This is a genomic window from Bacillus marasmi (assembly GCF_902168435.1).
Lineage (GTDB): Bacteria > Bacillota > Bacilli > Bacillales > Cytobacillaceae > Bacillus_BU > Bacillus_BU marasmi.
Genome location: NZ_LR656172.1, coordinates 57,672 through 115,342, shown reverse-complemented (window position 1 = coordinate 115,342; position 57,671 = coordinate 57,672). Strand labels below are relative to the sequence as shown.

The following is a 57,671-nucleotide window of genomic DNA, read 5'->3' as shown; positions in this document are numbered from 1 at the left end:
TATCCATAAAACACCTCAATGTCCGCTTGTAAATTTAAAAGCGGATATTTTAGTGCAATTTTAACGTTAATTAGAAAAATTTTTAAGTGTTTCCAAACCTGAAATGGCGAAACAGGGGGACGGTTCTACCGTTTCTCTATTCATTACCAGTATATCACCCAGTATTATACAAACTGCTCAACGTGTGCATATTTATCGATTAATTTTCCCCAAAAAAGTAGCCAGGACGTAGAGTTAATACTCTCAGCCTAGCCTTTTTAATATGAGGATTATTCTCTTCCCGACTTTTACGATATCATTTGTTTACCCATCATCAGAATCCTAAACAGAAATTCCTCGCAAGAATATTTATTTACCTGACTTCAACATATGAATTGTTCTATTTCAATCATATGAATAGGTATACCACCAAACACCCCAGGAATGGGAGAAATAAACTCGTCCTGAAATGACAACCTCGAATGTGGTTCGTGTACCTCAGACCGAGGATTTGCCTAGGGCTTCCTTCAGATTCAGCGTCACCACGGACACCTTGCCTTCGGCTAATGGATCGAATATCCCAACGTCCATAGCGGACTTTCACTGCCTAGTTAGTGAACATGCCTGGCACACAAAAATGGTGGGACAATTAACCCTTTGTCCATATATATGTATGCTGATATTCCTATTTATGCTTGGTGGATATTTGAAGAAATAAACAATGGAAGAAATTAGGTAAACAGTGGAACCGTCCCCGTGTTTTCTGCTTATATTACTACTTATGTTTGGTGGATATTTGAAAAAATAAATAATGGAATAAATTAGGGAAACGACGGAACCGTCCCCCTGTTTCTCGGTTACTCCATTGATGCTTTGATGCGATTTGACGAATCATGTTTAATTGATGTTCTTTCATTGGACAGAGTGCCGACAATTTTTCAAAAGGAACCTTGGCGTTTGTCACTTGCTGTTGATAGCGTCGGTATTGGATTTGACGTGCCTGCTCCACCTTTTTTCGGATAAAATCAGAACCGATTTGTTCTTTTGATGATTGACTAAGATTCACAGGTTTTAAATGAAGCAGTATATCAAATCGGTCAACGATTGGCCCTGAGACTTTATTTTGATAGGATTGAATTTGTTTTGGGGTGCAGGTGCAATAACGAGTATTTGAATCATGATATCCACATGGGCAGGGGTTCATTGCGGCAATGAGCATAAATGAGGAAGGATACCTAACCGTTGATTGAGCCCTACTAATTGTGACCACTCCTGATTCAAGCGGTTGTCTTAACATATCAAGCGTTTTCTTCGGGAATTCTGCGATTTCATCAAGGAACAACACCCCATGATACTAGTTAGATAAGAAAACTAAATATAGAATTATATCTATCCGAAAACACTATATATTGTATCTAATTCACCTTTTTTATCTTTATATAATGATGTTTTTGTAAGAATAGATAGTATGTGTGTTAGATGTATTTATAAATGAAGGCGAACAAAAAAGCCCACTACCATTAATGGCAATGAGCTAACTTAGACGAATTTCTTCTATTATATATGCTAAGTAAATTTATAATCACTTTTTTATAACTGATAAGCTTTAACAATAGGAGTATTTCGAAAGCTAACATTCGCTTTACCGTTATTTTCAGTTACAAGAATAAAAGGACGGTTTAAGTACAATAAATCTGAAGAGACATCAAACTCACCCTCAATATTTTGAGCCAATATGTTTTCTATTGATATATCTTTTATCTTATTGACAATAGAAAATACAGCAATTAGTTTTTGATCGTTATAATAAAAATTATCATCTCTTTTCTCGAATGTGTATGAGTCATCTTCCGTCTCAATTACAAAATGACTTTTTACTAACTTAGGCAAGTCTACCTTCTTTCCCGGAAATTCAAAGTGGTGAATATTTAAAATAAGGTTACCAAAGTTTTGTTTATAATAAAGCTTATCGATCGTTCCCTTTGTAACCGTCATACCTCTATCATCAGATCCAGAAAAGCCAAACAAACCTTTTTTCGCAATGCCTTCAAACGTCTTGAACCCGCGAACTTTCATAAAGTCATAGTATGGGTTATCTTTAAGATTATCTAATGCTTTTTTCGGCAACTGCACACTACAGAAGTCACTAATCTCTTTTTCCAAAATTGGTGGAGTTATATCTGTCATCATATAACCATTTTCTTTTCTCTCAATCTTAAATACTTCTTGTTTTGTTGTTTCAACGAAAAACATTGGATGCTCATTTAGCTCTTCTCTTGTCAAAGCATTAGACACGATAATTCACTCCTTAAAATAATGTTATGTATTACAGATTTTCAACCATGATTTTTAATAGCTTGATTTTTTCTTCTCGCGACACCTCAAGCTCATCAAACTCATTGTACTTCTTCTCTGAATCAGGAACTTGCTCCCAATAATAATGTTCATAACCGACTATATCAGCTACAGATAATAATAAGGTTTCAATATAGTGATTAAACTTTTCATGGTCTTCATTACATGCATGCTTCACATCAATATGAGACATTAATTTTTTTATACCTTGAATAATAAGTTCAGTATCATCTTCTGACTTACCAGAAATAGTAATTTCTGTTTCCAGATCATTTTCTTGAGCTGAGTATTCGCTGATTTTAACTGTATTCATTAATAAAATCACCTTTTCAAATTTATTCTTTTACTATAAAACTCCAGGATGTCCATCTTTTTGGCATTTGTAACAAGCATGCATTTGAATTGGAATAAGAGTATCTTTGCAAACATCACAAACTTTCTTTCGTTTCCTGTCCCATAAAAAGGCACACCGCTTACAGAATGTTTTTGTATCTTCCAGTGAAATATAACGCTTATGTTCTTCTATCCCTTGTAAGATGGCTTTTTTTCTAATCTTATCTCCATATGTGTCCCAAATGTAATCTTGCAATCTTCTATTTGCCATTCCTCGTTTTAAGTCATTAAATGAAGGAGCAACACCCAGTTTTGGATGATAGGGAACCATCTTAGGTTCATCAAATTCGTGATAACATTTGGCACAACGATAAGTGGGTTTCATCGTTTTTCGTTTGCTTATACTTCTCACTCCGCAAGATGGACACGACTCTTTTGTATCCGTGAATTGGTCCAGATATATTTGAACCTCTTCATCCTTCACATCAGGAAGGGAGTTATTTAGTTTTTCGTCTTCTAAAAAGGATTCATAGGCAATTCTTACATGAGTCCTGTATGACGATGGGTGCCACATATGCTGTAAAACCATTTGCGGTTTTGTGCTGCCGCATTGTTCACAAGAGTCTTTAATAAGTTCATTTCGCTTTTTCTTCCAATGCTCAGTTTGCCATGGTTTAGTAGTTGACCCATAAATTTTTTCCCCAGCTTCGGCAAACGTTATCTTATCACTACGTAGTGCTTCTTCAACTTTTTCTAGCTCTATCAAGTTCATAATCTAATGCCTCATTTCTTATCTGAGGTTGAACTGTAATCAACTTCTCCCTCATTATTTAGATCTGTTACTTTTTCTTTTTCACCGTTTGCATTTATTCGGTATAGCCCTGTTTCATCATGATGGAAATGTCCTCCACAATTTTCTAGATAGGCTTTTCCATATTCACTTTCAAAGTCAAACGGATTAATTCCAAGTGTCTTTTCAGCCTCTACAATAGCTAGTTGGATGAAATCAGCAGCTAAATTTGCTCTACTAGTTTCTAATTGTTTTGCAAGGTACTGCAAACGAAAATTTGTTTCATTTTCGATAGAAACGGAAAACTTCACTGGTTTTGGAATCTTTTCTATTTCTAACATCGCTATTCGTTCTTCGACATATTTTTGAATCGAGCTCATTACATATCTCCCTTTAAAGATTATTTTATATATTATACAAAAGATTATTTTCTGTAATTTTTATTTTATTATCTTATACTTTGATAATGTCAGTCAACCGGATTCTTAAAATTATTACTTATACTACTTTTATTAGGCTAATACTCATCTGAAGTATAAACAAAAAGCCCACCACCAGTTTTGGCGATGAGCAGAGACTAACTATTTTTGAACTAAGCCCTATTCTAGTTTATTTGACAAATAATTCATTTCTATTTTTAACTTGGGCCATCTCTAATTTATTGAACTGTGAAACTGTGCTTTGATATGCATCGCCTTGATACTTCTCGTACTCTACAGTAACAACAACGGCATAATTGAAAAAGTCGGAAAGGTGTTCCTCAATATTTCTATCCATGGCATGTAAAACTAAGAATGGAGAATCTAAATTTTTGTATTGTACGGAAACACCCTTTTTCACAATGGTATCCCATTTAAATTCCGCTCTTCTTTCTTGTTCATTCAAATACATAGTTCCTGACTTTGTAACAGGAAACCTGCTTTGTTTCCAGTTTTGATTCAATAATTCCTGTACCTCATCTTCCTGAGTAAGTAAATTCCTCTTGTAATTATGCTTATTATCAGGAGATGTGAACTTATAATCATTTACATTAGGATAAAAGTATTCCTCTATCCCACTTGTTGTGTAATCCTCTGTATTTAAAGGGTTAGGCTTTGCAGCGATAGCAATAGTCCAATAGATATTCACCTTACCGTTATAATCAAGATCCTTTACGACCGGTATTTCTAACCGAGCATATTTTTTAGGCAATATCCTCTGTTTATATAAAACTGTAACTCTATTTGTATCACAACCTAAAATTTCTTCTACTTTTGCTGGGGTTGCACCATAACCTAAATACCTGTCGAATTGCATTTCAGGATGCATTGAACTATTAATAATTAACGCTTTAGCCACTAGAGGATCAACTAAATTACATCTCCCCATAATCTCTGCTGCTTTTCTTGCTACCAGCGGTGCAGCAAAGCTTGTACCACTAGCAAAAAATCGCGACTTTCCATCTAACCCTACTAAATGAAATGGGTTTCTTTCACAGCCACCAAATTCTACAATATCGGGCTTTACCTTCGCTCCTTCTCTTCCCTCACCAATACAACTATATGGGGCTCTAATTATCTTTTGTTCTTGATCAAATGTATACGCACCAATACCCAGGCCATTTACCGTGTCTGAAGGAGATTGAATTCTTCTACTATCATCATCTTCCATATCACCATCGTTTCCTACAGCTACCGTAAAAAGCCTCTCCCCATTTTGTGATAGGCTATCGATAACATAAGTGAATCTTGAAATATAGTCATCTTCTATCGGACCATATGGACCTATTGATAAATTATATATTTTTATATCTGTTCTTTTGGGCACAACATCTTCAATAACATCTATAACCTCATATAAGTCTATGTCATTTGGATCAGATGGAGGAAGTACACGGAAGCTTTCCACATTTACAAACGGGGTTTCAAGCGTATCTTCTTTCCCGTACTCCTTTAGGTCACCATAAAGGATTGTGCCTACCACTCCGGTTCCATGTTGAATAAAATCAGGTATTTCTTCTGTTTCAATAGGATTATTTTCTTTAGAGAAATCACTAAAATAAGGTGAATCTTCTTTTAATCCCCCATCAAATACTCCCACTGTAATTGATGATTTTGTATTTTCAAGCGGAGGTTTAGGCAAGGCTAAATTAGTCAGAGAACCTCTGATTTCTGGAACTCCTCTAAAAACCATTGGATGCACAGTTCGAATTGGATTAAAATTCACTAAGTGCTCCAATGTTTCCCTTTCAACATACGCACTAATGAACGTTGGTCCAGGCGAGTAGCTGCGAACCTTAGCCTTATTAGGGTTGCCTCCATATTTATTAAGCAGATTCATAAATCTTTCTTCCGCTACATCTTCCAAGTTACCGAAAGGATGTAATACAAATTCGACACGACCACCATTCCAGTCTTGATTAAAAATATCTAGAAGATAATCGTTATCACCAATATAAAATTCCTCAACTGTTCTAATATCATCAATAAAGCCTTTAGGTAAATCAGAAGACTTTTGATTAAGCAGACGCTCTAGATATACCAGTTCATCCTCTGACATTCTCAGGAATATACTTTTCCCTTGCTTTATTGTCTCTTTTCCATTATTCACTTCTTTTACCTGCCACTTTTTAGAACCAACATCTTTTATTCCTGATTGTTTTATTAAATTATTCGGATGATATGATTTTGCTGTATAACCCAGAGCCATTTTCATGTTAAATATAACTTCATCCAGTCTGTTTTCGGCAGGTATTTCTTTAACTTGATCTTTCACAGTATGAATTTGACTGAGCAATCTTCCTCTTGCATCTTCATAAGATGGTCTTCTGTCTGTAACAGGGGCACCTGGTCTGTTTTGATCCGGGAAAATATAGTTCTCTCCTCTACCTAAAATAGGCCTAAATTTATCAGTCATCTAAGTTTCCTCCTTTTTCTTTTAGATAGTACTGTATAGTTGAAGGGCTTTTACCTAACCAAGTAGCTAAAGTCCTAATAGAAACATCTAATTTTTCTTTCGCCAATTTACAGAACTGTTTGTTAAATTCAACAGTATCTCCTTTTATAAAATCCGGTAATTCCCTAAGTAAAGCATCTTCAAGACTTATTTCAGAAAGAACAGACTTCCTTTTTGCCCTTTCCACTAACTTACAAATATCAGCACCAGATAAACCTTTAGCCATTTCACCAATTACATGAATAATGCTTGTTAAATCTTTACTCATTTTTACGCTTATTAGTTCATTCATCAATATCTTTATTCTTTCGTCTTTATCAGGTAATCCAATTTCAATCGCCCTATCAAATCTTCTCCAAATTGCACTATCTAATAGATCAGGATGATTGGTTGCAGCAATGATAATTGTGTGATTTGGCCAATCCTCTAGTTCCTTTAATAGTACATTTACAATTCTTTTTAATTCCCCTAGATCAGACATATCATCTCTTCTTTTAGCTACGGCATCAAATTCATCCAAAAGCAATATTGAAGGGCCTGACTTCGCATAATCTAACACTTTTTTTAAGTTCTGCCCCGTTTTTCCAAGATAGCTAGAAATTGTGCTAGAAAGATCAAGGACTATAAGATTCAGACCGAACACCCCTGATAGATACTTTGCAAGTTCCGTTTTCCCAACTCCAGGAAGCCCATATAATAATAATGAACTTGGTGGATTAAGCCCCACACTCATAAGTTTCTTAGATTCTCTTCTTTCTTGAATAAATGTATCGATTAATTCATTAACCTTATCCGAAAAAATCGGTCTGGCAACCTCTAACGGTTCGTCGACAGTCGCTAAAGAAAAAAGCGTCTCCGTATCAACTGGCGAATCACTAATTCCTACAGATCTTTTTGCGCTGGCACCGACTCCATGCTGCGATAAAGCTTCTGCAATTTCGTTTGCAATACTAGGATGAGTATCCTTAATTCTCCGAATTAACCTCATAGCAATAGATCTTACAGTTCTATAATCCTCATCTAACGATGCTCTAATTAGTGAAGGTAGTAATTTCTCTAAACTCATTGTACTATAACACCTCGTTAACAACTTTTATAATACACTTGTGAAACGCTGATATTAACAAGTTAAATCAATCAAGTGTATTATATAATTTGTATTATTTACTTTATAATACACCTATATTTTAGAATTAACAATAATATTACCCAATTTAGCAACAAAAAATGAGCCCCACTTCTCCAATGCGAGAAATAAGGCTCATAAAATTGTTTTTTGAAGTTGGCATTTTGTTGCCAGAGGATGTCCACGTTATTCCCGAAACAAAGATTATTAAAACAAATGTGTACACCCTTATGCGACTTTCCGTAAGATTACTGCACATCATTATATACACTTGATAAGAAGGCAATGTAACATTGTATGAGTCTAAATTTCCATACTTTTTAGTCTATCGTGAACACTTGCTAATACGGTCAACGCATCTAAATTATTTTCCCTAATGTAGGAAAATAATGATTTCACTCTATAAATGAAATTCACGTCGATGGTCACTTCATGAATATTCTTTGTCCCATAAGCATTCAAATATTCTTCTACATAAGTCCAAAATCCAACAGAACATAAATCTTTTCTAATAACCGCGACTTCATCAACTATTCCTGCATTAACATAAATTTCGTCAAAAAATTTATTTGTTATCCAATATACCGACTTCAATGGGTCGGGTGTGTACACACTATCAAAACTTGAATGTAGTCGACCAGCATTCAGCTCAGAAAGCAACACCCTATACCTTGCTTCTGGTTTTTCTTTAGAGTGGTAAAAACCAGTTATAAATTCAATAATTTTATTACTCTCCGCTTGTCGAGAAATCATATATACCAAAAAGTTTAGGTCCAATAATAATTCTAATGCAAATACTTCTTCATATTCACTAGAGATGTTTTTATGATAATCCCCGTGAGCAATAGGATTTCTTATGAAATGATTATAGTAGTATTTGAAATGTAAAACCGCTTCCGGATAAATGCCTGTGTCTAGATTTTCTAAGTACTGTATTTTCTCCCTAAGAACAGCGTTTTCAAATACCCTCAAATCCTTAAACCTTTGGGTCATAGTTGCATCCATAAGAAAATCGCTAAAAAGACCTTCAATTTGAACGGGTGCGATATTATTAAAAATGATATAGTCTTCTTCCTGGAAAAAGTCCAAAACTTTCAATAGTATGCCTTTCCGTTCTCGGACACAATAACTACGTTTAAGTTCAGTTTTAATGAATTCAACTACGTTATTTTCTTTTATGAATGCCTGAAGTCTTTTTCTATATAGCTCATTATTATTTTGCTTCAAATTTATTAGTTCATCCGGTTTTGGAATTGACTTAATCTTTTCCTCGCACTTTCTAAGCCATTCGTCTTTAGAAGATAAATAAGATTCCTTGTATCCATATCGACGTACATCCTCTATCTCTTTATAGACTTTCACCTTAAAAAAAGGAACCAAAACATTTTTTATATTACTTTCCGTAATATCTAATACATCATTGTAATAAGCAAATTTCATTTCAGCTGTAATCAAGCTGTCATCCCGACGTGATATATCAAAAGCATATTTCTTCAATCTATGTTTGATCTCATATTCATTTGTTTCATCAGCAAACACATCAAGTTCTCTTATTAGAAAATCCCTTGAATACTCCAGTGTTTCCTTTTCAGCATATAATTCCTTCGATTTTCTGATATTATTTAATAGCTCATTTTCATATGCTGCTAAATTTTTCATAATATCATTGTTAAGATTATTCCTATTAACAATATCAGCCTTTTCATTTTCTAATTGCAACATATCTCCTTGAATAGTGTTTATCCTGTTATCAATAGTAGATATTATTTTGTTAATCTTTTCTTTAGTACTTTCATACTCGAGGAGTAATTTTCTATGTGTATTTTTCGGTAAATCGCTAAATCTTATTATATCCCTACAGAACTTACTATAGAAATCTTCATCAGTTTTTATATGCAAATTTTCTCTTAAGATTTTACTCGCATATTCCTTTAGATGATTTATTGTAATTCCACTTATATTATCCAACAACAAATCAACGGAATATTTACCCAAATCAATATACGAATTGATTAATAAAGCCTCTAAACTTGCAGCCTCATTATATTTGTAAATGATAAACTCACTTATCATCTGGAACTCTTCTTTTTCCAAAGTTTAGATTACACCTCTTCCTGTTCCTTTTCCATATATTCTTCCCGTATCTGAGAAAGCGTCTTCCCCGTCTCCTTATGAACAGCAAACACATAGGTTTGGATGCTGTTCCAGCCAAACAGCTCTTTTAACCATTTCTGCATAGAGATTTCTTCGCCATTAACCTCTACGTTCCCATTAGGCAAAAGGGTGCCTTCATCATCCCGGCCTTTTGCAACAATTATATCCCCAGCTTTAACAACGCCCCATTCGAGCATTTCATTAATTTTAGGCAGTGTTCTCCGTGTGAAGCCTTTTTTCTGTGAGCTGCCTTTTATCGGGCTGTCTAAGAAATTAACGTAGTAATCTTTATATGTATTAACTGGCAAAATCTTTTCAATATTTATGTACACTTCATCCTGTATCTTGTAAGGAATCATTTTAAAACAGGTGATATCAACATTATTACTGTTTAACCAGGCAACCGCCGATAAAGTTTGCTCATCATAATCGGAAGCTACTAGTATGATTTTTTGATTCTTATTAAGGTTGCTTTCCGCACCATTTACCCGTAAAAACTCCATTAACTTCCGAGTCCCAAGTTCCACACTGGTTAAAGGGCCGCTTTCAAATTCATTCCGATATTTCTCGATGTAGGGGGCTTATATTCTATTCATTAAATCCTCTGGATCCTCTATTGTTGCATAGCTGGCCGCATACCGAATGGCCTGAAATTCAAAGGTTTCCTTTCTCCCTTCAATGTCTTTGCGATCTCGTTTTATCTTAACCAACACGATATTCTCCTTATTATCAACGGCGGTAAGTTCACTGATCCCATGCTAGGAGTTTCGTACTTGTTTACCAACGATCAGCATCGATTCTTCTTCGTCCATATCATTTTGATATTCTTCCGTAATAATTCCTCTATATCGCTTTCCTTATAATTAAGCTCTGAAAAAGTCGTAGCACCTATTTTTACTGCCTTATCATTGGATACATTGTGCATATTAATTGCCTCCCAATTCGGACTAGCTATTAGATACTTTTACCCTATCACAATTTCATAAAATTTGACTAACATCGCATACAAAAAACACCCCACCAAGTAGCTGTATAATAAAAATACAGTTACTTGGTGGGGTATCCTGATTACCACTTTCTATTTTTTTCTTACGTTTACGAGGGTTGCTCTTTTCCCTCAACCGCCAAGCCATCATATCATTTTGTTCAGTAGTGACTTGCAACCCAAACTTTAAATCATAAACGATTCGGCCGTCAGGACACATGAGATCCACAGGTCCCTCGTCCCGGGGGGCGGACATCAACCGATTCCCTATATCCTTCGGGAAGATGAACCTGGTCTCATGAACTGGATTGACCTATAAGATCATCCAAAAATGGTAGGACACGCACGTCCCTTTCTTTAAGAGAATTAAATGAACAACAACATCGAAGGACAAATTTAATTTCTCTGCATAAAAGTTTTCTAGAAATTAAGAAGTGGGAGCTTCCGAAGAGCACTCATGTCGAAAATATTGCTAATTAACCCATCCTAAAAGTTCTCGTACATTAATACTATAATATGGTAAAATAAATAACGGTAGGTGCCCATCTTCATCTTCATGAAAGGAGGATGGGCTAAATGAGGAAAAATATATCCAGTAAGAAAAACACTTCCCTAAAGGAAGCCAGTGCTTACAAAACCCGAGCACAAGGCCGGGCCGAGCTTGTAAAAGCTTGGATGCCCCTAATGCTACTAGTCACAGCAATAGGAGCCCTTGCCATCGCACTTATATGTGGAGTTGACGTAACTCAACTCGTACCAGTGGTACCGATATTCCAAGAAATAGCAAAGAAGTAGAAGAACTAAACATATTATAAGGATTTATTACCCCAATTATACGAGCCGTAAAGCTGCAAAGTACGTTTTGAGAGGTCTAGTCACCCACTTAAGGCTGGAAACACAGTATGCCACTTGCCACGAAAATCACGACTCGAACAGATGGGACAGTATGAGAAGGGGAACGGTCCTTCCCTAATATGTATATGTAAGAACGAAAAAAAGCCCTCTAGTCAGGAGGACTTTTTTTGGTTGGTTCAAACAATGATACCAACTCCGATTGAACTCCCTTCCGGTCAAAGAAAGGATTCCAACTCCCTATTGGGATAATACGCAATGTTTCTTGAACAATTTGAGCTTGGATTTTCGAATGGTTCTGACCCATACGAAATTCGTAACGATGTAAATAAAATACGCGAAGACGACACGACTCGGCTTCGTGAGAAAATCTATATCCACTATTAGTATAGCATTCGATCGTAAATTGTAAACAATAAAACATACGACATATGATGCCAAAATTTTCGACAAAACCAAAACACAAAAAATCCTTTTCCTTCATTAGTAATGTTTTGTAATTCCTGTGTGTCCTTTGCACTAAGTTTTAAGAAATTGTTTGGAATTTAAATCGTAACTTAGAGATCCATATGGTATATCCCTCGCCCCGGGCCCGGGGTGGAATGTGGTGCTGTCCCCATGTCCCTCCTGTAATTGACGTTACAAACTGTCCGTATACTGATGGATCCAATGTCCAAAATGCAGAGGAAGCACCCCTATGCTCCTCACTATTGCTAAAAATTCCGCAAAAAATATCGAAAATAGTAATTGATTGGGACATGATTCATTCAGCTAACTAACGAAATACCAAAAGATGGTTGGACAGTGAATGAACTGTCCCCTTGTCCCTCAAGTTGCAGAACAACTAAGAAAACTTACTATTGAAATAGGTAAAAATCCTACTTCATTCATCCAAGAAGCACATTAACATGCATCCTCCTCAATATCTCAACCAAAAAACACCAAGTTAAATAGTAATTTAATATCAGATGATTAGGTGTCTGGATTAAGTGTTTTATACTTGAGGATGGTAAAATCTATTGGATGTAATCACCAGTTTAATAGCACAATATAGAAATAGGATATGAATATATAGGAACTGCTTATATCCATAAGGAGATTCTTTAGATGTCTTAAAATATTTTTTGATATTATGCTTTCATGCGCACCGTATGGTGCGCTATTTATTAATTCTCGAAACAACTGTAAATATTTAGGTAAACACCAGAACCGTCCCTTTGTTTCAAATTTCTGAATATCAAGTTACAATTAATTGTCAATTCTGAAATTCCGAACTAAAGTTCTTGGCGGATATTTAGCAATCAGTATGTAATAGACTAAAAGGGGAATTTTTGTTGAGGAACAGAGAAACTATTCAAATCAGCAAGGTATTGATGAGACTTAGGAAAAAGAAAAACTTATCCCAGGAGGAGTTGGCATTTCGCAGTAAGGTTGCATCCAGGTCTATTACTTATTATGAATCAGATAGGAAATCACCTAATCTTACTACATTATTTTACCTATCAAAAGGGCTTGGAATGAAACCATATGAATTCATAAAGGAAATTGAAAAAGAAATAAATTGGAATCGCGAAAACTACTCATCAACTTCCAGCAACTATTTAGATGTACCCCATTATCGTAAGCGCTAACATAATTACTAGTTCCCTATTTTTCTTCAATCTTAAGATATTAGAGTATCGAAAGGAGGTGATGAAAAAAATCAACACATTGTAGAACTCCCAATTGATTATGGTTACTATTGTTTTTGGAAATTCAATTAACACATACCAAAGGAGACGATGTATTGCTAATGGAAAAATTTTATATTATCAATCAGTATACGATGTTCATTGAAGGCCTATATGATCAAAATGGAAAGTTAATTTCAAAAGTACACCAAGTTGACCGAAGTTTTCTTGTTGATCGCTCTCCGCTAGAGATTCTTGAGGATAGTATAAAATTGATTGGATATGATCTTCGCGGGGCAAAGTCGACTGCCAAATGGATTCTGGGTGAATTTAGTATGTGTCCAGTAATGGTGAATCCAATCCAAAGTATTTGTGTATTTCCAGATAGAGCCATAACAAACGATAAAGCAATTTGGTTTAACCCTATACATATTATCAGAACAACCGCCCATTTAGGAAAAACTAGAGTTGAGTTCAGCAATGGACAAACTCTCGACATTCAACGTAAACTGTCTTCCTTCAATCACAAACTCCAAGCTGCAGAACAACTAAGAAAACTTACCGTTGAAATTGGCAGTAATCCAACTTCATTCATCCAAGAACCCGCAAAAAAGCGTATCATACTCAATATCTCAAGCAAGAAACGCCGTATCAAAAAACAGAAACATAAAGACACACTAAAATAAATTACACTTAAGAGATGAGATCGAATTCGATTTATTTCGTTACTGTAATAAGAACGTTGACTCGATTAGGTAATTATTTCGCTGTTAAGGCAACACGGTTTCGCTTTTGAGCAACACCTATCCGGTGAAAAGCATCAGTATTCTTTTTGACATGATTCGCACAAAAGCATCACTAATCCGCATAAAAGCATCGCTTCCTATAGAATTAAGTACGAGAGAAAATCTCACGAATCTGTAGGGAGGAGGGCCGAAAATGGCCAAAAAAATCAAAGTGAAGTTAATTTTAGAGCTTCGTGCTGCACAAATGTCGCAGAGAGAAATCTGCCGGACGCGCAAGATGTCTCAACACTCTGTTGGTGATGTTTGTAAGATTGCAGGTGAACTTGGAATTACTTACCATGATATCAAGGACAAAACAGACGAAGAAGTCTACCGGATGTTCTATCCCGACAAGTTTATTTCAGAAACGCTTTACAAGGCACCAGATTACAGCTATATCCATACAGAACTCAAGAAAACAGGGGTTAATCTTAAACTCTTGTGGAACGAATACAAGGATAAATGCCTCTCCTCAAGTAGTTTATCCATGGGGTACACAAAATTTTGTGAAGGCTATTCTGAATATGTAACCGCAAATAGCCTGACAAATCACTTGCGTCACAAGCCTGGTATGGTTTGCGAAGTTGACTGGAGTGGTTCGACGATGACCATCGTTGATCGTACAACCGGAGAAATTATTAAAGTATATCTGTTTGTCGCTACACTCCCGTACAGCCAGTATTCGTATGTCGAGCCGTGTCTTGATATGAAGCAAAATACCTGGTTGAAATGCAATGTAAATATGTTCGAGTTCTTTGGTGGTTCAACCGTTAGGGTCACCTGCGACAATTTGAAAACAGGTGTTATCAGTCATCCACGCCAAGGCGAAATTGTCCTAAATGAAAAGTATGAAGACTTTGGAAATCACTATCTCACTGCTATCACACCCGCCGGTGTGAAAAAACCTAAACAGAAAGCATCTGTTGAAGGTACCGTTGGAAAAATAGCGACTGCAATCATCGCTCAACTTAGAAATGAAGAATTCCATTCATTGGAAGAAATAAAGATTGCTGTAGCACATAAGCTAAAAGACTTTAACGATGCAGCGTTTCAAAAGCGCGAAGGCAGTCGTGCAGAAATATTCACTGAAATCGAAAGTAAACACCTACGTGAGTTACCCTCTACTCCTTATGAAGTCGCTGAATGGATTTATGGCCACAATGTAAATCTAGACTGTCACGTCGCATACAAAACCAACCGATATTCAGTGCCATACAATTACGTAGGCAAAAAAGTGGATCTTAAGATCACGGAATCACTGGTTGAAATCTACTATAAAAGCGAACGACTTTACTCCCACAAAAGGTTCCCAGACTATCTTAAGTATAAATGGTCCACTTGCGAAGAACATATGCCGGACAAGTTCCAACATGCTAAATGGGATGATGAACGGATAATAAAATGGGCCTATTCCATTGGCCCCAATACCGGTGAAGTTATTGACCGCATCTTCGCGAGTGTTCGAATCAAAGAACAAGGATACAATTCAGCTCTATCCGTACTAAGATTAAGCAAAACTTATTCAACTGAACGTCTCGAAGTAGCTTGTGAGCTTGCACTTGAGAAGATTCGTTCGCCAAGATATAAAAATTTAAAAACAATCCTATCATCAAATCAGGATCAATTATTTCTGTCAAAAAAGGCAGAAATAAAATCTAAGGAACTAAATCAGACCGTTCAAGGTTACGTCCGCGGATCACAGTATTATGGCGGAGGTGACAATTAGATGAGTCTACTTAATGAAGAAACCAGAAGAAAGCTTCGTGAATTGAACCTTAATGAAATGATCGAAGCAATTGATCAGCAATCTCAAGATATCGGTTACTCCACGATGTCATTTGAAGATCGCATGAAAATGGCAATCGATTTCGTCTATCAGAGAAAATACAACAGTAAAGTGGAGCGACTAATAAAGTCTGCCAAATTCCGCATTGGGAATGCTTCATTCAACGACATTCATTATATTGATCGTGGGCTAGATAAAGAGAAACTTTTAAGCCTTTCAACGGTACAGTTCATAGATGTGCATTCCAGCGTCATATTTCACGGATTCACGGGATCAGGGAAGAGTTACCTAGCGTGTGCACTTGGTAAACAAGCCTGCATACACGGGGTAAGAACCAGATACATCAGAATTCCGGATCTATTGATGTTACGTGATGAGGCAACATTGGTACCACTGGGAATATCTAAACTGCTTAAAAAATTCTCCAACTACAAGCTACTGATTCTTGATGAATGGCTACTCGACGATCTATCAGAGGAAGAACAACACTTCCTCTTTGAACTGATTGAACGTAGACATGAAAATAGTTCTACCATATTTTGTACACAGTTCAAGAAGGAAGACTGGCACGCACGCCTTGGTGGAGGAGTTCATGCCGATGCAATGATGGATAGAATTGTCCACAACGCTTCTTGGATGTTTACTGGGAACCTGAATATGAGACAACTCTACGCAAAGAAACAAAACCAGGTTTAGTTATTCTTTTGCGTGCTGCCCCCCACATGGTAGTACGCAATTTTTCTTCAAGTGATATTTTTATAGATTATTACTGATGCTCAAACTGAAAATCATAGATGCTAAAATGAGTAACACGGTGTTGCTTTTTGTGCGAAATATTCAATTAGGTAATAATTCATTTGAAAATTAACACAGTAAAGGTATTTATTAAACTTTGTCCCCGCCAATCTAAATTCAGCGGGGTTCAAGGTTATCCTGTTCATTCACCGGTGAAGCGGCTCTAGTGATGGCACAAGTGGCTTCCAATTCTGTCGTTAGGTTCCCTAAAATATGAAATAACTGTCCCTTTTCAAAGCAATGCCAATATTAATACTGTTGTTACACATTGATAACTAACTAGGGAAACCCAAGAACCACCCCTATATTACAATTCCTGAAAATATTTTTGTCGAAATCACCTTTTTAGGAAGTGTACTACGTGGAGTAATTTCACTTCTCGTAATGTAATTGTTTTAAAAAGGTGAGTATTTTTGAAATTTACATCAGGAAAAATAGGTGAACTAATAACAGAATTAAGACTAGCTAGGGATTTGACACAAGAGGAATTAGCATACAATACTGGCATGAGTACCAAGGGGCTGAGCAACTTAGAAAGAAATGCTAGTGAGCCAAAATTAAAAACAGTTATGAACATGGCTTGTGCCTTTGATATGAAACCTAGCGAATTTATGGATGAAATTGAAAAATTCCTAATTAAAAAAGGAAAGTATAACGAGAATGCTTAAAATTGATTAAATTATTAGGTTTGTACTAGCTCTTGTGTTGAAGTTGGCCTCAACTATTTTTAACATGGGAATTCACTTTCTCTTTGCTAATAATTAAGCCAATTATTATCTTACTATTTCCAGGACACTTAGAATAATCATCCATTCACTTATACGAAAAGGTGGATACTTTCATTATTATTCTGTGTTCAATAGAAAACGCAGCATCATTTACGAGAAGATGCTGCGTTTCCTTTTTGTTTTACTATTAAATTGTCACAGAGTTTTTGAACCAGCTTCACGGAGCGAGAACCAATAGCCTCTATAATAAAGATAAACTGATTATTCTACGTCCAAATAATATAAACCATAGGAGGAACATCTATGTATATATTACAATTCTTGAATGCCTCTACGCATGCTGTTATCCGGGAAGAAAGGCTTGCAGATATTGCGCATATTGCTAGGATCATCAAAGCGGCTGAAGAACAAAACGAAACAAACGAGCCCTTGTACATAGTTGATCAATCACTCCGTCCCATAGAAGCAACATTCGTATCAAAATCTGTTATTCACCTTGGCACCGAATCCGTATATAAGCTCTTTTTCAAAATAAATACTGGAAAAACCCCTTTATAATAATCCATTCAATATTGGGAGAAAATTTTGCAATCTACATCGTATTTCCGGTTTAACAAAATAACGAATTAACGTACTAAAGTGTCGATCCAAATGAAAGCAGTCCCCCAAACTAATGTTCAGAGGACATCATACTATGAGAGGGCCACAGGGACAGGTCCCGGTGTTGTTTGTAATTGACGTTAACTAACTGTCCGTTTACTGATGGATTCAATGTCCAAAATGAAGGGGAAGCAGCCCTATGTTCCTTACTATTGCTAAAATTCCTACGAATAATATATAAAAATAGTAATCGAATGGGACATGATTCATCTAGCTAACTATCATGCTACCAAAAGATGGTGGGACAGTGAATCTATCCCTATTGTCCCTCCTAGATAGTTGTAACCGTCAAAACTCTCCGAAGAATGGAAATATTTAGGGAAACACCGGAACCGTCCCCGTGTTTCCCTTGACTGTAATCAGTTGTAACCGTCAAACGCTCCACAAAATGGAAATATTTAGGGAAACGCCGGAACCGTCCCCGTGTTTCAAATTGGGACATGATTCATCTAGCTAACTTTCGTGTTACCAAAAGATGGTGGGACAGTGAATCTATCCCTATTGTCCCTCCTAGATAGTTGTAACCGTCAAAACTCTCCGAAAAATGGAAATATTTAGGGAAACACCGGAACCGTCCCCGTGTTTCTAAACAGGGGTACAAAGTATCCTTTATTTCAATGGGGGAATTGGTTCATACCCTGAAAACTATGGATATTACTAGAAAGTCACAAACAAGAATAAAACGTATGAAAGATTCCAATTTAGTGATTATTGATGATTTAATGTACGCAGCTATGGATCCAAGAGAGGCCAATTTATTTTTTCAATTAGTCAATGATTTATATAATCATTCATCGATCATATTGACTTCTAATCGCTCTCCAAAAGAATGGACGGAGCTATTAGGTGATGTTGGTGTAGCGACCGCCATTCTGGACCGTCTTATACATCGAGCTGAAATTGTTCATATGACAGATCCAAGCTATCGAATGAAGCATCGCCAAACTATATTTAATGAAGAAAGTGTTCAAAATTAATGAGCAAAATTGTTCAAATGTACTTGACGCTCACAGCAATTGAGATTATTGACAAGGAGTTAGAGAATAAAAGATTTAAATAATACGATAAGCAGCCATTTGAACAGTTCTCTGTTCAAATGGCTGTAAAATTATTTTATGCATTATTAAAAGTGGCTCCCTTTCACACAAATACTGGCTCTTTCATCCGCAAACCATGGCTTAAAACTCCGCACCACTGGCTCAATCTATCTGCAATACTCACTATTGCTAAAATTCCTGCGAATAATATATAAAAATAGTAATCGAATGGGACATGATTCATCTAGCTAACTATCATGCTACCAAAAGATGGTGGGACAGTGAATCTATCCCTATTGTCCCTCCTAGATAGTTGTAACAGTCAAAACTCTCCGAAGAATGGAAATATTTAGGGAAACACCGGAACCGTCCCCGTGTTTCCCAAAACTCTCCACAAAATGGAAATATTTAGGGAAACATCGGAACCGTCCCCGTGTTTCAGGAACCGTCCCCGTGTTTCCGTGTTTCCGAGTTGTAACCATCAAACGCTCCACAAATTGGAAATTTTTAGGGAAACACCAGAACCGTCCCCGTGTTTCCAACTAACTGTCCGTATACTGATGGATTCAATGTCCAAAATGGCGGGGATGCAGCCCTATGTTCCTTACTATTGCTAAAATCCCTACAAAAAATTTATAAAAATAGTAATCGGTTGGGATATGATTCATCAAGCTAACTTTCGTGTTACCAAAAGATGGTGGGACAGTGAATCTATCCCTATTGTCCCTCCTAGATAGTAGTAACCGTCAAAACTCTCCGAAAAAATGGAAGTATTTAGGGAAACACCGGAACCGTCCCCGTGTTTCTCTATTGTCCCTCCTAGATAGTTGTAACCGTCAAAACTCTCCGAAAAATGGAAATATTTAGGGAAACACCGGAACCGTCCCCGTGTTTCCCCCAAATAAAAGCAGTCCCCCAAACTAATGTTCAGAGGACATCATACTATGAGAGGGCCACAGGGACAGGGCCCGGTGTTGTTTGTAATTGACGTTAACTAACTGTCCGTATACTGATGGATTCAATGTCCAAAATGAAGGGGAAGCAGCCCTATGTTCCTTACTATTGCTAACATTCCTACAAATAATATATAAAAATAGTAATCGTTTGGGACATGATTCATACAGAGCTAACTATCGAGCTACCAAAAGATGGCGGGACAGTGAACCTGACCCTATGTCCCTCCTAGATAGTTGTAAGCGTCAAACGCTCCACGAAATGGAAATTTTTAGGGAAACACCGGAACCGTCCCCGTGTTTCCACGGATTGCCTTTACGTATTTAGGATGTGCCAAAGTGATGTTGCAGGTATTCTCTAGTACATTGAACACGGGAATCCAGTATTTTCCCGTAGATTCCATACAAACATCCTTACAGTTATTTTCACAAAGCCATTGTGACAGCTCTCTCAAACCTTTCGTATAGGTAGAAAAGCGATGGCGTTTGTAAGTAGTTACTCCTTTGCCGTTGGTCGTAGCAATACAAGCAACAACAAAGGTTTTGTGCACGTCAATTCCACAACAAATTTGGTAAACAACCTTTAAAGCCATAGGGATATCTCCTTTAATAGAATTATAGGGATAGACAACATTGACTGATTGCCCAGCAATAAACGAGTAATGTTTATACAAAGATAAGTCTGCGTGCTCGAAGTCACACTTATTTGTGCTTGGAAAGGCAATCCACACATATAACTATGCGGTCACTCCACTAATAGAGTGGCCCACTCACCTCCCCGTGATTTGTAGTTTATTGTTATCCCTATGGCTATAGACTTGCCAAAATAACGTTCAAGGCAACGTGTTTCATTACGTTTTGTGCCTTGAGCGAAGGGAAAGGAATGGGTATAACTATGTATATATTACAATTCTTGAATGCCTCTACACATGCTATTATCAGGGAAGAAAGGCTTGCAGATATTGCGCATATTGCTAGGATCATCAAAGCGGCTGAAGAACAAATCGAAACAAACGAGCCCTTGTACATAGTTGATCAATCACTCCGTCCCATAGAAGCAACATTCGTATCAAAATCTGTTATTCACCATGGCACCGATTCCGTATATAAGCTTTTTTTCAAAATAAAAACTGAAAAAAACCCTATGAAATAATCCATTCAATATTGGAAAAAAGTTTAGAAATCTACATCGCATTTCCAGATTAACAAATTAATGAATTAACGCACTAAAGTGTCATTCCAAATGAAAGCAGTCCCCCAAACTAATGTTCAGAGGACATCATACTATGAGAAGGCCACAGGGACAGGTCCCGGTAATGTTCTGAAATTGACGATAACTAACTGTCAGTATACTGACGGATTCAATGCCTAAAATGAAGGGGAAGAAGCCCTATGTACCTTACTATTGCTAAAATTCCTACAAAAAATATATAAAAATAGTAATCGATTGGGACATGATTCACCCAGCTAACTATCGAACTATCAAAAGATGGTGGGACAGTGAACCTGACCTATGTCCCTTCAGAACCCTTTATTCAATGTTATTCTGCGATTTTGAGAAAGCAACAGATTTTCTCGGAGCTTCCTCATCAAGATATAAACAAAAAGAGCCATTTCACTTTTGTTATCAACAAAAGGAATTTGGCTCTTTATCCTTCATTACGAAAACTAACCCTCTAAAATATCCGCAATCCTCTTACTAGCAAATCCATCACCATATGGATTGCTTGCTTGACTCATTCTTTCATATTCTTCTTTATCCTCAAGAAGTAACTTAAATGTATTATAGATATTTTCCTCATCTGTTCCAACCAACTTTAATGTTCCTGCAGCAATACCTTCAGGACGTTCAGTGGTATCACGCATAACAAGTACTGGTTTACCCAGGCTTGGAGCTTCCTCTTGAATTCCTCCACTATCAGTTAGTATTAGATAAGATCTAGAAAGGAAATTATGGAAATCTAAAACCTCTAATGGCTCAATGATTCGAATTCTTTCACAGTTGCCTAGAATCTCATTTGCAGCATCTCTAACAACTGGATTCATGTGAATAGGATAAATTGCTTTAATATCTTCATTCTCATCAATTATCCGCTTGATAGCTCTAAACATATTTTTCATCGGTTCGCCTAGATTTTCTCTTCGATGTGCAGTAATCATTATTAATCTACTATCCGCTGCCCATTCTAGCTGTTCATGATAATAATCATCTCTAACTGTTGTTCTTAGAGCATCAATTGCAGTGTTTCCAGTAACGTAAATTGTTGAAGAATCTTTTCCTTCTCTATTTAGGTTTTCTTTTGACATATCTGTCGGTGCAAAATGATACTTTGCAACAATCCCTACTGCTTGGCGGTTAAATTCTTCTGGATAAGGTGAGTAAATATTATAAGTTCTTAAACCTGCCTCAACATGCCCAACAGGTATTTGTAGATAGAAACACGCTAAAGCAGTTACAAAAGTGGTGGATGTATCACCATGAACCAAAACTACATCCGGCTTTACTTCTTCTAGAACAGCCTTCATTTTCTCTAAAATATTTATCGTGACATCGAATAATGTTTGTTTTGACCTCATGATGGATAAATCAAAGTCAGGAACAACATTAAATGCATCTAAAACTTGATCCAACATTTCTCTATGTTGACCAGTAACACATACGATTGTTTCTAAATTTCCTCTCGACTTTAATTCCTTAACTAATGGGCACATTTTTATTGCTTCTGGTCGTGTCCCAAAGACCACCATTATCTTTTTCTTCATAATTGTTACCAACATCCTTACATATAATTGTAAAAAACTTGTATATATTCGTAACAATTGACATTGTTTCTTTTTAAATGAATAAACAAAGGCACAACCTGCTACTAGTTATGCCTGCTATTTTTATTAATATAAATAATATAATAACTATTATTTTTAAATGCCAAAATTCGTGGAAATATTGGCGATCCCGCGTGATCCTTGGTAAATGTCCTTCAGATAATATTTATATTTTATAATTGAACTGGACATTATCCTTTTTGCTACATATTTAATCACCAAACAACGGATTGACAGACAGTCCCCATGTCTCTCTTTCTATTATGTTCAATGTCCCTTTAGGAAATAGATCTACTTTCTGACTGTGCAGTTTTTTTCTACTTCTTCCCATGTCATAAAAATTCGTTTTATATCTTCTTCAACTAAATCACTACCTGATTGCACTTCAATAAACTGGAGTTCCGTAGTAGCTTTAATTCCATGTTTAGAACCCAATGGAATATAAAGCACATCTCCTGGTTTTACCCTAATTATTTTATCATCTAATGCAAATTCACCTTCACCATCTATTATAGTCCATACTTCACTTCTTTTATGATGTAATTGGTAACTTAGATTTTTGCCAGCCGTTACCCCAATTTTCTTCGTTAAAACTTCTTTACCATCTGGGAATTTTGTATGATCTAAAACTTGATACCAACCCCAACGTCTTTCCTCATACATTGGTCTTTGAATAAATGAAGAAACTAATTCCTTAACTCTCGGACTAGCGCCTTTATCCGAAATTAGGATTCCATCTGGACTAGCAGCAACAACAGCATTACTCACACCCAAAATAGCAACAGGTATGTCTAATTCATTAACAAGATGTGTGTTCTCACAATCCCCCGATACTATCCCCTTACCAAGTACCTCATTTGTCATTTCTTCTGTCAAAGTGTTCCATGTGCCCAAATCTTTCCATTCCCCAATATAGGGGAGTGCGACAATCTTATTTTCTTTTTCAACAACTTCAAAATCAAAACTATTTTGAGGCAGTAGATTATATTGCTTTAACAATTCATCGAATTGGATAGGAAATCCCATTTCAATTAGTTTATTAATAATAAAATCTAATTTAAATGCAAACACACCACAATTCCAAAGTGCATTATTAAGTATTAATTCTTTAGCAATTTCTGTATCAGGTTTTTCTTTAAAGTGACTTACATTATAGTATAAATCATTATCTTTCTCTCTTCTTGGTATTATATATCCGTATTTTTCAGAAGGAAATGTCGGCTTTACCCCTATTAATGCTAAGTTAGCTTTAGTTTCGGTTAGAACATTTTCTAAATCTTTTATTCTGTAAAAAAAACTATCGTCAACAAAAGGATCTACCGGTAGAACTGTTACAATTTCATTCAAAGATACCCCTTTAATTGAATAAAGGTATGTTGCAGCTAGAGCAATTGCTGGAAAGGTGTCTCTCCTCATTGGTTCTATAACTAGTGGAATATTTGCACCCAATTGATTCTGAATAATATCAACTTGAGATTTACTTGTAGCTATTGTTGTGGATTCTTGCAAGTTTACATTACCTAGTTGATTCCAAACTCTTTGTACCATAGAACAAAGTTCTGAATTATTATTCTCTAACACTTTTAAGAATTGTTTTGACCTAGCGTCATTTGATAATGGCCATAAACGCTTTCCTGATCCACCGGATAATAAAATAATATTCATACCATCCCCACTTTCTTTAGTCGTTAAATTTTCAACTGAATATCAGTTTTGGGCAATTGTCACCACAACTTTAAGTGTCTATTTGTAATCTTTTCTCGATGTTATTACTTAATTTAGGTAAAAAAAATTTAGGGAACTTTAATATTTATAGCACAGTTTTTTCCACAACATAGTTTAACTGAATTGATAAATTCCTCATAGGACAGATACAGATACCTGTGATTACAGAAAATCATAATCTGTCCGAATAATTAACTTAAGGTGCTCTATGATAAATATATCGAGTCTCATTTATTTGTCTATTTCAATGAGAAGTAGGTTTCATAAATATTGAATAAATGGTAAAAAATATCAAGATTGTTTGAACAAGTAATTAAATAACATCATATTTTTTATATAATGATTATCTTTATCCCTATTTCCATTATTTAAGAATCATAAAAATTGATAAACAAGGGACATTTTTAATTGGGAGATCACATTCAAATTTTATGAGTTTAGTAAGTATTTCCCTTTTAGATGAAAGTAAGAGTTCACCAAGAATAGTGAACTCTATGAATCTGAATATTAATTGTTTCGTTCAGTTAAATTATTATTATAATTTAAAAGCTTCCTTGAATGTACAAATATTTTTTGTATCAAGAACAAGTTTATTTTTTATTAGTTCAACATTCTCAATAATATGGTCATGAGCGACCATAATAACAACAATTTCTATTTCATTTAAGAAATCTTCAAAATTCATAAATTGGTGTTCTACAATTCTACTTTTTACATACGGATCAAAAATCTTTACACCAAAAGCTAAATGTTCATCCATTCTCTCAATTAACTGAAGTGTAGGACTTTCTCGAATATCGTCTACATTCTCTTTATACGTTAATCCATAGAGACCAACTTTTGAAATATCTTTTATTTTATGCTGTCTCATAATATCTCTTATCCGACTGAGAACAAATCCTGGCATCGAATCATTTATTTTTCGTGCAGTTAGTATTAAATTAGTTAAGTCTGGATAATCCCCAACTAAAAACCATGGATCGACTGAAATACAATGACCTCCCACCCCAGGTCCAGGCTGTAGTATATTTACCCTTGGATGTTTATTTGCAATTTTAATTATCTCATATACATCCAAATTATCAGTTCGACATATTTTCGCTAACTCATTAGCAAACGCAATATTAATATCCCTATAGGTATTCTCAATCACCTTAGACATTTCAGCAGATCTTATATCTGTAATAACAATCTCGCCATTACAAAAATTTGAATACAGTCCTTTTATTTTATTTCCGATTTCCAGATTGTCCACACCTATCGTTCTTGAATTATGCTCAAGTTCGTAAACCATATTTCCTGGAATAATTCTTTCAGGTGCATGGATTAAATGGACATCTTCTCCTATAGTATATCCCCTTTTCTCAATCTGTGGACGAATATGTTTATCAATAGTTCCGGGTGATATTGTTGATTCAATAATTAACTTCGTACCCTTTTCACATACATCTAACACACTATTCACTGCCGATATTACGTACTTAGGATCTAGTTTTTTACTTTCTTTTACATATGGTGTTGGTACTGCTATAATATATGTTTGAGCAACTTGATAATCTGTTGAAAACTTTATGCCGTTGGACTGTGCTGTCTGGAACAACTCCATTAAACCCTCTTCTTCAAAAGTAAGTTTCCCCTCAATAAGTGAGTTCACAAGACTACTATTTTTATCTGTTCCTACTACCTTAATACCGCTCTTTGCTAGAATTAGTGCAGTTGGAAGACCAATATACCCTAAACCAATAACATTAACAATAGACATTTGATACATCTCCTATTTCAACATTTCAAAACTAATAATCGTGTCTTCAGTTATATCTCTGTTAGCAACTCTTCCTATTATATTTTTTATTTCTGATGGTGGGATTCCAACACCTGGACGTTTAAATGTAAGCATATTTTCCGTTATTATTTCATTCTCAAAAATATTACATGAAGCAACCAATGATCTTCTTGCATTTGCTCTGGATACTAATTCTGAATCAAGACACTTAATATCATATTTTCCTCTTATTTGATCTATAAACTTTATTCCCTCATTAATTTTCAATGCATCTTCAGGTGACATTGCATGATAGTGATCATTTCCTGGAAGTGTCTTATCTAGAGTAAAGTGTTTTTCTATAACAATTGCCCCTAAATTATATGCTGTTTTTATTACTTCCATTTCTGCATCTGGTCGGGTATGGTCTGAATATCCAATAATTAAATCAGTGTACTTATTTTTTATACTAATAATTCTATTTAGGTTTGCATGACTATATGGGGTTGGGTATTCGAGAACACAATGCATTAATATTATTGGTTTATCATTATATCTTCTAATTGTTGATATAGTTTCATCAATCTCTTCCTCATTCGATGCTCCGATTGATAATAATATTGGCTTTCCTTTTTTTGCTTGATATTCAACGAATGGCAAATTATTTAAGTCGGATGATGATATTTTATATACGTTCATTAAATCATACAAATAGTCAGCTGATTCAAAATCAAATGCAGTTGAAAGGAATTCTATATCTAAACTTTTGCAATAATCAGATAATACTTTATACTCATTATAAGAAAAACTGTCAAATTTCTTAAAAAGTTCATATTGAGACGTTGTAGATTCTTCATTAACATCCCAATATGATGGTGATGTTTTAGCCGCTAATGTCTCAGCTTTATAAGATTGAAATTTAACTGCATGGACACCTGAACTTTTAGCTTTCTGTATCATTAATTTTGCTGCTTCAATAGGAGCAATTTTATTAACATTTGCAATATCATAATAATTAACACCAATCTCAGCAATTAATACAAATTTATTCTTAGTAGCTCTGTCTATAATTATACTCTCCATTATATGTCCTCCATTATCGAATTCGATCTAGTATAATATCTAATACTCTTTGTATCCCCTGTTTAAGATCTTTTTTTAGCATTTCTTCTTTCATTTGTTTTCTTATTTGTGGACTATTAATTAACCAAATTAATGTTTCTCGTATTGTTTGATCCTCGACTTGATTTCCTAATCCAAGGTTAATAAAACCATTTTTTAAATACCCAAATTCATGGTGTAGTTCACGTTCATTTTGAGCAAGTAATATTGTAGGTACTGCTAAATTGGCAAGTTCTAGCATAGTTCTTCCCTGAGATGATATTGCAATGTCAGCTTTCCCCATAAATTCTGACATTAGTTTAACATCTCTTACTATGTCAAAATTTAAATTCACGGTGTTTGCTAAAGATAAAAACTCATTAACCGCCTTATATCCAATCCCTAAGATAAAAGTATAATGAATTTTATTATTATTCGGTAAGGATTTAATAATATCTAATAATCTTAGTGATAAATTACTAGGATCAGTTCCTCCAAAAATAACTAAAACTTCTTTTACATACTTTCTAAACTCAGCCGGTTTGGCAAGCAAGAACTCCTCTCTAATACAATAATACTCACTTCCCCAAAAGTGATTTTTGTAATCATTTCTTTTATCATACAAATCATTAATTACTGCATCTGCAAGACGGGCGCCATCACCTAAATCCTCAAAGTTTACAACTCTAACCCCTAGTTTTTTACAATACTCAATATATTTTTCGCTTGTATCAAGAATATCATTTATAATTATTTCTGAATTGTACTTTTTAACTAGTTCTCCAATTTCAAAATTATCATTTATTATAGTATATTGGAAATTACTTTCGATAATTTTCTTGATACCTATATCGGACTGATTAGATAAAACAAATCTAATTTCATGATCAATAAGATTATATGCAAGTAATAAACACCTGTATATATGACCTAATCCTATTTCGTCATACCCGTCAGTTCTTATTAAGATAAACTTTTTAGAAAGTTCCTTTTCTGCAATCCACCAATCATGCGGATTGTCAATATCTATAGACTCATTTTCTGGGACCTCAAAAATTGAAACATTTTTTCCGAATCTATTCTCCCTTGTAACAAATTGTCTTTTGGAAATGAAGAATGCACCAGTTTCAAATAAATTTTTTGGAAGATATTGTCTATTCACTCTTTTTTTATAGTTTGGAATAATCTCTCCATCCTTTTCTGTCCATGACAAATGAGGGCGATTAATTCCACTTATTATTGTATCGAAATTATTTTCTATTAAATAATCTATAGCAGCATCTAGAGTAAATGTCTTTAATAAGGGAGAAGTCGGCTGCATTGTTATTACATAATCGTATGTTATTCTCTTTCTATTCTCCATCTCACACGCTGCATGGTAAATAACAGGATCTAATGTAATATGATCTAAAGCCAACTCTTTTGGTCTTTTAATAATTGAAACTCCATAAGATAAAGCAATTCTTTCAATCTCATCATCATCTGTAGAAACAACAATATCTAAGTTGTACTTACTGTTCTTTGCATTCGTTATGCTATATCCGATTAAAGGTTTTCCGCATAAGAATCGTACATTTTTTCTCGGAATGCCTTTTGAACCACCACGTGCAGGAATAACACAAAGAATTTTTTTCATCATTTTTTCAACCCCTTACTATCCAATTTAGAATTATAATATCAATACAATCAAATGCAAATTTTGAAATTTTAATGTTTATATTATTTAGATTTATCCTCCTGAATAGCATTTCTATTCAACACTATCCATTGATAGCCATATATAATTACAATAATAACTATAGGTAAAAATCTGAATACCATAGCCTTTATATTAAAAAGTTGTGAATAAGCTATATTAATTATCATTAAGAATGCAAAGAGAGAAACTGACTTTCTTCTATCAAAATACCCTTGTAAATAACCTATTAAAAAGCCTCCAATTACCATTCCTACTTTGCCACCAAACATAAAGAACTCAGCATATGGTGTAAGTCTTACTCCCCTATCTTGATTCCCAAAAAGGAGTTCATGTCCAAAAGCCCCTATATTATTAACACTTGAAGTTAATTTACTTAAACCTACTATAGACCAAATACCTTCTGGTAATATTGATAGCATATACGATTGAATTAATTCATATTTGATATTCGGAAACCAATTCGGTACATATACAATAAGAAAAGTAGATAAATCTTTAAATTCTGGAGCAATATCAAATAATAATTTAAATTTAATATATTCAAAATCTGAAGAGACACTTAACTCGCTAACAATTCGATATAATAAAAGTGTAAACACAGAAATTAAAGATAAAGTTAATACATTTTTAAATTTAACATTTTTACGAGATATAAAGTAAAAAATAATAATTATTACTAGCCACACTAACAATCCTCTACTTCTTGAATAAAGAAATAATAATAGTACTTTAACAAGGAATATTAATAATAATTTTTTGTTTTTAATAGCTTGATGATTATTTTTATAATATATTAAAAAATCCAGGCCTGCACTTATGGACAATATAGTGAATCCAATTCCAGGGTATCCACTTTCTCCTAAAGAGGCTATATAAAAAGGATCATAAATCCAAAAAGGCATAAACCCAAGTTTTAACAACCTTTCAAAAATAAATACAACGGCGATAAACAAGGATATCAAACTGGCATCAATAGCATTAAATTTGAAGAAGTTTATTGTATACTTTTTTGTTGGAATCATATTGGCACTTAAATTCGAGAAATAATACCCAAACACAATACTTAACCCTATAAAAGTAAACAATAAGATATTTTCATTTAATGAAAACTGATAATACCTGGGATATTCCTTAATTAGTATTACACTAATAATATATCCCCCAATAAACATATAAGAGAATACGAGTAATGTTAGGAAAAAACCCCATTTTTCATGCAATATTTTCATTTAATACTCCTTACAATAATCCCTATTTTTCTATTATTATGAAAAAATAGAATGAATTATAAAATCAATTTAAAATCAATATATAATATATCTTTATACAATAGGCGCTTTCAAAAAAATGATCCTTCAGTATTCTTCATAATATTTTTTCTATTTGTATTTATTGCTGAATTAATATCATCAATATTATTTGCAAAATTTACTATACCATCATCTATCAAGTCCTGCATATACTCAATACCTGGTAAATTTACTAATATTGTATTGCAACCGAATTCTAAACCTTCATAAATAGCAGTTGAAAAAACACCAATTTGAAAACTTGCTTTTGCCATTAATTCATACAAATCAGTGTTGTTATTAGCTACTACTGATAGATTTTCCGGTAACTCTTTGCTCTGTAAATATGAATCCTTCCAAGTCGTATATTCACTAGGATGCAATTTATATATAACTTTCATCTCCGGTTGTATTACTGATAAATCAACTGCTATTTGAAATAATTCCTTACCAATAACACCTTGAGATATAAAAAGAATTATTGCAGGGTCTTTTTTTACTTTTTTATATTTATTTTTTTGAATTCTAAAATGATCATATCCCCTAATAAAAATTTGGGATGAATCAAGCGGAATAAAAGATTTATTAAACCAATAGTTACTAAATCCAAACATTTTATCTGGTAAATATTCCAGCTGCTGCACTTCTCTAAAAGGATATGAGTATCCTAAATGATATTTACTAATTATACCGTGCTGAAATTCTGTAACAGGTATTCCCAATGTTTTTGCTGCGTTAATCAACGGAGCATTGTTATATGAAATTACCAAATATATCTCTTTTGGCTTTCTCTTTTTTAATAGCTTTTCATAATAACTATTTTCATAATTAAACTTTAATATTCGATTTGAAATGAAACTTTTTAAATTTAAGTCAATATTGAAAGTTCTACTAATATCACTCTGTATACTATCTATTCTACTTAACTCTTCTTCGCTAAATTTTACCTTATTAAAAAATCTGTGTATCTGAGACGCCAAAATAAGAGTATCCAAATATTTTATATTTTCTTTATTGTTCTTTAGGTGTTTCCCCATGTACGGTCTTTCATATACCAAATATGATCCTGCATCTAGAGATTTTATATAGTAATCGGTATACGGGTCTATATACTCACCCATACTCAATATTTTCCTTGGATGATCAAATATTAAAATATCTTTAGAATATTTCCCTGTTAATGGGTTCCTAATGATATAGTTAACAATCATCATTATTAAACTGATTATCTTATTCTTAAAGGAAGTTTTAATAGGATGTGGTTCGTTTAAAACACCTATAGATGTTGCAATTTTATAATACATATCCATTCTAATGTATTGCCAAATTTTTACTTCTTCGATGCGCATATTCAATAAATCATGTGTTTGTTCAATTTCCCAAATAGCTTCACAAATTCCTTTTACAGTATTGATTTTTTTCAAGAAATCACCACCTCCAAACTTCTATTATTACACGTAAGACTGATTACTTCTAAATTTTTTATTTTATTAACATAAAAATATTATTTTTTCACAAGCTAGCTGTAGACACATCTAGAGTGGTAAAAAGCCTTTAATGAAATTTTTGCATTGCTTTTAAATTTTCATAATGCTTAATATCTCTAGTTTTAAAAACCATTGCAGGGTGTCCACCTACAATACTATATTTTGGTACATTTTTTGTAACAACACTACCTGCCTGAATTATTGCCCCTTCCCCAATAGTTACTCCTCCTAGTATTATTACTCTACTTCCAATCCAGACATTCTCTTCAATAATGATATCCTTAATAATAGTAGTGTCATCATATGGTATTGCTCCACCATTATCATAATTATGATACTCAGTGAGCATTAAACAATCGGTTCCTGAATGGAAATTATCCCCAATAACAACTTTGCCATTTCCTCTTATTTCCATACCGTTGAAATTTATGTTATTTCCCAACCAAGTATTTGCTGATACTCTACTAAACCCATTCACTTTTAATTCCGCTCCTACTTCTTTAGCTTTTCTATTTACTAGGAGCGTATATACTCTGTGCAAAAATTTATTTATTATCCTATTTTTTAAAAACCACAAAATCTTACCAACCATTTTTATCACCACTATTCCTTTTTATAATGCCAATCCTTTATATATGGTTTGAACAATAATAATGCACAAATACATATATATATAACTTTTATGAAGAATACATAAAAAAAGCTCTCTAAAAGCCCATCTATGTAAAACACAAATATTGCAGAAATTATCACCAATGTTATATTTGGTAATACTAATTTTAATTCAATAATATTTTTTTCCTTAAGTAGTATTTTTGCATTTAGATAATGTAATATGAATAATAAAACATATGAAAAAAGAGTAGTATAGGCTGCAATAACGTAACCGTAAATAGGCACCAAAAGATAATTTAATGTAATATTAATAATTGCCGTTAGTAATGTACTTAATGATATAATCATCGTTTTTTTTCTATAGAATGCATAATTACTATATAAAGTATACAAGAATACAAAAACATAGCTTAATATTATTACTGGAACTAGTTTCAAAGCCTCAAAATATCTTTCATCTGCTAGAACTAATACAGTTTCTTTTGAGAACATAATTAACACAATGGAAGCAAGATATATGAATAAGGAATACTTACCTGCGAGTATATTTATAGGTGTACTTTCTTGCTTTTTTAATTTATCGAAAAAGATTGGCACCCAGGATTTATTCAATGCCATAACAAAAACACTCATTATCATTCCTACGTTATATGCAAAAGAATATAAACCAGTATCAATACTTCCAGAAACTTGATTTATTATTATTCGGTCAAAGGTTGTTAAAATATAACCAGATAATGAGTGTGGAATCAAGGGCAAGCCAAATATTAAAGTATATTTTATATATTTCCATTTTAAAGAAAAGGATGCTATCTTGCTAATATATATTAATGAGTAAAAAAACAATAATGCTTTAATTAAAAATTCAGAATAGATTCTGCCGAGATAATTATCACCACTTAATACTACTATTAAAATTAATGTCAAAATCAGAATTGAACTGCTTCTAAAAACAGACAAAATAGCATATTTACCACTTTTTTTTATTGCTTGTAAATAAGCTATTAACACTTCATAGAGAACTGATGCAGAAGAGATAACTGCTGCATACATAATTAAATCTTGATCGATATTTAACAATGCAGATAAATTCTCTTTAATAGTGTAAATTAGACACAAAATAATGAAGTTAAACAATATTAAAAAGATAATGTTACTTCCTAATAATTTATTAAAATCCTCATCAAAATCAAAATATGCTCTTCGAATAGAAGAATGTATATTTAGGCTAAACAAAACTATCATAATAGATACTAATGTACTAAACAGCGATATAAGGCCGTAATCACCAGGTGATAATAATCTTGTTAATAATGGTATGCTTAAAAAAGTTAAGCCTGCAATAAAAAACTCGGCAGTAATATAATTTTTTGAATGTTTAATAAATGTTATTGTATCTGAGTTTAAATTCTTTAGTTTTTCTAATCTAAGAATCCTCCGCATGTTATCTTAGTTACCTTTCAATTTATCTAAATATTTCTTTATAGTCTTCAATGTATCTCTCCCAAATCAAATTGTTATCCAATATATACTTTCTTGATAAATCTTTTAACTCATTCATGCTATTAAGATCTTTTGTGATATTAATAATTTTGTGTGCAATATCTTTTTCATTATCATTTTTATCACAAATACAAATAATGTTTTCGGGAAGTTTATGATTTATATTATTATGATCAGTAACTAGAATAGTATTACCCAGCATATATTCATAATTTTTATTTGGGGAGATAGATACATCGTTATTCAAACTTATTAAGTTGATAGAAAAATCGCACTCCAAAATTTTTTCCACAACAAAATCATGGCTTTTAGGCCCATAATAGTAAAAGTCATCATAACTACTACTTAAATATTTGATTTTATCTTCCAAAACTTCCTTTAACTCCCTGTTGGCAACCTTGCCAATTAAATGCACTTCGAAGTTTCCACTATTTAACAACACTTCAAACACATCCAAAGTTTTCTTCATATTTCTAAATTCCTCTGTTATCATTCCTGCATATATAATTTTAAATTTTCTAATCTTATCAACTTGATTATATGAAAAATCTCTCTTCAAAGGATAGTTTCCAAAGATAAACTCTTTTTTTTGATTGAACATTAAAAAATTATCTTTATAAGCTGATACAATTACATCATTTACTTTATTATAGAAAAATTTAATTAAGAGTCTTTCTTTAATCGAAATTAAATTATATATCTCATGAACATCTAAGACAATTTTTTTCTTATGTTTAGTAAATATGAATAAACTTAACAAAATTGGATCTTGAATAAAATAATAATCATAACCTAGATTATTTATTTTCTTCATTAAATTAATATATATTTTAAATAAATTAAAAACAGACTTTCCTTTAACTTCATAATGAATATAATTCATTTTCTGATGACTCACATTAAATTGTACATTACTCTCTCTTGATATATTATGATAATCTACACTATATCCTAAAGATAATAAAGATTTAATATGTCTCTCAATTCTGTAGTCATAACTTGGATGTATAGAAAAAATTGCAATTCTTTTCATTATTTTTCTCCTCAATAAATAGATAGTTAAAAAATACACTTGGTCTAACTGTTATTAGAGTATTTTTCCTACTTTTTTAAAACTTAAGTAACTCCTATAATGAATAATAATTAATTAGTGCTTTACACATTACATCGATAGATAGATCATCTCTCAATTTTTCGAAGGATTTTTTACTCATCCTTAAGAGCTCATTTTCGTCTAGTAACAGGTCCATTATTGCTTTAGATACACTTTCTTCATCAACGTTTTCTACTATTAACCCTGTGGAATAATTCTCTACATATTCCGGTAGTGCACCAACATTTGTAACAATTACCGGTCTAGAATAATAATACGCAATGGGTATTATTCCACTTTGGCTAGCTGATGTATACGGAAGCACTACAATACTTGATTTTTTAAATAAATTTTCAATTTCCTGTTCTGGAATTAAGTAGTTGTGAATCTCTAGGTTATTGATTCTACCTAATAATTCCGAATATTCCTCTATATTACCATCTCCAGCAATAATAAATTTAATATCTTTCCTTTTTTCTTCAAGAAGAATAGCTGATTTAATGAATAAATCTAACCCTTTATACGGTTGAATTCTTCCAAAAAATAGCACAGTTTTTTCCCTTGGTAACACAGTAATTACTTCGTTAGCTGGTTCAATCCCCATCTTAATATACTTAGCTTTTTTATCAACTTTCATTTTTTTTAGCGCATTATTATGACTTTTCCCATGAATCACTATTTTATCCGCTAAGTATCGAGTTGCTATTTTATTATAGTAATAATGCACTTTCGTAATTTTTTCACCAGGATGTGGCTCAGGGTCATGAACAGTCATGACATTGTTATATTTCTTTAATAAGAAACTTAGAGGAATATTTAATGGGTGTGGGGACATAAAGTGCACTACTTCTGGATCAATTTTCTTTATTGTGTTAACTACTTGAAGTAACTTTTTATAATCAAAGGTACTTTTTTCTATTCTAGGCCTTTTTGTATCAAATGTTTTAATCACATCTATATTTTCGTTTATAATGTTTGATTCAAAATATTTCGAACAAACAAAACTTACATTATGACCATTTTTTGCAAATTGATTAGCAATATTAATACTGTACCTTATTATTCCTGGAGCATTTGTTAAAGTAATTAAAACAATTCTCATCTATATGTTATCTCCCTTTAAATACATTATTTCTTCTAATTACATGAATTTTTCTAAATATTTTCTAACTAAGGCTTCTATTAAAATAAAAATAAGTATAGAAGTCCCAATTTCACTTGTTTATCTTTAGAGAAATGATTAATAGATATTACCTTCATTTTTATTGTCTTTTTTGCTATTCCTTCCAACAGATATTTCAACAGACTTTTCAAAAGAATCAGTCTCGTAGTTCAGCACAACACCGTCCATCATAGAACCTGGTCCACCGTTTAACTTTCTATCATATACAAAGGACCCAAAAACTTTTCTAATTACTATATTGTTTTTTAAACCTTTTGCAACAACCCAGTTAAAGAGTTTTGTCTCCTTAAGTTTCTTACCATGGACTTTTGCAATAAGCCTCACTAGTTCAGATGTGTTTACATAATTCTTATTCTGTGGAAAGTATAAACCACTAAAATTATTATCAATTAATAATTTTACAAATTCCGATAAATTATCAATAAATATCATACTACGTACATTTTCTATATCGGGAAATAAAGGAGCTTTCAAAGCAACTCTTGATAATCTTGCAAAATTTCCAGGGCATCCCTTACCATATACAATAGGTGGTCGTAGAATTGCCACATTAAAATCACTAGAATTGAATTGTAATAAAAGTTGTTCAGCTTCATATTTTGACTGGGCGTAAGGGGTCTTTGGATTCGGCTTAGTATCTTTAGTAATATAGCCTGTTTCCGTACCATAAACCCCCATCGTACTTAGAAATATGAATTGCTTCACACCTTCCTTTTTTGCTTTCTTAGCAAGTTCTACTGTTAAATCTCTATTTACTTTAAAATAATTAGATGTATCATTTTCACTAACATGAACAATAGCAGCTGTATGAAAAATGACGTCATATCCAAAGAATGACTTTCCCTTCCAATGGCCATCTCTTATACTAATAAAATCCACAGAATACTTATCAGGATATTGTGAAACCCATTTTTTAAATGAAGTACCTATATAACTATTAACTCCTGTTATAAGTATCTTTTTCATTTCAAAACCTTCTCCTCATTAGTAGATGCTACTTCTGCAAATCCTAAATTAATATCTACCAAATACCTGTTAACATATCTATCTTCACCAAATAATACAACACCAACAGTCCTAATAATTATTTTCAAATCAAGCAACAGGCTATAATGCTCTACATAATAAACATCAAGCTTATACCGGTCTCCTAGGGAAAGGTATATATTACCACTTACTTGAGCTAATCCAGTCATACCTGGATTCATATTAAGCCTTTTAGAAATTTCATCTGTATAATCAGCTAGAGATGCTACTCTTTCAGGTCTTGGACCGACGAGGCTCATTTCACCTTTTAATACATTTAATACTTGAGGAATTTCATCTATTTTACTTCTTCTAAGAAACTTTCCAATACCTGTGACACGATCATCATCTTTCATTACCTCTTGGCCTTTAACCATTTTGTCTGAACCCGGTCTCATCGTTCGAAATTTATAGACCTTAAAGATTTTCTTATTTAACCCTGGTCTATCTTGTAAGAAAAACACCGGACCAGGAGATGTAACCTTGATTAAAATTGCAATTAAAACCCATATTGGAAGAAAAGGAATAAGAACTATTAACGAAACAACAATATCAAATAAACGTTTAATTAACTTTTGAAATTTCTTATCTTCCATGACTATACCTCTACCTCATAATCAACAGGAATTAAATATCCATCAATTAGTTTTATAGCCCCGTCATCTTTATTTGTTTTAGCAGACCAAATTCTATATGATCCATCCCCATCTTTATAAAAAGCACCTGGGTACGGATGTGTAACTGCTCTTACCAACTTATCTGCTTCATCCATAGTCATACTGTTTAATACTTCGCCATCCTCCGGCTTTCTTCCAGGCCATTCTGTAGCTTCTACTTCATTTTGTTTTGTAAGTGTAATATTGTTATTAACGATATCTTCCCAGTACTTTGAAATTAGTGTAATGTGCATTTCATCTACTTTTTGGTAAAGTTGTGTTGCTGTAGTTTTCTGATTTAATTTGATAACCCCTTGACCGATAATATCACCGGTATCAACACCTTCATCCAACTTAAACATAGTGACACCAGTTTCTTCTAACCCCTTGATAATTGCCCATGGTATTGCCGCTCTTCCTCTACCGGTTGGTAATAAAGTAGGGTGCATGCCAATACAGCCATACGTCGGTGCTTCAAGAACATCTTTCTTAGCAATTTGCGACCAACCAATAATAAACAACCAATCAATCTGGTATTCCTCTAAAGCAGAAAGAACATCTTGATCGTTGATATTATTAATCTTCAATAGCGGTGTGTTGTGTTCATTTGCAATATCATCTAAATAGATTCTTCCAGACTTATTCTTTGCTTTTTCATCTTTAATCGTAATAAGTAAGTCTAGGTTCCCACCAATACGATATATTTCTTCAATACAACTTAGCCCTAATTGAACGCAAGTTGCAAACGCAATTTTTTTCTTCAACGTATACCATCCTCTCTACTTTCTAGAATCCACGTCTAAATACACTCTCAAAGGCTTCTGCATAAACCATTCCTGATTGCCCACCACGGTAAGCTGATAGTCCTTTGATTGCTTCCTTACTTCTAGGATGAGGATAATCTCGCATAACTCCGCGATATTGTGCGAGAGCTTCTATTTTTTTATCCACACTAAATTCACCAACTTCAATAAATGTATTAGGTGAAAACTGGTTCATGGCTTTATTTAATCCCCATTCAGTAGAAGATGGCACTTCCATGAAAAGTAGTTCCTTAAGTGGGGCTACATCATTTCTTCTTTGGAATAACCTTACTGCTGCTTGGCATGCCATAGAAGTGTGTAGGTGATCATTATTTAAGTCAGCTGGATGATGAGTAAATACAACATCAGCATTTGTTTCAAGAATTGCTGCTTCAATAAACTGAACAAGTTTTATATGACCAGCATTATTAAACTCTATATTTGGAAAGTTACCAGTGATAACTTTATCAACACCTAATATATTCATAGAGTTGTTCACATCTTCATTTAGCTCTTCAGTGGTAGGACGGAAATTTCTTGCATTAACTTCTCCTGATAGAATGCAGACATTTACTGAATGCCCTTCTTGAGCAAGCTTATACATTGTAGCGCCTGCACCTAAAACCTCATCATCTGGATGCGCAACAACAACTAAATATGACATATGATTTAACCTCACTTATTATTAAATATTCTAACTTGTAACCCGTTTTTTACTTTTAGTTGGTTAGGACTTAGTTGGATGTTCCTGTTCCACTTAACTACAAACCATCTAAAAGAAAACTCTCATCCTAATTTCTTAACTTACACAAACCTTAGAATAAAAATCAACAGTTCCCTTCCCATAAAGAAGGGAACTGCAAAATTCACATCATTTCACTCCGCTACCATTAACCGCTCGTTAGTACGCCTGTTAGCTAAGTTAATAACATACTCCCTAACATCATCCTGAGTAAACTCTTCAAACTGATTCAGTAGGTATTCAACCTCCCCCTCCTGCTCCAAAACAGCCTTCCCAATAAAAATCTTCGGATAAACCGGCTCAGGATAGATCTCTTTCTCATTCAGCAATTCCTCAAACATCTTCTCCCCAGGTCTCAACCCAGAAAACTGAATCCCGATCTCATTAACGGAATAACCCGAAAGGGTTATAAGATTTCTAGCAAGGTCAACAATCCTAACAGGCTCACCCATATCCAACACAAAAATCTCCCCACCTCTTGCAAGAGATCCCGCCTGAATCACAAGCCTTGAGGCTTCTGGTATTGTCATAAAGTACCTAGTCATATCCTCATGGGTAACCGTCACCGGCCCACCGGCTTGGATCTGTTTTTTAAACAACGGAATCACACTACCACGACTACCAAGGACATTCCCAAACCGAACCGCAACAAACCTCGTCTTACTCGTCCGATCAAGCCCCTGAATAATCATCTCCGCAATCCGCTTCGTCGATCCCATTACATTAGTAGGATTAACTGCCTTATCAGTAGAAATCATCACAAAAGTATCGACACCATAGGTATCAGCAGCCTCTGCCACATTTTTTGTGCCGAATACGTTGTTTTTTACTGCCTCTCTAGGGTTATACTCCATTAGTGGAACATGTTTATGCGCCGCAGCATGATACACCACAGCCGGACGATACTCATCCATTATCTCAAACATTCTCTCTCTATCCTGAACATCCCCGATAATAGGAATAACTTCTACCGAAGCTGAAACAGAATTCCGTAACTCCATATCAATACCATAAATACTATTCTCACCATGCCCAACTAATACAAGCCGACCTGGGTTAAACTTACAAATCTGCCGGCAAATTTCCGAGCCAATCGAACCGCCAGCACCTGTAACAAGCACCGTCTTCCCACTAACATATTCCGAAATCCCAGCAATATCTAACTCTACTGGTTCACGACCTAGCAAGTCCTCAACTTGAACATCACGGAAGCTATTAACCGATACTTTTCCAAGCATAATATCCTCAATCATCGGAATGATTTGCGTCTTTGCCTTTGTTTTTGAGCATTCATCAAAAATTCGTTTTAATTCTGCTTTGCTTAATGAAGGAATCGCAATCACAATATGATCGATTTGCAACGTTTCAACCGTCTTTGCAATATGCCCAGCATTTCCAACCACTGTTAATCCATAAATATCTAACTTGTATTTCCTCGGATCATCATCGATAAATGCTACTGGTTTTAATTCAGTATCATGATTATTCAAAAGCTGCCGCACAACCATCGTCCCAGCTGCACCGGCACCAACAATCAAAGTCCGTTTCATTTGTTTCTGTGTTTTAATGTATCGATCCCTTACTAAGCGCCAGGAAATTCGTGATCCACCAATCAAGATAATATGAATCATCCAAGTGATTAATAATGCACGCAAATAGGCATCTTGGAAGACAATCAATTGCATGACCAATGTTATCCCAATTGAGAAGGTGACAGCCTTGACGATTGATTTTACTTCACCAATGCTCGCATATTCCCATGCTTTCTTATAAAGCTTATAAATAGAAGCAAATAAATGATGGCTAAGTAACAATGAAAGCGAAGTAAACAGCAAAGTCGGCATGGCCAAGATTGATAGATTAGGATGTAAGGTTAAAAAACTAATATAAATTGCAGTTAGTACAATAATAGAATCGAGCAATGCTAGGATTGTGATCCTCGTCCTGTAGGCCATAGCAATCAGTTCCTTTCTTTTGCAAAATACCCCCATAAAAGCACTTGAGTTTGCGGAATATTCTAAATAGAAAATATTCCATTTCTAACTGTGTAAAGTCTTTACACAAATAAATATCTAATGATAACCCATGTCCCACACGAACTATCATTAGATATTTATCGATATTTTCGATATTTGTATGATGCAACCGCAATCATTATCGTTTCGCTCAGTTATTAAAAGATAATTGGGCATCTAACCCAGCCTCACACCATGCTATTGACGACTAGCGTCTAAGGACCACACATCCGCATGTCCCACAGCATGATCGAGTGCCTCCATCGATATCGGACAGGAAGCCTCGCCGATCAGGATTAAGCCTGACATAAGATGTAAACTTCATTGATCAGCCACTCAGTATTTCTTTTTAAAAGATTCCAAATATTTTCTTCTTTTTGATTCGTTCTGGCATTTCTTTATACACTCGTGAACCTTCAACTAGTAACTCGGCATTTTCTTGAAACAGGTACACTGTATCCATTCCGTATTTAGCTTGTATTTCTTTAAAAGCTTTCCTCATCATAAACGTGCGACCTGCGAGATTATGAGCATCTGAAGCAATGAAATGCGTTAAGTTTGCTTCAATAAGCTGATGCGAAAAATGCTTGATTTTTTTCCCAAAAGCACCACAAACACTCGCAGCTGTTACTTGGGTTAGTGCACCCTTTTTAACAAACTGATAGAGAAGGTCTGGACGCTGTACAAGCTCTTGATTCCGTTCAGGATGAGCAATAATTGGGACTAGACCTTCCATTTGCAGGTCGTAGAGTAACTTTTCCGTATAGCGCGGAACCTGCCCAGTCGGTAATTCAATTAACATATAATTGGAGTTTGCTAACGATAGGATTTCTTGCCTTTGGTAGTCTTCGAGTATCTCGCCAAAAATCCGAATCTCTTGGCCAGGGAGAATTTCTAATTGAATTCCCTCGGCCTGGAATGCTTGATTGAGTTCAGCTACAGCAGCTAGAATTTGTGGTTTTGTGTTTTCGTATTGATTATTTTTATGGTGCGGGGTAGCAATGATTGAAGTAATTCCCTGCTCGACGGCAGCACGTCCCATCGCTATACTTTCTTCTATAGTTTGAGCGCCGTCATCTACGTTCGGCAATATATGACAATGGACATCAATCATCGCTACCAAGCCCCTTACATTAGTCTTTTTCCTCTGACGATTTTCATCATAACATCATGAAATTCAGTGGTAAATGGGTGAAATTTGTCGAATGTTACCTATTTATGTCCGTACGTGCCATAATAATAGTAGTAGTTAGATTTATCCATTTTCTTATTATTAAGGACAGCTCCTAGAAGTTTACCTTTTGCTTGAGCTAATAATTCCTTGGATTTGGTTACCTTCTCAATTTCCGTTTTCCCACTAGCAACAACAAGCACGCTACCTTCACACAAGTTTGCTAAAATTTGCGCATCAGTCACAGCTAGAATCGGTGGCGTATCAAAAAGAATCACGTCATACTTTTCTTCTACTGTAGTTAAAAACTCTAACATCGCCTTTGAGCCTAATAACTCGGCTGGATTCGGCGGGATTGGACCGCTCGTTAAAATATCTAAATGTTCAACATCCGTATGTGATATTGCTTCTTCTAATGTTTTAATTTTTGTTAACACATTCGTTAAGCCATAAATATTTTCAACTTGGAATGTATAATGAACGGTTGGTTTCCGCATATCGGCATCAACAAGGAGGACTTTCTTGCCTTGTTGCGCAAACGTTACCGCTAGGTTGGCTACCGTTGTTGATTTTCCTTCTGACGGATCTGCAGAAGTCACCATAATCGATTTGATTTCTTCATCAACTGAAGAGAACTGGATATTAGTCCGAACTGTACGGTATTGCTCAGAGATAGATGATTTTGGTGCTAATTTAGTGATGAGACTACGTTTTTGACTATGTGATGTTGTTGTTTTTTTTCTAAGAACCAACAGTCTCACCTCTTACTTTATGATTTTTCCGCGCGCGATGACTGGCAACTTTCAACTCTTCTTCTTCAATCGTTGTGATCACACCTAATACAGGCATCTCTAAGATTTTTTCGATGTCTTGTTCTGTCTTAATAGTGTTATCTAAGTATTCTAGTAAGAAAGCAATCCCCACTCCAGCCATCAATCCAACAACTAAAGCAATCGCAATATTCAACTCTGGATTTGGCTTAACTGGTGAAGGATTTTCAGGTACTGATGCTTTTGCTAGGATGCTAACGTTATCAACATTCATAATATTAACAATCTCTTTTTGGAACACTCCGGCAACTGTATTAGCAATTTTCGCCGCCATCGCAGGATCAGGATCTTGGACAGAAATATTTACGACCTGTGAGTCCTTTTCACTGCCGACAGTGATTTTTGAGCTTAATTGTGACGCCGACATATCATTACCAATTGTGCCTGCAACTAAATCTAGTATTGCTGGGCTTTTAATAATGACATTATAAGTATTTATTAATTGAAGGTTTGTTTGAACCTCACTTGGACTATATACTGCTTGTTCATTTTTTGTTTGATTTACCAGTAATTGTGTTGATGATTGATAAATCGGGGTTAAGTAAAAGTAACTAACGATGCCACTTATTAGAACAGCTGTTATCGTAATGACAGCAATTAAGCCAAGTCTTTTCCGCAACGTTTGAAATAATTCTTTTAGGCTAATTGTCTCTTCCATTTCATCCTCCGAAGCGCGAATTTTTGTATAAACCTGTTGTATTATATCATATTTCGCTGTCTACTATTCTATTATCTTATCGAACTATGCGAACCACTTACCTATTGTAATACCAATTTAGTGGTAATTGAAAGGAGTTTTTGTCAATTGGGAAAAATTTCATCAATTCTTAACATTTTCTACAAACATTTAAGTGCATTTTATGATTATGTTTTTTTCGGAATAGCAAATCGAGATTAAAACCATTTGAGAATTTAGTAATCTCGAAGCCTGAATTTTATAATAATATAATAACTCATATTTACGACTGTAATTATGTTTTTTTCGTTGTTAATTAACAGATGTGTGAATGATGATAATTACTTTTGTAAAGCAATCCCCAAAACTGTATTCCATAACCAATTTTTCCCCATTAATCCAAACCTAACTGTTTTTACCTTTTGGTTTTGAAACGTTTACATATTATATAGAAGAAACTCGTCACAAAATCTACAATTCTGAACAGTTTCTTCAATTGTTTATTGGTGATCCTGTCGTAACTCGTACTTATTATTTGCCACCTTTATGAGCGTATCGTGCATTTCTGTTGGTGACATGGATAGCAGGTTGTCGGTTAAATGTGTTAATAGTCTTGATTCCAACATAACAGCTCGTCCCATATGAATTTTCGGGAAGATTTGTTTTGGATGGACCTCGTTTTCGTTGAGTAGCTCTTCGTACATTTTTTCACCTGGACGCATGCCCGTATAGTGAATACCAATCTCTTCTATTGTATAACCAGATAGCTTGATTAAGTTTTTGGCTAGATCGACGATTTTCACTGGTTCACCCATATCAAGAACAAAAATCTCGCCACCACGGGCCAATGCTCCAGCTTGGATGACTAGTTTCGATGCTTCAGGGATGGTCATGAAGTAACGGGTCATTTCTGGATGGGTGACCGTTACTGGACCACCTGCTGCGATTTGCTTTTTGAATAACGGAATGACGCTACCTCGGCTGCCAAGCACGTTACCGAAACGGACTGCGACAAACTTTGTTTTACCCTGTTGTGATAATTGCTGAATGACCATTTCGGCAAAGCGCTTTGTTGCTCCCATGATGTTGGTTGGATTTACGGCTTTATCGGTTGAAATCATGACGAAAGTGTCGACGTTATTGGTTTGAGCGGCTTCTGCAACATTTTTTGTGCCAAAGATATTGTTTTTAACCGCTTCCCTTGGGTTTACTTCCATTAATGGGACATGCTTATGGGCTGCAGCGTGATAAACAATATTGGGTTGATGCTGGTTGATGATTTTGTGCATCCGTTTGCGGTCTTGAATATCTCCGATGACTGGGACGATCTCAATGTCTTGTTGATATTGGTTGCGAAGTTCCATGTCAATTCCGTAAATGCTATTTTCGCCGTGTCCAACTAGAACAATTTTTCGCGGCTTGAAACGGCAGACTTGACGGCAAATCTCAGAACCGATTGAACCGCCTGCACCTGTGACGAGCACTGTTTTTCCGGCAAGGTTTTCGGAAATCATTTTCATGTCTAGTTCAATCGGATCTCTACCGAGTAAATCCTCTACTTGAACCTCACGCATGGCACTTACCGAGACCTTACCACTTACTAAATCCTCCAGCTTCGGAATAATGTGCGTTTTGGCTGTAGTTTTTACACATTCGTCAATAATATGCTTCATTTCCTTATTACTAAGTGACGGTATCGCAATGACGATATTATCGATTGCATACTCCTTCACAATCGTGGAGATTTTGCTTGTATCGCCAAGTACTTGAACGCCGAGAATATCGAGCTTGATTTTTGCATTATCATCATCAACGAAGGCGACCGGCTTAAGATCATGGTCTCCATTGGATAGAAGCTGACGGGCGACCATCGTTCCTGCGGCTCCGGCTCCAACGATTAATGTTCGCTTGAAGGCCTTCACGCGGGTAGTGTTCCGACTGTCGATGATTCGTCGCGAAAAGCGCGTACCGCCAATTAATAGCACATGCAGCATCCACGTTAGCAATAAGGCTCTTATGTATATGTTTTGGAATGCAATCAGCTGTACGAGTAGGGTCGCAAGGATTGAAAAGGTCACGACTTTGACGATGACGACGAGTTCGCCGACACTGGCATAGCGCCAAGCTTTGTTGTAGAGCTTATAACTGTAAGCAAAGACATGGTGGCTAAGCAATAAGGCAATCGATGACGTTAGCAGCATCGGAAGTTCATATTTCGGTAAATACGCCTCAAGCGTTACATAGCTAAGGAAAATAGCTGTCATTACGATCAATGAATCAACTATGATAAACGTTGTAATTCTTTTTTTGATTGTCATCTTGAACCTCCTTCTCTATGGTCAATTTTGGGCTGTAGGTTGTTGTGTTAAGTTGTTACATCCCTTTCAAAAATAATAGCTAATGAAAAGTCATGTAAGCGGGCACATGGCCTTTCATTAGCTATTTTTCATAACTATTTAATCGGGCATCAAACCCGCCCTCACACCATCCTCTTGACAACAAGTATCTAAGGCTGCGTTTCCCGCAACCCACAGCATGGCCGAGTGTCTCCATTGGTAACGGAAAGGAGGCATCACCGAAAACGAAAAGCGGAAGCGGCTCGTTCAGGGGCGACAGGCACAAGACGAGCCGGCATGAAGGTCGTTCTTTGACCTTCTTGACGGATTGACTTGTGACCCCGAGCCCCTAGCCGCCGGAGCTAGACAAATCGAAAAGCGTAGGCGACCGGGTAGCGTCGTATGGACTGGAGCACATCGACTGAGATAAAGGAAACACGAAGAGCGCAAGCGATTCGATGTTGACTTATCGTAGGAGATGGGTGAAGTCCACTAGACGTTGGTCGCCGGAGCTAGACACTGATCTAGTCCCATAATTTTTTATCACCAAATATATCGAAATTCTAATTACTAAAGTGCGTATTGTATTTAAGTTAATAAATACTTTAAGGCATTAATTATTAAACAACATTTTTCTACATTTTGGAAGCAATATTTTGATAGTGAAAACCTACATCCTATTGTAGGAAAATGTTCATTTTGGGAAGTTTTTCAGAGAGGTTTAATTGTTCTTTTTAAAGAACAAATGGTTTATATGGGTTCTTCCTCGTTATTTTTCCATGACAATATACCTATCTTCCGATTTAACACTATTACTTTTCGCCTATAAACTTTATATCAGAATAAGGAAATATTTTTCGCACGGAAAGTAGGATTTTGTCGCTTTTTGTAACTTCTTGATTTTTCCATTTAAAGGACTATGAAGTGCCCTGAAGCGAGCACCTCCCTCTAAACAAAAAAGATCACTTTGTGAGATCACAAAGTGACAAAAGGAGATTAATGATTTCGTTCTATGAAATTGGTCCGAACGAAACATTATGAACAAATAAAACCAATAGCATTACTACTTCATTAATAATTAAACCATAATTCCAATTTGTTTTAATTTTGCAAATTTGGTCATTTAAGCGGATACATTGGACGTTTTCTCCGATTTCCTTACCAATCCCTATAAGGTCATAATTATAGGAATATTTCGTTGTATGGTACATTAGAATTGACAATATTAGTAAAACTCCGAAGTACACCTTTGCAAGCCTTCGCGTCATGCTATCCGGAGGAACTTATCGACAAAGGGTGATTGTTGTGGATTTTTTGGCCATTGGAAAAAAGATTAAGGAATTACGCAAGGTGTATGGACTGTCGCAGAAGGAGCTTGCGAAAGGGATTTGCACGCAGGCGCAGGTCAGCAAAATCGAAAAAGGCGATGTCTACCCTTACGCCCCAACTCTCTATCTCATTTCACAACGGCTAGGTGTCGATGTGAACTACTTCTTTGATATCGGCAGAACACCACGGCTCGACTACGTCCAGGAGGTCAGTCGCCAACTAAAAATTGCGCGTCGTAACCTCGATTACGAGACTATAGAAGAAATCGTCAAGACCGAAATGAAAAACCCGCTGTTCGCGGAAAACCGCCTCCATTTACAGGAACTCCTCTGGCATAAAGGGATTTATGAGTACACGCTGCACGAAAAAAAGGACCAAGCGTTAGCAACCTTGGACGAGGCAATCTCATTAACTTTTGATAAAATCTGGAATGAGCGGGAGATTGAAATTTCACTTTCTAAAGGGATTATTTATTTTGAGGAGGAGCAGTATGACGAGGCGCTCAATGTGTATACCCCGGCAAAGGAGAATTTAGCGCTCATTACCCATGTGCAGGATGATACGATCATGAGCCGGTTAATGTACAACACCGCGCGCACCTATACTAGGCTTGGCCGCTTTAAGGATTCAAACCAGAACTGCTATGATGCGATTGACTGGTGCATCGAGCGAGATAATCTTTATTTGTTAGGCGAGCTTCACTACCAGGTTGGCTACAATTACGAGCTGCAGCAGAATTATCGCCGCGCCAAAGCCTGCATGGAACGGGCTCTCATTATTTTTGAACTGCAAAAGGATGAAAAATATATTAACTATATTAAAGGTAAAATCGAGGGTTGGAGTGAGGTTGTTAGAAGCGCCTCCTGCTAGCCTGATCATTGTTGTTTTTGTTTTTGTGGCGGTCCCTGTTAGGGTTGTTTTTGGTGATTGAATATAGTTCTGATATAGACTGGCTTGCTATTGGTTTTTATCTTTAGTGGAGCTAGTCTATGTATTTTATTTGATTTTGTTTTATGTGCTGTGATTCTATGTTTATTTTGAAATTAGCGGTCTTAAATCTCTCATAATCTCTTCTAGCAGGTTTCCAACAGTGATTTCCTTTTCCTTCGTTCCCAAATCATATGCGCGTTTTATAACTTCCTGAAAATAGTCTTGGTTGTGTTGGTTCTCTTGGTAATTTTGGCTCACTTCTGTCAGTCCTCCTTATGTCTCATAAACCCTATTTTACAAACGACATCCATTCCTGTAAATCTCTTTCCAACTACAAAGTATGACAATATTCTAACATTTACCTATTGTGAAGGCTATTTCCATTTTTCGACAATGTAAGTCACAGAAGGCTTCAGCCCTTGTGTGATAAGCTTTTTTCGATAGTCGAAATATTTAGGGGATGTGAAAATATTGAAGAAAAAACTCGTAAAAGCAGCCACTTTAGCTGTACTTTCCACAGCATTTGCAAGCAGCGTTTCGGCAAATACATACATCGTTCAAAAGGGTGACACCCTCTCTCATATCGCCATTAAATACAAAACAAACGTTTCCGAAATCAAACGCCTTAATCAGCTCAATTCTGATCTTATTTATATTAATCAAAAGTTGGTAGTTTCGATTGATAGTGGTAGTAATGGTGGTGTGGCTGCGGATTTGCCGAGTCCTGGTAGTGTTCCGGTAGCTGTGACGGCATCGGGCGTTGCTGTGAAAACGCATACAGTTGTGGGTGGCGATACTTTAAGCGGAATCGCTAAACGTCATGGGATTTCTCTCGCTGAGCTAATGAGCTGGAACAATCTGAGTGGACATTTGATTTATCCTGGTAATGTGTTGAAGGTTTCGAGTGCAAGTGGAGGTGGCGAGGTTGTTGCGCCAGTTGCGCCTGTGAATAATGAGGTGAGTGCCGGGAGTGGTAGTGGCGCTGTCGTTGATTATTTGATTAAGAGCGGGGATAGTTTAAGCCGGATTGCTGTAGCTCATGGAACAACTGTCCAAAAAATAAAAACAGCAAATCAACTTAGCTCTGATTTAATTTATGCTGGACAAACAATAAAGGTTCCAATTTCGGGCGCGGGGAGTAGTGCGGTGGCTCCGGGTGAGGCTCAGATTGGTGGTGGTGTGGTGGCTCCGGGTGGGGCCCAGGTTGGTGGTAACGTGCCAGTTCCTGTACCGGCGCCGGCTCCTACTAGTGAAGTAGCTAAATTAATCGGGGTGGCTCAGTCAGTGCTTGGCGTGCCTTATGCTTGGGGCGGGACGACTCCGGCTGGGTTTGATTGCAGCGGATATGTGTTCTATGTTTACAATGGTGCTGGCAAACCAATCCCACGCACCTCGGCCGAGGGTTACTATAATCGTTCCTACTACGTGACTAGTCCGGTGCCTGGAGATTTGCTATTTTTCGAGAATACATACAAGAAAGGCATTTCCCACATGGGCATTTATTTGGGGAATAACCAATTTATCCACGCCGATTCCAGTGGCGTGCGGATCACCGACGTGAATAACAGCTATTATAAACAGCATTTTGATGGATTTAAGAGATTTTATTAAGTTTTGATATGCGAGGCGGGCGCTGATGCCCGTCTTTTTTTGTTATGTTTTGGGGTTTGGTGATGTTGATTAGGTAGTGTATGGGATTTATCGGTCGCTTTGGTGGGTTTATCGGTCGTTTTGCGATTTTTATCGGTCGCTTTGGTGGATTTATCGGTCGCTTTGCGATTTTTATCGGTCAATGTGGAGTTTGTCACAGCCCCGCTAGGGGGTGGTTGGAGTTTATCGACGCGTTTGGGTGATTTGTCGACGTGTTTTCGGAGTTTATCGACGCAAATTTTGATTTTATCGACGCGAATTGAGGATTTATCGACGTAAGTGGAGGATGTCACTCGCTATTTAGGATGATTGTATTTGGCGATGAACTTATTCCACCCACCTCCCCTGTCGTTAAAATTTAGTTACATAAAATTCCCATACATAACACATAACTATATGAAAACAGTGATGGGGACGGTTCCTTTTTTCTACTTGTTGATAGTACTTTGCTAGTGATTGGGAAAAATTAGGGAAACGCAGGAACCGTCCCCATGTTTCGGGGGGATGTTTGTATGGTACGGAGGATTTTGGTTGTCGTGCTGATGTTGGCTTTATTTTTACCAAAAGGGACAGTGGCGGCTGGGCATAAGAATGTGATTATGATGGTGATGGATGGGACGAGTTCGAGTGCGGTGACGCTTTCGCGGATGTATCGGGGGAGTTCTCTGGCGCTTGATGAGATGTTGGTTGGCGGGGTGCGGACGAATTCGTTGCAGTCGGCGATTACGGATTCGGCGGCGGCTGGTACAGCTTTTGCCTCTGGGCATAAGACGGTGCATGAGGTGGTCGGGATGGTTCCGGGTGAAGGGTCGCGCGGTTTGAAGCCGGTGGTGAATTTGGTTGAGGCGGCACGGGCAGCGGGGCTTGCGACTGGGCTGGTGGCGACGTCTGAGGTTCAGCATGCGACGCCGGCGACGTTTTCGACGCATGTGAAGCATCGGAGTGAGTATGATGATATTGCGGAGCAGCAGGTTTATCAGGGGATTGATGTGGTGCTTGGTGGCGGGATGGATGCGTTGCTTTCAAAGAATCGCCGTGATAAGGAGAATTTGGTGCCTGTGTTGAAGAGTCAAGGTTATCGGGTTGTGCGGAATCGGGATGAGTTGGGTAAGGTGGTTGATGAGGTAGCTGCGAATGGTGGATTGGCCGGGGCCGGGGCTGGTTCTGGTGCGGATGGGACTGGATCCGAGGCTGAGGCTGTTGGGTCCCGGGGTGTGAAGGTTTGGGGTAGTTTTGCTGGTGGTGGTATGAGCAATCATTTTGACCGGGAGTCGTTGACGCCGGAGCAGCCGTCTTTGGCGGAGATGACGAAGGCGGCGATTGGGTTGTTGTCGAAGCAGGATCGAGGATTTTTCTTGTTTGTTGAGGGTAGCAAGGTTGATTGGGCGGCGCATAAGAATGATCCGGTTGGGATTGTGAGCGAGGTGCTGGGCTTTGATGAGGCAGTGCGGGGCGCGCTTGATTTTGCTGCGAAGGATGGGAATACGTTGGTGATTGCGGTGACGGACCATGGCAATGGCGGGCTGTCGATTGGCAACGGTGTGACGGATATAACGTATATGAAGTCTGAACCGGAGTTGTTTGTTGGTCCGTTGCAGCGGGCTGGGCTGACGCTTGAGGGTGCGATTTCGACGATGGAGAAGGACCGTGGGAATTTGCAGGATGTGGCGGTGCGCTACGGGTTGAAGGATTTGAGTAAGGATGAGTGGCGGCGGCTGGCGCGGGCGCATGATGTGAAGAGTATGGAGATTGAGATGACGAAGATGCTGGCACAGCGGGCGCGGCTCGGGTTTACGTCGCATGGGCACACGGGTGAGGATGTGTCGCTGTATGCGTTCGGGCCTGGGAAGCCGAGCGGATTGTTGGATAATACGGAGCTTGCGGGTGTTGTGGCGGGGCATTTGGGGTTGGCTTGGAATGGCGCTGGTGGCGGTAGTGGTGATGATGTTTCGGGTTTGCGGTATGTGGCGGCGGCTGAGATGTTTAAGGACGGGAAGTTGTCGGTGCGTGGTGCGCGGTCGGCGAACCCGGTGTTGGTGGTAGCGCTGCCGGATGGTGCGGTGCTTGAGTTTCCGGAGAATGTGAATTATTTGCTGAGGAATGGTGTGAAGGAGCAAGTGCCCGCGCCGAATGTGTTTAATGGGAAGGAATGGTTTGTGGCGGTGAGTGGTAGGTGATTTGGGGATTGATGGTTTTTGGTTGCGGGGCCTGGTGGGGGTCCTGCTTTTTTTGTTGGGTTGGGATCACTAGTGGGGGATGGATTGGTGATCTTAATTTGGGATTGGCTGAAAAATAGGGTGCTTATGAGGGTGATAAGTGGCCTCGTTTTTAGATTGTCTAAAAAATAGGGCACTTATAGGTACTCTATGTGCCCTTAATTTAATATTTTCTAAAAAACAGGGTGCTTATAGATGTTCTAAGTACCCTCGATTTTTAATTAGCTTAAAAATAGGTTACTTATAGATACTCTAAGTGCCCTCGATTTTAAACTAGATATAAAACAGGGCACTTATCGGTGTCCTTAGTGCCCTCAATTTTTAATTTGCTTAAAAATAGGTCGCTTATGGGTGTTATTAGTACCCTCGTTTTTTTATTAACTTAAAAATAGGTAACTTAAATGGGCTTAGTGTCCTTGATTTTGGATTGTCTTAAAAATAGGGTACTTATAGATGCTCTATGTACCCTCAATTTTAAACTAGATAAAAAAACAGGGCACTTATAAGTGTGCTTAGTGCCCTCTATTTTTAATTAGCTTAAAAATAGGTCGCTTATAGGAGTTATTAGTACCCTCGTTTTTTTATTAACTTAAAAATAGGTAACTTAAATGGGCTTTTGTCCTTGATTTTGGATTGTCTTAAAAATAGGTTACTTATAGATACTCTAAGTGCCCTCAATTTTAAACTAGATAAAAAAACAGGGCACTTATGGGTGCTCTAAGTAGTCTTAATTTTAGAAAACCAAAGAAATAGGGCACTTAAAGGGGCTATAATCTGCCCCCTTGTTTCGGTGGAATTAGTCTACGAAGCGTGCCATTAGGACTAGATCGTGATAGTCGTGATTGGATTTTTTGATGGCTCTTTTTTTGAGGCCTTCTTCAGTGAAGCCCAGGGTTTTGTAGAGGTTGATGGCCGGTATGTTGTCGGCGAACACTTCGAGGCAGACTTTTTCGATTAAGGGGTTGGTTTCTGCCCATTCGAGGAGTGATTTTAACAGGGCTGTTCCTACTCCTTCGTTTCGGAATTCTCTTTTTACGCTCATGCTTAGTGTGCCTTGATGTTGGATTCGTTGTCTGTGGCCGTTTTCAAAGTGTAAAAATGCGATGATTTCGGTTTCGGTTGCGGCAACGAGGGCTATTTTTCCAGGAGCATCAAGTGTCTGTTGTAAAAATTGCTGTTCTTGTTCGGGTGTTATCGTGAATTCCGCTTGTGTCGTTAGCAAATATGGCGCTTCTGCAAAGATTGCTTTGTTTAAGGTTAGTACTTGTGCGGCGTCGTTTGGTAAAGCGGTTCGGACGGTAAAGCCTTCTCCATTTTTCGCTGTGAATTTCTTTGCTCCAAAATCGCCCATGGTGGTCCTCCTTTATATCGATTTTTCCAAAATGCTTTATATAGCTTTTCCTATAAAATAAATTCATAAAAATAACCCTTTCTGGGGGAAAGGATTATGTTAGGTATGTTCCTATTTTGGCAAGGCATTCATCTAAAATATCATCTATATTTTCATCATCTGAATCATATTTTTTTAGTACTTTTAGGTTTCGCGCTGTCCAATCCAATGATTTAACTTGATCAGTCAATATTACACCAGTTATCGGGTAGCCACCACCATCTAGTGATATTCCCTCTTTTGGTAATTCTACTTCAAAGGGATATCCCTTCTTTTGATTGGTAATAGGACAAACGGCAATAAATCCTGTCGCTTGATTGAATTGTTTCGGTGATAAAACAATAGCGTTCCTTCTCCCAGCTTGCTCGTGGCCAGCTTGTGGATTGAAGTTTAATACGATTAAATCTCCTCGCTCTGGTACAATTGCTTGCATTAAATCAATTCACGCCCCTCGGTTCCAAAATCAATTTCTTCGTGTCGATTTTCAGGAGTAATCTGTGATATTAGTTCTTCTAATGTGTATTTTTTCCGTGTTCTTTTTGGTTTTAAAGTGATGACACCTTCGCTCCCAATCACACTTAATTCCATTTCGGAACCCTGGTCGATACCTATTCTATCAGCAGCCTCTTTGGGAATACGTATACCCAAACTGTTACCCCACTTTTGAGCTATAACTGTAGACATGTAGTCAACCCCTTTATTTTGATTTTTTTTATTTTCTGACTGTTCCTTGGAACACATTATATCACCCCCAAACCGAAAAGTATATACATAGTATATACAATTGTTGTGAAAATGATACTTGCGATTTTCATAGATTTTAGTGCAATTTATGAAGCCTAATTTATTTGAAGTTACAAACGGTATTTATTTTATAAAAATAACATTATTCGCGCATTGTTTTGGTTTGATTTTTATGGCGGTTGTGATTTTTCGCCATTTTCCCCCGATTTTGGTAGAATTTTGTCTATTTGGGTTAATTTTAAAAAATTCTAAATTTTTAGGAGGATTTTTTATTTCTTTCTTGAAATAGTAATATAGCTGAAAAAGGAAGGGAGAGGCTGGTTTGCAGATTATATTAGTGGTTGCAGTATTGTCGTTGCTCTTGCTCTTCTTTAGTACTTTGTTGGTTTATTCAAAGGTTGAGCGGAAGACGCGCGGAAAGATCGCGGCATTTGTGGTAGCTTTTGGGTTTATGGCATATCCAGTTTTATCTGCTGTTTATAGTGAATTTTCAACTCCTTCACATAGCGCGAACGAAGGGCTCGGCATGGCGTTTTTGTTTACTTGGGTGTTAACGGCGCTGATTTTTGTGTTTGCGTGCGTGTTCCGATATAAGCGGAATCAAGATGAAGAGTTGTATGTTTATAATAAGTGATTTGGATTGTTGGTCTTGGATTTTGGATTAGTATTGAGCCGCTAGGGATTGGGATTCCTGGCGGCTTTTTTGGTTGGGGTTGGTCCATGGTCCACAGGGACAGGTCCCTCGTCCTATTGAAATTGGAAGAATTTAGGGAAACGGTAGAACCGTCCCCCTGTTTAGAACCGTCCCCCTGTTTCTAACCACCTATTTTGCATTGCATTCCTATTTTTTCTACTGTTTCTTTTAGGATTCTCATGTCTTCTCTTTCGGGTGGCTCGATTCCTTTTAGTCTGTATTCATATTCTAGATAGTTATATTTATTTTCACCTAGTCGATGGTATGGTAGTAGATGGACTTCTTTTACTCCATTAATGCTTTTTGCAAATCTTGAAATCTCTTCAATTTCGGAAATCTCGTTATTAAAGCCTGGAATAACTGGTACTCGTATAATAATGGGAACACCGAATTCTCCGATAAATCTAGCATTCTCTAATATTCGTTCGTTGGACTTACCTGTGTATTCCACATGTTTTTCTTTATTCGTATGCTTTATATCTAATAATACTAAATCTAACCATGGTAAAACTTCTGCCAACGTTTGTTTACTAGTGTAAGCGGTCGTTTCAATTGCCGTATGCCAGCCTTGGGCTTTGCATTCTTTCAAGAGTTCTTTTGCAAATTCAGATTGAAACAATGGTTCTCCACCGGATAAGGTAATTCCGCCACCGGAACGGCGGTAATGAATATTGTCTTTTTTCAGGACTTTAATTACTTCAGCGACACTGTGTAATTCGCCTGTCATATTTAAGGCTTTGCTATAACAAATATCCACGCATTTACCACATAGATCACATTTGCTAGTGTCTATCGAAAACGTAGGGTTGAAACTAATTGCATTTTGCGGGCATACTTCTACACATTTTCCGCAGTGAATACAATTTTTATCTATGAACATGATTTGTTTGTCTTTTTTTTGGCTTTCTGGATTGCTGCACCATCTGCAACGAAGCGGACAGCCTTTCAGAAATACAAGTGAGCGAATTCCGGGCCCATCATGTACAGAAAATCTCTGGATATCAAAGACAATCCCTTTTGTTGGCACGCTTGTTTCCATTATATTCTGTCTCCTTTATCGGCTTTAATGAAAGCTCAGTTATCATTCATTGTTGATTTTCGTGTAAGTTTGCGACGTAATAAGCGGAGAATTTCCCGTTAATCTATAAAGTGGTCCCTTAAGAAGCCGATATAAGCGGAGGAATTCCGCTTATATCCTCAAAACAAGGCCAAATCCAATGATTTTTATCAAATAAGCGGAAATGCTTCCCTTATTTAGAAGAAAATTTGGATATTTTTAAAATTAACCGGAAATCCTCCCGTTAATTACAAACGCAGGGCATCCAACATTCAGTTATAACACAGCTTTTAAGAAAAATAGGAGAAGCTAATTCCTTCTCCTATTTTTGAAGTGTTATTAGAATGATTGTTCAGTTCTTCTGATGATGTCATCTTGGATTGTTTTATCCAGTGATGTGAAATGTGCACTATATCCTGCTACACGTACAACTAGGTTCTTGTATTTATCAGGATTTTTCTGTGCATCAAGTAATACTTCACGGTTGATAACATTAAACTGAACATGCATACCTTTTTGGTCGAAGTAGCTTCTAACAAGTGCTGATAGGTTTTCTAATCCACTTCTTCCTTCTAGAGCTGATGGGTGGAACTTTTGGTTAAACAATGTACCATTGGAAGCGATGTGGTGATCCAATTTTGCAATCGAGTTGATTGCTGCTGTTGGGCCATTTTGGTCTCTTCCTGAAACAGGGGATACACCGTCAGCTAGAGCCACACCCGCTTTACGTCCATCTGGGGTAGCACCTGTAGCAGCACCCATTGGAACGTTAGCAGAAACTGGATATAGACCTGGTTGGAATGTACCTCCACGTGGATTTGTATACTTCTCCACTTCACGACAGTAGATTAACGCCGCTTCACGAGCTAATTCATCAACCTCGTCGATATCATTACCAAACTTAGGAGCCCCGTTTTCTAGCATGTGACGAAGGTATTCACCATCGCTTGCTTTTGTGCCTCCATCCGCTTTAAGGTTTGGAGTACAATTTTTTAATTGTTCCATGTTAATATTTTTGCCTTCTAACAATAGCTGCTTAATGACTTCAACTAACATATCACTTGTTAAATTATTTAGATCGAGATTATTCTTATTTTGGACTGGAACATTTTCGCAAGACCCGAAGTTTGTATCCAGTGCTTGTTTTAATTGTGCAAAAGTAAGTTTCTTCTCATCAAATACAAATTGTTTCACTGCCATCAGA

Annotated in this window: 52 protein-coding genes and 3 pseudogenes (2 of these 55 cut by a window edge); 15 read left to right on the top strand and 40 right to left on the bottom strand. The window is 36.1% G+C overall.

Annotated features, from left to right (window positions below; translation table 11 throughout):
* The 12 genes from FXW34_RS13365 to FXW34_RS23390 all read right to left on the bottom strand — a co-directional run.
* Positions 1-7 carry the 5' portion of a type IV toxin-antitoxin system AbiEi family antitoxin domain-containing protein gene (locus FXW34_RS13365; RefSeq protein WP_147534509.1) on the bottom strand. 590 nt of this gene lie to the left of the window's left edge, so the window shows 7 of its 597 coding nt (coding positions 1-7); the start codon lies at positions 5-7; its stop codon lies off the left edge, out of view.
* A gap of 747 nt (positions 8-754) precedes the next feature.
* Complete coding sequence (locus FXW34_RS13360; protein WP_246141051.1) at positions 755-1,321, bottom strand: ATP-binding protein; 567 nt, start codon at positions 1,319-1,321, stop codon at positions 755-757.
* Between the two features lie 248 nt (positions 1,322-1,569).
* On the bottom strand, positions 1,570-2,274 hold the full coding sequence (locus FXW34_RS13355; protein WP_147534507.1) for a hypothetical protein: 705 nt from the start codon (positions 2,272-2,274) through the stop codon (positions 1,570-1,572).
* A 31-nt stretch (positions 2,275-2,305) separates the two neighbouring features.
* Positions 2,306-2,647 carry a hypothetical protein gene (locus tag FXW34_RS13350; RefSeq protein ID WP_147534506.1) on the bottom strand — a complete coding sequence of 114 codons (342 nt, stop codon included), beginning with the start codon at positions 2,645-2,647 and terminating at the stop codon, positions 2,306-2,308.
* 33 nt (positions 2,648-2,680) lie between these two features.
* Entirely contained in the window at positions 2,681-3,439 is a 759-nt protein-coding gene (locus FXW34_RS13345; RefSeq protein ID WP_147534505.1) for a hypothetical protein, read from the bottom strand.
* Positions 3,440-3,450: 11 nt separating this feature from the next.
* Positions 3,451-3,837 (bottom strand): hypothetical protein, encoded by a 387-nt coding sequence (locus tag FXW34_RS13340; RefSeq protein WP_147534504.1) that lies wholly within the window; start codon positions 3,835-3,837, stop codon positions 3,451-3,453.
* Between the two features lie 229 nt (positions 3,838-4,066).
* The gene (locus tag FXW34_RS13335) at positions 4,067-6,352 is read right to left on the bottom strand and encodes a S8 family peptidase (RefSeq protein ID WP_187118950.1); all 2,286 of its coding nucleotides are present in this window, start codon (positions 6,350-6,352) and stop codon (positions 4,067-4,069) included.
* Complete coding sequence (locus tag FXW34_RS13330) at positions 6,345-7,457, bottom strand: AAA family ATPase (RefSeq protein WP_147534503.1); 1,113 nt, start codon at positions 7,455-7,457, stop codon at positions 6,345-6,347. The genes FXW34_RS13335 and FXW34_RS13330 overlap by 8 nt, the downstream gene beginning before the upstream one ends.
* A gap of 363 nt (positions 7,458-7,820) precedes the next feature.
* The gene (locus FXW34_RS13325; RefSeq protein WP_147534502.1) at positions 7,821-9,611 is read right to left on the bottom strand and encodes a hypothetical protein; all 1,791 of its coding nucleotides are present in this window, start codon (positions 9,609-9,611) and stop codon (positions 7,821-7,823) included.
* Between the two features lie 8 nt (positions 9,612-9,619).
* Complete coding sequence (locus FXW34_RS23395) at positions 9,620-10,174, bottom strand: hypothetical protein (protein ID WP_246141050.1); 555 nt, start codon at positions 10,172-10,174, stop codon at positions 9,620-9,622.
* 78 nt (positions 10,175-10,252) lie between these two features.
* The gene (locus tag FXW34_RS23575; RefSeq protein ID WP_281292938.1) at positions 10,253-10,381 is read right to left on the bottom strand and encodes a hypothetical protein; all 129 of its coding nucleotides are present in this window, start codon (positions 10,379-10,381) and stop codon (positions 10,253-10,255) included.
* A gap of 77 nt (positions 10,382-10,458) precedes the next feature.
* Complete coding sequence (locus FXW34_RS23390; protein ID WP_246141048.1) at positions 10,459-10,596, bottom strand: hypothetical protein; 138 nt, start codon at positions 10,594-10,596, stop codon at positions 10,459-10,461.
* 636 nt (positions 10,597-11,232) lie between these two features.
* Here FXW34_RS23390 and FXW34_RS13310 point away from each other — a divergent pair.
* The 9 genes and pseudogenes from FXW34_RS13310 to FXW34_RS13275 form a co-directional block, all read left to right on the top strand.
* Complete coding sequence (locus FXW34_RS13310; protein WP_147534501.1) at positions 11,233-11,451, top strand: hypothetical protein; 219 nt, start codon at positions 11,233-11,235, stop codon at positions 11,449-11,451.
* A gap of 315 nt (positions 11,452-11,766) precedes the next feature.
* Complete coding sequence (locus FXW34_RS23570; protein WP_281292937.1) at positions 11,767-11,895, top strand: hypothetical protein; 129 nt, start codon at positions 11,767-11,769, stop codon at positions 11,893-11,895.
* 947 nt (positions 11,896-12,842) lie between these two features.
* A complete protein-coding gene (locus FXW34_RS13305) occupies positions 12,843-13,139 on the top strand; it encodes a helix-turn-helix domain-containing protein (RefSeq protein WP_147534500.1) in 297 nt (98 codons plus the stop codon).
* Positions 13,140-13,300: 161 nt separating this feature from the next.
* On the top strand, positions 13,301-13,864 hold the full coding sequence (locus tag FXW34_RS13300; RefSeq protein ID WP_246141056.1) for a competence protein ComK: 564 nt from the start codon (positions 13,301-13,303) through the stop codon (positions 13,862-13,864).
* Positions 13,865-14,117: 253 nt separating this feature from the next.
* On the top strand, positions 14,118-15,689 hold the full coding sequence (gene istA, locus FXW34_RS13295; RefSeq protein WP_147534498.1) for an IS21 family transposase: 1,572 nt from the start codon (positions 14,118-14,120) through the stop codon (positions 15,687-15,689).
* Positions 15,690-16,445 (top strand): ATP-binding protein, encoded by a 756-nt coding sequence (locus FXW34_RS13290; protein WP_147534497.1) that lies wholly within the window; start codon positions 15,690-15,692, stop codon positions 16,443-16,445.
* A gap of 512 nt (positions 16,446-16,957) precedes the next feature.
* A complete protein-coding gene (locus tag FXW34_RS13285) occupies positions 16,958-17,212 on the top strand; it encodes a helix-turn-helix domain-containing protein (protein ID WP_147534496.1) in 255 nt (84 codons plus the stop codon).
* 363 nt (positions 17,213-17,575) lie between these two features.
* Positions 17,576-17,830 (top strand): hypothetical protein, encoded by a 255-nt coding sequence (locus tag FXW34_RS13280; RefSeq protein ID WP_147534495.1) that lies wholly within the window; start codon positions 17,576-17,578, stop codon positions 17,828-17,830.
* Between the two features lie 692 nt (positions 17,831-18,522).
* Positions 18,523-18,909: pseudogene (locus FXW34_RS13275) on the top strand (ATP-binding protein); the annotation flags it as partial.
* Between the two features lie 1,315 nt (positions 18,910-20,224).
* On the opposite strand, the pseudogene FXW34_RS13270 reads toward FXW34_RS13275, so the two are convergent.
* Positions 20,225-20,515 (bottom strand): annotated as a pseudogene (locus tag FXW34_RS13270) (IS110 family transposase); the annotation flags it as partial.
* A 290-nt stretch (positions 20,516-20,805) separates the two neighbouring features.
* Here FXW34_RS13270 and FXW34_RS13265 point away from each other — a divergent pair.
* Positions 20,806-21,075: a hypothetical protein gene (locus tag FXW34_RS13265; protein ID WP_147534493.1), complete on the top strand. Its 270-nt coding sequence runs from the start codon at positions 20,806-20,808 to the stop codon at positions 21,073-21,075.
* 515 nt (positions 21,076-21,590) lie between these two features.
* Here the strand turns inward: FXW34_RS13265 and wecB are convergent.
* The 21 genes and pseudogenes from wecB to FXW34_RS13160 all read right to left on the bottom strand — a co-directional run bounded on the left by wecB (position 21,591) and on the right by FXW34_RS13160 (position 47,680).
* Positions 21,591-22,685, bottom strand: coding sequence for a non-hydrolyzing UDP-N-acetylglucosamine 2-epimerase (gene wecB, locus FXW34_RS13260; protein WP_147534598.1), 1,095 nt, complete (start codon positions 22,683-22,685; stop codon positions 21,591-21,593).
* Between the two features lie 351 nt (positions 22,686-23,036).
* Complete coding sequence (locus tag FXW34_RS13255) at positions 23,037-24,410, bottom strand: sugar phosphate nucleotidyltransferase (protein ID WP_147534492.1); 1,374 nt, start codon at positions 24,408-24,410, stop codon at positions 23,037-23,039.
* Between the two features lie 595 nt (positions 24,411-25,005).
* Positions 25,006-26,232, bottom strand: coding sequence for a nucleotide sugar dehydrogenase (locus tag FXW34_RS13250; protein WP_147534491.1), 1,227 nt, complete (start codon positions 26,230-26,232; stop codon positions 25,006-25,008).
* A gap of 12 nt (positions 26,233-26,244) precedes the next feature.
* Positions 26,245-27,315, bottom strand: a complete 1,071-nt coding sequence (locus FXW34_RS13245) for an N-acetylneuraminate synthase family protein (RefSeq protein ID WP_147534490.1) — start codon at positions 27,313-27,315, stop codon at positions 26,245-26,247.
* A 13-nt stretch (positions 27,316-27,328) separates the two neighbouring features.
* The gene (locus FXW34_RS13240) at positions 27,329-28,972 is read right to left on the bottom strand and encodes a cytidylyltransferase domain-containing protein (protein ID WP_147534489.1); all 1,644 of its coding nucleotides are present in this window, start codon (positions 28,970-28,972) and stop codon (positions 27,329-27,331) included.
* 80 nt (positions 28,973-29,052) lie between these two features.
* Positions 29,053-30,261, bottom strand: a complete 1,209-nt coding sequence (locus FXW34_RS13235) for an O-antigen polymerase (RefSeq protein WP_147534488.1) — start codon at positions 30,259-30,261, stop codon at positions 29,053-29,055.
* A 110-nt stretch (positions 30,262-30,371) separates the two neighbouring features.
* The gene (locus FXW34_RS13230; RefSeq protein ID WP_147534487.1) at positions 30,372-31,745 is read right to left on the bottom strand and encodes a hypothetical protein; all 1,374 of its coding nucleotides are present in this window, start codon (positions 31,743-31,745) and stop codon (positions 30,372-30,374) included.
* Between the two features lie 178 nt (positions 31,746-31,923).
* Positions 31,924-32,070 (bottom strand): annotated as a pseudogene (locus FXW34_RS23690) (DapH/DapD/GlmU-related protein); the annotation flags it as partial.
* Positions 32,071-32,411: 341 nt separating this feature from the next.
* Positions 32,412-33,866: a lipopolysaccharide biosynthesis protein gene (locus tag FXW34_RS13220; RefSeq protein WP_147534485.1), complete on the bottom strand. Its 1,455-nt coding sequence runs from the start codon at positions 33,864-33,866 to the stop codon at positions 32,412-32,414.
* A gap of 22 nt (positions 33,867-33,888) precedes the next feature.
* Entirely contained in the window at positions 33,889-34,959 is a 1,071-nt protein-coding gene (locus tag FXW34_RS13215; RefSeq protein ID WP_147534484.1) for a glycosyltransferase family protein, read from the bottom strand.
* Positions 34,960-35,053: 94 nt separating this feature from the next.
* Positions 35,054-36,121 carry a glycosyltransferase family 4 protein gene (locus FXW34_RS13210; protein ID WP_147534483.1) on the bottom strand — a complete coding sequence of 356 codons (1,068 nt, stop codon included), beginning with the start codon at positions 36,119-36,121 and terminating at the stop codon, positions 35,054-35,056.
* 138 nt (positions 36,122-36,259) lie between these two features.
* On the bottom strand, positions 36,260-37,168 hold the full coding sequence (locus tag FXW34_RS13205; protein ID WP_147534482.1) for an NAD-dependent epimerase/dehydratase family protein: 909 nt from the start codon (positions 37,166-37,168) through the stop codon (positions 36,260-36,262).
* The gene (locus FXW34_RS13200) at positions 37,165-37,824 is read right to left on the bottom strand and encodes a sugar transferase (RefSeq protein WP_147534481.1); all 660 of its coding nucleotides are present in this window, start codon (positions 37,822-37,824) and stop codon (positions 37,165-37,167) included. The genes FXW34_RS13205 and FXW34_RS13200 overlap by 4 nt, the downstream gene beginning before the upstream one ends.
* Positions 37,825-37,826: 2 nt before the next feature.
* Positions 37,827-38,648: a formyltransferase family protein gene (locus FXW34_RS13195; protein ID WP_147534480.1), complete on the bottom strand. Its 822-nt coding sequence runs from the start codon at positions 38,646-38,648 to the stop codon at positions 37,827-37,829.
* 22 nt (positions 38,649-38,670) lie between these two features.
* The gene (locus FXW34_RS13190; protein WP_147534479.1) at positions 38,671-39,351 is read right to left on the bottom strand and encodes a PIG-L deacetylase family protein; all 681 of its coding nucleotides are present in this window, start codon (positions 39,349-39,351) and stop codon (positions 38,671-38,673) included.
* A gap of 212 nt (positions 39,352-39,563) precedes the next feature.
* The gene (locus FXW34_RS13185) at positions 39,564-41,384 is read right to left on the bottom strand and encodes a polysaccharide biosynthesis protein (RefSeq protein ID WP_147534478.1); all 1,821 of its coding nucleotides are present in this window, start codon (positions 41,382-41,384) and stop codon (positions 39,564-39,566) included.
* A gap of 409 nt (positions 41,385-41,793) precedes the next feature.
* On the bottom strand, positions 41,794-42,558 hold the full coding sequence (locus FXW34_RS13180) for a tyrosine-protein phosphatase (protein ID WP_147534477.1): 765 nt from the start codon (positions 42,556-42,558) through the stop codon (positions 41,794-41,796).
* Between the two features lie 98 nt (positions 42,559-42,656).
* Positions 42,657-43,367 carry a CpsD/CapB family tyrosine-protein kinase gene (locus tag FXW34_RS13175; RefSeq protein ID WP_147534476.1) on the bottom strand — a complete coding sequence of 237 codons (711 nt, stop codon included), beginning with the start codon at positions 43,365-43,367 and terminating at the stop codon, positions 42,657-42,659.
* Positions 43,357-44,103 (bottom strand): YveK family protein, encoded by a 747-nt coding sequence (locus FXW34_RS13170; protein WP_147534475.1) that lies wholly within the window; start codon positions 44,101-44,103, stop codon positions 43,357-43,359. Before FXW34_RS13170 ends, FXW34_RS13175 begins: the two co-directional genes overlap by 11 nt.
* Positions 44,104-44,621: 518 nt before the next feature.
* On the bottom strand, positions 44,622-46,439 hold the full coding sequence (locus FXW34_RS13165; RefSeq protein WP_147534474.1) for a polysaccharide biosynthesis protein: 1,818 nt from the start codon (positions 46,437-46,439) through the stop codon (positions 44,622-44,624).
* Positions 46,440-47,467: 1,028 nt separating this feature from the next.
* Entirely contained in the window at positions 47,468-47,680 is a 213-nt protein-coding gene (locus FXW34_RS13160; protein WP_147534473.1) for a hypothetical protein, read from the bottom strand.
* An 82-nt stretch (positions 47,681-47,762) separates the two neighbouring features.
* Between FXW34_RS13160 and FXW34_RS13155 the strand changes: the two genes are divergently transcribed.
* Positions 47,763-48,656 carry a helix-turn-helix domain-containing protein gene (locus tag FXW34_RS13155; protein WP_147534472.1) on the top strand — a complete coding sequence of 298 codons (894 nt, stop codon included), beginning with the start codon at positions 47,763-47,765 and terminating at the stop codon, positions 48,654-48,656.
* A 162-nt stretch (positions 48,657-48,818) separates the two neighbouring features.
* On the opposite strand, the gene FXW34_RS22950 is transcribed toward FXW34_RS13155, so the two are convergent.
* Entirely contained in the window at positions 48,819-48,974 is a 156-nt protein-coding gene (locus tag FXW34_RS22950; protein ID WP_187118949.1) for a YwzD family small protein, read from the bottom strand.
* Positions 48,975-49,187: 213 nt separating this feature from the next.
* Here FXW34_RS22950 and FXW34_RS13150 point away from each other — a divergent pair, with 213 nt between their 5' ends.
* From FXW34_RS13150 to FXW34_RS13145, 3 genes are all read left to right on the top strand, one after another.
* The gene (locus FXW34_RS13150) at positions 49,188-50,327 is read left to right on the top strand and encodes a C40 family peptidase (RefSeq protein WP_147534471.1); all 1,140 of its coding nucleotides are present in this window, start codon (positions 49,188-49,190) and stop codon (positions 50,325-50,327) included.
* A gap of 80 nt (positions 50,328-50,407) precedes the next feature.
* A complete protein-coding gene (locus FXW34_RS22945) occupies positions 50,408-50,569 on the top strand; it encodes a hypothetical protein (protein WP_187118948.1) in 162 nt (53 codons plus the stop codon).
* Positions 50,570-50,878: 309 nt separating this feature from the next.
* The gene (locus tag FXW34_RS13145; RefSeq protein WP_246141044.1) at positions 50,879-52,543 is read left to right on the top strand and encodes an alkaline phosphatase; all 1,665 of its coding nucleotides are present in this window, start codon (positions 50,879-50,881) and stop codon (positions 52,541-52,543) included.
* An 835-nt stretch (positions 52,544-53,378) separates the two neighbouring features.
* Here the strand turns inward: FXW34_RS13145 and FXW34_RS13140 are convergent.
* The 3 genes from FXW34_RS13140 to FXW34_RS13130 all read right to left on the bottom strand — a co-directional run bounded on the left by FXW34_RS13140 (position 53,379) and on the right by FXW34_RS13130 (position 54,713).
* Entirely contained in the window at positions 53,379-53,933 is a 555-nt protein-coding gene (locus tag FXW34_RS13140) for a GNAT family N-acetyltransferase (protein WP_147534469.1), read from the bottom strand.
* 94 nt (positions 53,934-54,027) lie between these two features.
* Positions 54,028-54,405: a type II toxin-antitoxin system PemK/MazF family toxin gene (locus tag FXW34_RS13135; protein ID WP_147534468.1), complete on the bottom strand. Its 378-nt coding sequence runs from the start codon at positions 54,403-54,405 to the stop codon at positions 54,028-54,030.
* Positions 54,405-54,713: an AbrB/MazE/SpoVT family DNA-binding domain-containing protein gene (locus tag FXW34_RS13130; RefSeq protein WP_147534467.1), complete on the bottom strand. Its 309-nt coding sequence runs from the start codon at positions 54,711-54,713 to the stop codon at positions 54,405-54,407. Before FXW34_RS13130 ends, FXW34_RS13135 begins: the two co-directional genes overlap by 1 nt.
* Positions 54,714-55,038: 325 nt before the next feature.
* Here FXW34_RS13130 and FXW34_RS13125 point away from each other — a divergent pair, with 325 nt between their 5' ends.
* Positions 55,039-55,350: a hypothetical protein gene (locus FXW34_RS13125; protein WP_147534466.1), complete on the top strand. Its 312-nt coding sequence runs from the start codon at positions 55,039-55,041 to the stop codon at positions 55,348-55,350.
* A gap of 181 nt (positions 55,351-55,531) precedes the next feature.
* Here FXW34_RS13125 and FXW34_RS13120 read toward each other — a convergent pair whose 3' ends face one another.
* Together FXW34_RS13120 and FXW34_RS13115 are read right to left on the bottom strand one after the other, a co-directional pair.
* Positions 55,532-56,449: a glycyl-radical enzyme activating protein gene (locus FXW34_RS13120; protein ID WP_187118947.1), complete on the bottom strand. Its 918-nt coding sequence runs from the start codon at positions 56,447-56,449 to the stop codon at positions 55,532-55,534.
* Positions 56,450-56,806: 357 nt separating this feature from the next.
* Positions 56,807-57,671, bottom strand: partial view of a glycyl radical protein gene (locus tag FXW34_RS13115; protein ID WP_147534464.1) — the final stretch only. 1,673 nt of this gene lie beyond the right edge of the window; only the last 865 of its 2,538 coding nucleotides appear in the window; its start codon lies off the right edge, out of view; its stop codon occupies positions 56,807-56,809.

What these genes read in the sequence shown, in the direction of transcription:
- FXW34_RS13350 (WP_147534506.1), bottom strand. Translation starts at nt 2,647, where the DNA reads ATGAATACAGTTAAAATCAGCGAATACTCAGCTCAAGAAAATGATCTG.
- FXW34_RS13345 (WP_147534505.1), bottom strand. Translation starts at nt 3,439, where the DNA reads ATGAACTTGATAGAGCTAGAAAAAGTTGAAGAAGCACTACGTAGTGAT.
- FXW34_RS13340 (WP_147534504.1), bottom strand. Translation starts at nt 3,837, where the DNA reads ATGAGCTCGATTCAAAAATATGTCGAAGAACGAATAGCGATGTTAGAA.
- FXW34_RS13335 (WP_187118950.1), bottom strand. Translation starts at nt 6,352, where the DNA reads ATGACTGATAAATTTAGGCCTATTTTAGGTAGAGGAGAGAACTATATT.
- FXW34_RS13330 (WP_147534503.1), bottom strand. Translation starts at nt 7,457, where the DNA reads ATGAGTTTAGAGAAATTACTACCTTCACTAATTAGAGCATCGTTAGAT.
- FXW34_RS23395 (WP_246141050.1), bottom strand. Translation starts at nt 10,174, where the DNA reads ATGGAGTTTTTACGGGTAAATGGTGCGGAAAGCAACCTTAATAAGAAT.
- FXW34_RS23390 (WP_246141048.1), bottom strand. Translation starts at nt 10,596, where the DNA reads ATGCACAATGTATCCAATGATAAGGCAGTAAAAATAGGTGCTACGACT.
- FXW34_RS13310 (WP_147534501.1), top strand. Translation starts at nt 11,233, where the DNA reads ATGAGGAAAAATATATCCAGTAAGAAAAACACTTCCCTAAAGGAAGCC.
- FXW34_RS23570 (WP_281292937.1), top strand. Translation starts at nt 11,767, where the DNA reads ATGTTTCTTGAACAATTTGAGCTTGGATTTTCGAATGGTTCTGACCCA.
- FXW34_RS13300 (WP_246141056.1), top strand. Translation starts at nt 13,301, where the DNA reads ATGGAAAAATTTTATATTATCAATCAGTATACGATGTTCATTGAAGGC.
- istA (WP_147534498.1), top strand. Translation starts at nt 14,118, where the DNA reads ATGGCCAAAAAAATCAAAGTGAAGTTAATTTTAGAGCTTCGTGCTGCA.
- FXW34_RS13290 (WP_147534497.1), top strand. Translation starts at nt 15,690, where the DNA reads ATGAGTCTACTTAATGAAGAAACCAGAAGAAAGCTTCGTGAATTGAAC.
- FXW34_RS13280 (WP_147534495.1), top strand. Translation starts at nt 17,576, where the DNA reads ATGTATATATTACAATTCTTGAATGCCTCTACGCATGCTGTTATCCGG.
- FXW34_RS13265 (WP_147534493.1), top strand. Translation starts at nt 20,806, where the DNA reads ATGGGTATAACTATGTATATATTACAATTCTTGAATGCCTCTACACAT.
- wecB (WP_147534598.1), bottom strand. Translation starts at nt 22,685, where the DNA reads ATGAAGAAAAAGATAATGGTGGTCTTTGGGACACGACCAGAAGCAATA.
- FXW34_RS13255 (WP_147534492.1), bottom strand. Translation starts at nt 24,410, where the DNA reads ATGAATATTATTTTATTATCCGGTGGATCAGGAAAGCGTTTATGGCCA.
- FXW34_RS13250 (WP_147534491.1), bottom strand. Translation starts at nt 26,232, where the DNA reads ATGTCTATTGTTAATGTTATTGGTTTAGGGTATATTGGTCTTCCAACT.
- FXW34_RS13245 (WP_147534490.1), bottom strand. Translation starts at nt 27,315, where the DNA reads ATGGAGAGTATAATTATAGACAGAGCTACTAAGAATAAATTTGTATTA.
- FXW34_RS13240 (WP_147534489.1), bottom strand. Translation starts at nt 28,972, where the DNA reads ATGATGAAAAAAATTCTTTGTGTTATTCCTGCACGTGGTGGTTCAAAA.
- FXW34_RS13235 (WP_147534488.1), bottom strand. Translation starts at nt 30,261, where the DNA reads ATGAAAATATTGCATGAAAAATGGGGTTTTTTCCTAACATTACTCGTA.
- FXW34_RS13220 (WP_147534485.1), bottom strand. Translation starts at nt 33,866, where the DNA reads ATGCGGAGGATTCTTAGATTAGAAAAACTAAAGAATTTAAACTCAGAT.
- FXW34_RS13215 (WP_147534484.1), bottom strand. Translation starts at nt 34,959, where the DNA reads ATGAAAAGAATTGCAATTTTTTCTATACATCCAAGTTATGACTACAGA.
- FXW34_RS13210 (WP_147534483.1), bottom strand. Translation starts at nt 36,121, where the DNA reads ATGAGAATTGTTTTAATTACTTTAACAAATGCTCCAGGAATAATAAGG.
- FXW34_RS13205 (WP_147534482.1), bottom strand. Translation starts at nt 37,168, where the DNA reads ATGAAAAAGATACTTATAACAGGAGTTAATAGTTATATAGGTACTTCA.
- FXW34_RS13200 (WP_147534481.1), bottom strand. Translation starts at nt 37,824, where the DNA reads ATGGAAGATAAGAAATTTCAAAAGTTAATTAAACGTTTATTTGATATT.
- FXW34_RS13190 (WP_147534479.1), bottom strand. Translation starts at nt 39,351, where the DNA reads ATGTCATATTTAGTTGTTGTTGCGCATCCAGATGATGAGGTTTTAGGT.
- FXW34_RS13185 (WP_147534478.1), bottom strand. Translation starts at nt 41,384, where the DNA reads ATGGCCTACAGGACGAGGATCACAATCCTAGCATTGCTCGATTCTATT.
- FXW34_RS13180 (WP_147534477.1), bottom strand. Translation starts at nt 42,558, where the DNA reads ATGATTGATGTCCATTGTCATATATTGCCGAACGTAGATGACGGCGCT.
- FXW34_RS13170 (WP_147534475.1), bottom strand. Translation starts at nt 44,103, where the DNA reads ATGGAAGAGACAATTAGCCTAAAAGAATTATTTCAAACGTTGCGGAAA.
- FXW34_RS13165 (WP_147534474.1), bottom strand. Translation starts at nt 46,439, where the DNA reads ATGACAATCAAAAAAAGAATTACAACGTTTATCATAGTTGATTCATTG.
- FXW34_RS22945 (WP_187118948.1), top strand. Translation starts at nt 50,408, where the DNA reads ATGGGATTTATCGGTCGCTTTGGTGGGTTTATCGGTCGTTTTGCGATT.
- FXW34_RS13145 (WP_246141044.1), top strand. Translation starts at nt 50,879, where the DNA reads ATGGTACGGAGGATTTTGGTTGTCGTGCTGATGTTGGCTTTATTTTTA.
- FXW34_RS13140 (WP_147534469.1), bottom strand. Translation starts at nt 53,933, where the DNA reads ATGGGCGATTTTGGAGCAAAGAAATTCACAGCGAAAAATGGAGAAGGC.
- FXW34_RS13135 (WP_147534468.1), bottom strand. Translation starts at nt 54,405, where the DNA reads ATGCAAGCAATTGTACCAGAGCGAGGAGATTTAATCGTATTAAACTTC.
- FXW34_RS13130 (WP_147534467.1), bottom strand. Translation starts at nt 54,713, where the DNA reads ATGTGTTCCAAGGAACAGTCAGAAAATAAAAAAAATCAAAATAAAGGG.
- FXW34_RS13120 (WP_187118947.1), bottom strand. Translation starts at nt 56,449, where the DNA reads ATGGAAACAAGCGTGCCAACAAAAGGGATTGTCTTTGATATCCAGAGA.